General features: G+C 56.0%; 51 protein-coding genes, 1 rRNA gene and 1 riboswitch (2 of these 53 running past the window's edge). Of the genes, 24 read left to right on the top strand and 28 right to left on the bottom strand.

What is annotated here, in order from left to right:
- From ACTJI7_RS15235 to btuB, 3 genes are all read right to left on the bottom strand, one after another.
- Positions 1-1,065: ribosomal RNA gene (locus tag ACTJI7_RS15235) — 16S ribosomal RNA — on the bottom strand; it reaches 475 nt to the left of the window's first position.
- A 384-nt stretch (positions 1,066-1,449) separates the two neighbouring features.
- The gene (gene murI / locus ACTJI7_RS15230; protein WP_440670933.1) at positions 1,450-2,301 is read right to left on the bottom strand and encodes a glutamate racemase; all 852 of its coding nucleotides are present in this window, start codon (positions 2,299-2,301) and stop codon (positions 1,450-1,452) included.
- Positions 2,246-4,093, bottom strand: coding sequence for a TonB-dependent vitamin B12 receptor BtuB (gene btuB, locus ACTJI7_RS15225; protein WP_440670935.1), 1,848 nt, complete (start codon positions 4,091-4,093; stop codon positions 2,246-2,248). The genes murI and btuB overlap by 56 nt, the downstream gene beginning before the upstream one ends.
- A 66-nt stretch (positions 4,094-4,159) precedes the next feature.
- A riboswitch (cobalamin riboswitch) is annotated at positions 4,160-4,335 on the bottom strand.
- A gap of 104 nt (positions 4,336-4,439) precedes the next feature.
- On the opposite strand from btuB, the gene trmA reads away from it, so the two are divergent.
- Positions 4,440-5,540 carry a tRNA (uridine(54)-C5)-methyltransferase TrmA gene (trmA, locus tag ACTJI7_RS15220; protein WP_440670937.1) on the top strand — a complete coding sequence of 367 codons (1,101 nt, stop codon included), beginning with the start codon at positions 4,440-4,442 and terminating at the stop codon, positions 5,538-5,540.
- A gap of 55 nt (positions 5,541-5,595) precedes the next feature.
- Here trmA and ACTJI7_RS15215 read toward each other — a convergent pair whose 3' ends face one another.
- Both ACTJI7_RS15215 and fabR read right to left on the bottom strand, forming a co-directional pair.
- Complete coding sequence (locus ACTJI7_RS15215; protein ID WP_008501783.1) at positions 5,596-5,955, bottom strand: YijD family membrane protein; 360 nt, start codon at positions 5,953-5,955, stop codon at positions 5,596-5,598.
- 9 nt (positions 5,956-5,964) lie between these two features.
- Complete coding sequence (fabR, locus tag ACTJI7_RS15210; protein ID WP_008501784.1) at positions 5,965-6,603, bottom strand: HTH-type transcriptional repressor FabR; 639 nt, start codon at positions 6,601-6,603, stop codon at positions 5,965-5,967.
- Positions 6,604-6,799: 196 nt separating this feature from the next.
- On the opposite strand from fabR, the gene sthA reads away from it, so the two are divergent.
- Positions 6,800-8,200, top strand: coding sequence for a Si-specific NAD(P)(+) transhydrogenase (gene sthA / locus ACTJI7_RS15205; protein ID WP_227442922.1), 1,401 nt, complete (start codon positions 6,800-6,802; stop codon positions 8,198-8,200).
- Here sthA and oxyR read toward each other — a convergent pair.
- The 4 genes from oxyR to argC all read right to left on the bottom strand — a co-directional run bounded on the left by oxyR (position 8,183) and on the right by argC (position 12,633).
- Positions 8,183-9,100, bottom strand: coding sequence for a DNA-binding transcriptional regulator OxyR (gene oxyR / locus ACTJI7_RS15200; protein ID WP_025758848.1), 918 nt, complete (start codon positions 9,098-9,100; stop codon positions 8,183-8,185). The genes sthA and oxyR overlap by 18 nt on opposite strands.
- A gap of 295 nt (positions 9,101-9,395) precedes the next feature.
- On the bottom strand, positions 9,396-10,769 hold the full coding sequence (gene argH, locus ACTJI7_RS15195; RefSeq protein WP_045260261.1) for an argininosuccinate lyase: 1,374 nt from the start codon (positions 10,767-10,769) through the stop codon (positions 9,396-9,398).
- A gap of 76 nt (positions 10,770-10,845) precedes the next feature.
- On the bottom strand, positions 10,846-11,622 hold the full coding sequence (argB, locus tag ACTJI7_RS15190; RefSeq protein WP_098946274.1) for an acetylglutamate kinase: 777 nt from the start codon (positions 11,620-11,622) through the stop codon (positions 10,846-10,848).
- Positions 11,623-11,628: 6 nt separating this feature from the next.
- Entirely contained in the window at positions 11,629-12,633 is a 1,005-nt protein-coding gene (argC, locus tag ACTJI7_RS15185; RefSeq protein ID WP_048998224.1) for an N-acetyl-gamma-glutamyl-phosphate reductase, read from the bottom strand.
- An 88-nt stretch (positions 12,634-12,721) separates the two neighbouring features.
- Between argC and argE the strand changes: the two genes are divergently transcribed.
- From argE to gldA, 5 genes are all read left to right on the top strand, one after another.
- Entirely contained in the window at positions 12,722-13,873 is a 1,152-nt protein-coding gene (gene argE, locus ACTJI7_RS15180; RefSeq protein ID WP_328730270.1) for an acetylornithine deacetylase, read from the top strand.
- 271 nt (positions 13,874-14,144) lie between these two features.
- Positions 14,145-16,796 carry a phosphoenolpyruvate carboxylase gene (gene ppc / locus ACTJI7_RS15175; protein ID WP_041911805.1) on the top strand — a complete coding sequence of 884 codons (2,652 nt, stop codon included), beginning with the start codon at positions 14,145-14,147 and terminating at the stop codon, positions 16,794-16,796.
- A 57-nt stretch (positions 16,797-16,853) separates the two neighbouring features.
- Complete coding sequence (locus ACTJI7_RS15170; protein ID WP_049138078.1) at positions 16,854-17,618, top strand: helix-turn-helix domain-containing protein; 765 nt, start codon at positions 16,854-16,856, stop codon at positions 17,616-17,618.
- Positions 17,619-17,746: 128 nt separating this feature from the next.
- Positions 17,747-18,409 carry a fructose-6-phosphate aldolase gene (gene fsa / locus ACTJI7_RS15165; protein WP_063155507.1) on the top strand — a complete coding sequence of 221 codons (663 nt, stop codon included), beginning with the start codon at positions 17,747-17,749 and terminating at the stop codon, positions 18,407-18,409.
- 12 nt (positions 18,410-18,421) lie between these two features.
- Positions 18,422-19,525: a bifunctional L-1,2-propanediol dehydrogenase/glycerol dehydrogenase gene (gene gldA, locus ACTJI7_RS15160; RefSeq protein WP_063155508.1), complete on the top strand. Its 1,104-nt coding sequence runs from the start codon at positions 18,422-18,424 to the stop codon at positions 19,523-19,525.
- Positions 19,526-19,616: 91 nt separating this feature from the next.
- On the opposite strand, the gene katG is transcribed toward gldA, so the two are convergent.
- The 4 genes from katG to metB form a co-directional block, all read right to left on the bottom strand.
- Positions 19,617-21,797, bottom strand: coding sequence for a catalase/peroxidase HPI (gene katG, locus ACTJI7_RS15155; RefSeq protein ID WP_041911802.1), 2,181 nt, complete (start codon positions 21,795-21,797; stop codon positions 19,617-19,619).
- 146 nt (positions 21,798-21,943) lie between these two features.
- The gene (gene metF, locus ACTJI7_RS15150; protein WP_028014835.1) at positions 21,944-22,831 is read right to left on the bottom strand and encodes a methylenetetrahydrofolate reductase; all 888 of its coding nucleotides are present in this window, start codon (positions 22,829-22,831) and stop codon (positions 21,944-21,946) included.
- 225 nt (positions 22,832-23,056) lie between these two features.
- Complete coding sequence (locus ACTJI7_RS15145) at positions 23,057-25,489, bottom strand: bifunctional aspartate kinase/homoserine dehydrogenase II (RefSeq protein WP_232949066.1); 2,433 nt, start codon at positions 25,487-25,489, stop codon at positions 23,057-23,059.
- A gap of 2 nt (positions 25,490-25,491) precedes the next feature.
- Positions 25,492-26,652, bottom strand: a complete 1,161-nt coding sequence (gene metB, locus ACTJI7_RS15140; protein WP_021242813.1) for a cystathionine gamma-synthase — start codon at positions 26,650-26,652, stop codon at positions 25,492-25,494.
- Between the two features lie 275 nt (positions 26,653-26,927).
- Here metB and metJ point away from each other — a divergent pair, with 275 nt between their 5' ends.
- Positions 26,928-27,245, top strand: a complete 318-nt coding sequence (gene metJ, locus ACTJI7_RS15135; protein WP_003862042.1) for a met regulon transcriptional regulator MetJ — start codon at positions 26,928-26,930, stop codon at positions 27,243-27,245.
- 48 nt (positions 27,246-27,293) lie between these two features.
- On the opposite strand, the gene rpmE is transcribed toward metJ, so the two are convergent.
- The gene (rpmE, locus tag ACTJI7_RS15130; protein WP_003862040.1) at positions 27,294-27,506 is read right to left on the bottom strand and encodes a 50S ribosomal protein L31; all 213 of its coding nucleotides are present in this window, start codon (positions 27,504-27,506) and stop codon (positions 27,294-27,296) included.
- 200 nt (positions 27,507-27,706) lie between these two features.
- Here rpmE and priA point away from each other — a divergent pair, with 200 nt between their 5' ends.
- The 7 genes from priA to rraA all read left to right on the top strand — a co-directional run bounded on the left by priA (position 27,707) and on the right by rraA (position 35,666).
- Positions 27,707-29,902 (top strand): primosomal protein N', encoded by a 2,196-nt coding sequence (priA, locus tag ACTJI7_RS15125; RefSeq protein WP_047362498.1) that lies wholly within the window; start codon positions 27,707-27,709, stop codon positions 29,900-29,902.
- Positions 29,903-30,021: 119 nt separating this feature from the next.
- On the top strand, positions 30,022-31,047 hold the full coding sequence (cytR, locus tag ACTJI7_RS15120) for a DNA-binding transcriptional regulator CytR (protein ID WP_041911797.1): 1,026 nt from the start codon (positions 30,022-30,024) through the stop codon (positions 31,045-31,047).
- Between the two features lie 93 nt (positions 31,048-31,140).
- A complete protein-coding gene (gene ftsN / locus ACTJI7_RS15115; protein WP_048959190.1) occupies positions 31,141-32,130 on the top strand; it encodes a cell division protein FtsN in 990 nt (329 codons plus the stop codon).
- Between the two features lie 94 nt (positions 32,131-32,224).
- Positions 32,225-32,755, top strand: a complete 531-nt coding sequence (gene hslV, locus ACTJI7_RS15110) for an ATP-dependent protease subunit HslV (protein WP_008501802.1) — start codon at positions 32,225-32,227, stop codon at positions 32,753-32,755.
- Positions 32,756-32,764: 9 nt separating this feature from the next.
- Positions 32,765-34,099: an HslU--HslV peptidase ATPase subunit gene (gene hslU / locus ACTJI7_RS15105; RefSeq protein ID WP_028014840.1), complete on the top strand. Its 1,335-nt coding sequence runs from the start codon at positions 32,765-32,767 to the stop codon at positions 34,097-34,099.
- Between the two features lie 62 nt (positions 34,100-34,161).
- Positions 34,162-35,088, top strand: a complete 927-nt coding sequence (menA, locus tag ACTJI7_RS15100; RefSeq protein ID WP_100171285.1) for a 1,4-dihydroxy-2-naphthoate polyprenyltransferase — start codon at positions 34,162-34,164, stop codon at positions 35,086-35,088.
- 92 nt (positions 35,089-35,180) lie between these two features.
- Complete coding sequence (gene rraA, locus ACTJI7_RS15095) at positions 35,181-35,666, top strand: ribonuclease E activity regulator RraA (protein WP_014885702.1); 486 nt, start codon at positions 35,181-35,183, stop codon at positions 35,664-35,666.
- A 584-nt stretch (positions 35,667-36,250) separates the two neighbouring features.
- Here rraA and zapB read toward each other — a convergent pair.
- Complete coding sequence (gene zapB / locus ACTJI7_RS15090; protein ID WP_028014842.1) at positions 36,251-36,490, bottom strand: septal ring assembly protein ZapB; 240 nt, start codon at positions 36,488-36,490, stop codon at positions 36,251-36,253.
- 398 nt (positions 36,491-36,888) lie between these two features.
- Here zapB and ACTJI7_RS15085 point away from each other — a divergent pair, with 398 nt between their 5' ends.
- Entirely contained in the window at positions 36,889-37,734 is an 846-nt protein-coding gene (locus tag ACTJI7_RS15085; protein ID WP_028014843.1) for an MIP/aquaporin family protein, read from the top strand.
- 21 nt (positions 37,735-37,755) lie between these two features.
- Positions 37,756-39,264: a glycerol kinase GlpK gene (gene glpK / locus ACTJI7_RS15080; RefSeq protein WP_028014844.1), complete on the top strand. Its 1,509-nt coding sequence runs from the start codon at positions 37,756-37,758 to the stop codon at positions 39,262-39,264.
- A gap of 41 nt (positions 39,265-39,305) precedes the next feature.
- Here glpK and ACTJI7_RS15075 read toward each other — a convergent pair whose 3' ends face one another.
- Together ACTJI7_RS15075 and ACTJI7_RS15070 are read right to left on the bottom strand one after the other, a co-directional pair.
- Positions 39,306-40,904, bottom strand: a complete 1,599-nt coding sequence (locus tag ACTJI7_RS15075; RefSeq protein ID WP_440670943.1) for an anti-phage dCTP deaminase — start codon at positions 40,902-40,904, stop codon at positions 39,306-39,308.
- 53 nt (positions 40,905-40,957) lie between these two features.
- A complete protein-coding gene (locus ACTJI7_RS15070; protein WP_440670945.1) occupies positions 40,958-41,143 on the bottom strand; it encodes a hypothetical protein in 186 nt (61 codons plus the stop codon).
- Positions 41,144-41,350: 207 nt separating this feature from the next.
- Here ACTJI7_RS15070 and glpX point away from each other — a divergent pair, with 207 nt between their 5' ends.
- Both glpX and fpr read left to right on the top strand, forming a co-directional pair.
- Positions 41,351-42,361: a class II fructose-bisphosphatase gene (gene glpX, locus ACTJI7_RS15065; protein WP_028014845.1), complete on the top strand. Its 1,011-nt coding sequence runs from the start codon at positions 41,351-41,353 to the stop codon at positions 42,359-42,361.
- Positions 42,362-42,457: 96 nt separating this feature from the next.
- Positions 42,458-43,204 carry a ferredoxin--NADP(+) reductase gene (gene fpr, locus ACTJI7_RS15060; RefSeq protein ID WP_440670948.1) on the top strand — a complete coding sequence of 249 codons (747 nt, stop codon included), beginning with the start codon at positions 42,458-42,460 and terminating at the stop codon, positions 43,202-43,204.
- Here the strand turns inward: fpr and ACTJI7_RS15055 are convergent, their stop codons facing one another.
- A complete protein-coding gene (locus ACTJI7_RS15055; protein WP_028014847.1) occupies positions 43,205-43,624 on the bottom strand; it encodes a DUF805 domain-containing protein in 420 nt (139 codons plus the stop codon).
- Between the two features lie 112 nt (positions 43,625-43,736).
- Between ACTJI7_RS15055 and ACTJI7_RS15050 the strand changes: the two genes are divergently transcribed.
- Positions 43,737-44,333: a DUF1454 family protein gene (locus ACTJI7_RS15050; protein ID WP_041911791.1), complete on the top strand. Its 597-nt coding sequence runs from the start codon at positions 43,737-43,739 to the stop codon at positions 44,331-44,333.
- A 111-nt stretch (positions 44,334-44,444) separates the two neighbouring features.
- Entirely contained in the window at positions 44,445-45,212 is a 768-nt protein-coding gene (gene tpiA / locus ACTJI7_RS15045; protein ID WP_006808674.1) for a triose-phosphate isomerase, read from the top strand.
- 38 nt (positions 45,213-45,250) lie between these two features.
- On the opposite strand, the gene ACTJI7_RS15040 is transcribed toward tpiA, so the two are convergent.
- The 6 genes from ACTJI7_RS15040 to cpxP all read right to left on the bottom strand — a co-directional run bounded on the left by ACTJI7_RS15040 (position 45,251) and on the right by cpxP (position 51,294).
- Positions 45,251-46,555 carry an SLC13 family permease gene (locus ACTJI7_RS15040; RefSeq protein WP_028014849.1) on the bottom strand — a complete coding sequence of 435 codons (1,305 nt, stop codon included), beginning with the start codon at positions 46,553-46,555 and terminating at the stop codon, positions 45,251-45,253.
- A 73-nt stretch (positions 46,556-46,628) separates the two neighbouring features.
- Positions 46,629-47,372: a CDP-diacylglycerol diphosphatase gene (locus ACTJI7_RS15035; RefSeq protein ID WP_045630631.1), complete on the bottom strand. Its 744-nt coding sequence runs from the start codon at positions 47,370-47,372 to the stop codon at positions 46,629-46,631.
- Between the two features lie 107 nt (positions 47,373-47,479).
- Complete coding sequence (locus ACTJI7_RS15030) at positions 47,480-48,469, bottom strand: sulfate ABC transporter substrate-binding protein (protein WP_028014851.1); 990 nt, start codon at positions 48,467-48,469, stop codon at positions 47,480-47,482.
- A gap of 134 nt (positions 48,470-48,603) precedes the next feature.
- Positions 48,604-49,566, bottom strand: coding sequence for a 6-phosphofructokinase (pfkA, locus tag ACTJI7_RS15025; RefSeq protein ID WP_028014852.1), 963 nt, complete (start codon positions 49,564-49,566; stop codon positions 48,604-48,606).
- A gap of 174 nt (positions 49,567-49,740) precedes the next feature.
- The gene (gene fieF / locus ACTJI7_RS15020; protein ID WP_028014853.1) at positions 49,741-50,634 is read right to left on the bottom strand and encodes a CDF family cation-efflux transporter FieF; all 894 of its coding nucleotides are present in this window, start codon (positions 50,632-50,634) and stop codon (positions 49,741-49,743) included.
- Positions 50,635-50,787: 153 nt separating this feature from the next.
- Complete coding sequence (gene cpxP / locus ACTJI7_RS15015) at positions 50,788-51,294, bottom strand: cell-envelope stress modulator CpxP (protein ID WP_028014854.1); 507 nt, start codon at positions 51,292-51,294, stop codon at positions 50,788-50,790.
- A gap of 150 nt (positions 51,295-51,444) precedes the next feature.
- On the opposite strand from cpxP, the gene cpxR reads away from it, so the two are divergent.
- On the top strand, positions 51,445-52,143 hold the full coding sequence (gene cpxR / locus ACTJI7_RS15010; protein WP_006179159.1) for an envelope stress response regulator transcription factor CpxR: 699 nt from the start codon (positions 51,445-51,447) through the stop codon (positions 52,141-52,143).
- Positions 52,140-53,513 (top strand): envelope stress sensor histidine kinase CpxA, encoded by a 1,374-nt coding sequence (gene cpxA, locus ACTJI7_RS15005; protein WP_003862003.1) that lies wholly within the window; start codon positions 52,140-52,142, stop codon positions 53,511-53,513. The genes cpxR and cpxA overlap by 4 nt, the downstream gene beginning before the upstream one ends.
- 52 nt (positions 53,514-53,565) lie before the next feature.
- Here the strand turns inward: cpxA and yiiM are convergent, their stop codons facing one another.
- Together yiiM and sodA are read right to left on the bottom strand one after the other, a co-directional pair.
- Positions 53,566-54,240 carry a 6-hydroxyaminopurine reductase gene (gene yiiM, locus ACTJI7_RS15000; protein WP_049000058.1) on the bottom strand — a complete coding sequence of 225 codons (675 nt, stop codon included), beginning with the start codon at positions 54,238-54,240 and terminating at the stop codon, positions 53,566-53,568.
- Between the two features lie 71 nt (positions 54,241-54,311).
- On the bottom strand, positions 54,312-54,932 hold the full coding sequence (gene sodA, locus ACTJI7_RS14995) for a superoxide dismutase [Mn] (RefSeq protein WP_003861999.1): 621 nt from the start codon (positions 54,930-54,932) through the stop codon (positions 54,312-54,314).
- Between the two features lie 288 nt (positions 54,933-55,220).
- Here sodA and rhaT point away from each other — a divergent pair, with 288 nt between their 5' ends.
- Positions 55,221-56,255, top strand: a complete 1,035-nt coding sequence (gene rhaT / locus ACTJI7_RS14990; protein ID WP_045630604.1) for an L-rhamnose/proton symporter RhaT — start codon at positions 55,221-55,223, stop codon at positions 56,253-56,255.
- On the opposite strand, the gene rhaR is transcribed toward rhaT, so the two are convergent.
- Together rhaR and rhaS are read right to left on the bottom strand one after the other, a co-directional pair.
- A complete protein-coding gene (gene rhaR / locus ACTJI7_RS14985) occupies positions 56,256-57,104 on the bottom strand; it encodes an HTH-type transcriptional activator RhaR (protein ID WP_028014857.1) in 849 nt (282 codons plus the stop codon). It lies immediately after the preceding gene.
- 73 nt (positions 57,105-57,177) lie between these two features.
- Positions 57,178-57,523 carry the 3' portion of an HTH-type transcriptional activator RhaS gene (gene rhaS / locus ACTJI7_RS14980; RefSeq protein ID WP_192979113.1) on the bottom strand. Its footprint extends 491 nt past the window's final position, so 346 of the gene's 837 nt are visible here — the last part of the coding sequence; the start codon falls outside the window, past its right edge; it ends in the stop codon at positions 57,178-57,180.

Genomic DNA, 57,523 nt, shown 5'->3' with positions numbered 1-57,523 from the left:
TGACGACAGCCATGCAGCACCTGTCTCAGAGTTCCCGAAGGCACCAAAGCATCTCTGCTAAGTTCTCTGGATGTCAAGAGTAGGTAAGGTTCTTCGCGTTGCATCGAATTAAACCACATGCTCCACCGCTTGTGCGGGCCCCCGTCAATTCATTTGAGTTTTAACCTTGCGGCCGTACTCCCCAGGCGGTCGACTTAACGCGTTAGCTCCGGAAGCCACGCCTCAAGGGCACAACCTCCAAGTCGACATCGTTTACGGCGTGGACTACCAGGGTATCTAATCCTGTTTGCTCCCCACGCTTTCGCACCTGAGCGTCAGTCTTTGTCCAGGGGGCCGCCTTCGCCACCGGTATTCCTCCAGATCTCTACGCATTTCACCGCTACACCTGGAATTCTACCCCCCTCTACAAGACTCTAGCCTGCCAGTTTCGAATGCAGTTCCCAGGTTGAGCCCGGGGATTTCACATCCGACTTGACAGACCGCCTGCGTGCGCTTTACGCCCAGTAATTCCGATTAACGCTTGCACCCTCCGTATTACCGCGGCTGCTGGCACGGAGTTAGCCGGTGCTTCTTCTGCGGGTAACGTCAATTGCTGAGGTTATTAACCTCAACACCTTCCTCCCCGCTGAAAGTACTTTACAACCCGAAGGCCTTCTTCATACACGCGGCATGGCTGCATCAGGCTTGCGCCCATTGTGCAATATTCCCCACTGCTGCCTCCCGTAGGAGTCTGGACCGTGTCTCAGTTCCAGTGTGGCTGGTCATCCTCTCAGACCAGCTAGGGATCGTCGCCTAGGTGAGCCGTTACCCCACCTACTAGCTAATCCCATCTGGGCACATCTGATGGCAAGAGGCCCGAAGGTCCCCCTCTTTGGTCTTGCGACGTTATGCGGTATTAGCTACCGTTTCCAGTAGTTATCCCCCTCCATCAGGCAGTTTCCCAGACATTACTCACCCGTCCGCCACTCGTCACCCGAGAGCAAGCTCTCTGTGCTACCGTTCGACTTGCATGTGTTAGGCCTGCCGCCAGCGTTCAATCTGAGCCATGATCAAACTCTTCAATTTAAGTTTGATGCTCGTGAATTAAACTTCGTAATGAATTACGTATGTTCACTCAGAGACTTGGTATTCATTTTTCGTCCGAGGACGTTAAGAATCCATGTCACTTTGAGTGCCCACACAGATTGTCTGATAAATTGTTAAAGAGCAGTTGCAACGCGGCTTTCAGCTCACCGTTGCGAGGTCCCGTATATTACGTTTTCCTCATTCAGAGTCAAGCGATTATTTTCACTTTTCTCTGTTGGCGTTCATCTCTGAACCCCGCTAACCCGGCGGCCTGTAAGCCGTTGTTCCGTGTCAGTGGAGGCGCATTATAGGGAGTTCTCAGACGTTGACAACCCCTCTTTTAAAAAAAAACTTTCAACCGTCTCTTTTTTGCTCAAAACCGTGCTACAGCGCCAGTTTTTCGAGCGTTTCAAAGCCATAACGGCGTAAAACGGGTAAAAGTTGCTCAGTCTCTTTCGTGATAGCCATGCAAAATGCGATATTTGCATCGGTAGATTTCGCATTCGGCGCTTCATGCTCCAGCAGCCAGGCCGTACGACGGGCGATCGCCGCACCAGAATCCACCAGCCGCGTCCCCTCCGGAAGCACTTCTAATAGCTCTTCCTGCAAGAGAGGGAAGTGGGTGCAGCCCAGCACAACCGTATCCGGTGGTTCGGGCATCCGCAGCCACGGACGAAGAATACGACGCAGCTCTTCGAGCGATACCGTCTCGCCGTGCAGTTTCGCTTCCGCCATCTCCACCAGCTCTGCGGAGCCAAGCATTGCAATCTGGCATTCGTTAGCAAAACGGTCGATCAGCTCGCGGGTATAAGGACGCTTCACCGTGCCACGCGTGGCCAGCAAGCCCACGATACCGTTCGCCGTCAGGCGCGCGGCAGGCTTTATGGCAGGAACAACGCCCACAACCGGGAACTGGAATTTCTCACGCAGGGCGGGAAGAGAAACGGTGCTCGCCGTATTACAGGCAATGACCGCCAGCGCAAGGGGATAGCGCTTTTGTACCGCGGTGACGATTTCAACCACGCGCTCAACGATAAAGTCCTCACTCTTCTCCCCATACGGAAAAGCGACGTTATCGAAGGCGTAGATGTAATGGAGATCCGGCAGGAGATGCCGAATCTCATCGTAGACCGAAAGCCCACCGACGCCGGAATCAAACACCAGCACGGTAGGGCGCGGATTAGAAGGTGTAGCTGCCAGACAAGGTGTATTCCCGTCCTGCAGTTTGGTAGCCATAAACTGTCTCGTAATCTTTATCGAACAGGTTGGCTATTTTACCACGAACTGTGAGGTGTGAGGTGACCGGATATGAAACTGCGACATCCCACAGGCTCACACCGCCCATTTTCACTTTTTCTGACGGATAAGAACCAAAATCAGTGTCGTAACGCGTGCCGAGATAGTGATACGTCAGGCTCCAGTCGAAATCATAGATCTGCGTATCGAGCTGATATTTCACCTGCTGCTTAGCACGACGGTCCAGAAGTTCGTTGGTCGCCGCATTGCGGGCATCCACATAGTCGTAGCCAACGGTATGCGTCAACGGACCTGTATCAAACGACGCCGTCGCTTCCACACCCTTAATGCGTGCTTTGCCGACGTTGTAATATTCCTGAAGGTTATTATTGAAGTCGATGAGATTATCAACGTCATTACGATAGCCAGACACGCGCCAGCTCACGCCTGCCGTCAGGCCTTCAAACGCCCCTTCCCATTGCTTGCTCTCTTCTGGATCAAGATGGTCATTGCCATAGAAGCCATAGAGTTGACCCAGATTCGGGGCCTTATAGGCCGTACCATAAGAAGCAATGAAGCGGTAACCGTCCACGAACTCCCACGCTACACTGCTTTGCCAGGTGCCATGGCGACCAAACTGAGAGTTGTCATCGCTGCGAACCGCCCCTTCCAGAGTGAAATCGCCCAGCTGCTGCAGCCCGGTCAGGTAGACGCCGGTGTTACGCAGGTCGTAGCCGTTGGTCACGTAGTTTGTACCCGGCTCGGTGCTCTGCTTCTGCCAGTCAACGCCCGCACCAATGTTCCCGTGCCCCACATCAACGGAGTTGAGCCACTGAACGTTGTACTGTTTGATTTCATCCAGCGTGGCCGTCGAATCGTAACGGCCCAAATTAGGGTCGTAGTTATAGTCTTTGCTGTGGCTATAGCTGGTGAGCAGCTGTGAATGGAATATATCCTCGTTGAAGCGTAGTCCTGCGTCCCAGGTTTGGCTATAGAGCTGGCGGGTATCGACCAGAACGTCAGGGGTAAATGAGCTGTAGTAACCGTCATAGGCCGTACGGTTGCTGTAGCCAAAGCCGCGAACAAATCCGCTCCACTGGTCTGAGAATGCGTGCTCCAGTGCGCCGTAGAGTGTTTTATTCATAAAGCCGTCGCGATCGGTCTGGGCAAGGCCACCATTGTTGCCGTCCGCAACCACATCGAAACCTTTGGTATAGGTGTAATCCCCCGCCAGCGTGACGCGCGTGCTGTCGCCCAGCGTTTGCTGGGTACTGCCGCCATAATTCTGGTAACCGTGCGACCCTACGCCGGCATTCAGCGTCGTACCGTCCTTCGCGCGAGTGGTAATAATGTTGACTACACCGCCAATCGCATCCGAGCCGTATACCGCCGAACGCGGTCCACGCACATATTCGATACGCTGCACCAGGGAGATCGGGAACTGGCTGAGATCGGACGACCCCGTGACGCCCGCCTGGTTAAGGCGGATGCCGTCAACGAGAATCAGGACGTGGCTGGAGTTGGTGCCACGGATAAAGAGAGAAGAGAGTTGCCCCATCCCGCCACTTTGCGCCGTGTCCACGCCGGGCAGGCGACGCATAACGTCCAGCACCGAGGTTGACTGCCAGCGGTCAATATCGGCACGCGTAACCACCGACGTTGCTGCCAGAATAGTTTTTTCAGGTTGTTCAAAACGATTTGCCGTCACCACCAACGAGTCAGCGCTATCCTGCGCCCAGCCCGAAAATGCCGTGACGGACAGCGCCGTCAACAGCGATACTTTTTTAATCATTGTTAAAGCATCCACAATATAAGAAGGATGCCGCAGGCCTCATCTATAGCACGCGATGATGAAACCAAATGCGACGTGATCCCGGCAGGTCTTCGGGCTAGGTGGCGTTATACGGATGAAGACTTCCCATTTTCACAGTGTCTACAGCTCTCATCCCGCCAGTCTTTACCGCTGCGCGTCAGCTCCAGATTTTCACTGGATTCCCTTTTCACTCTCAGGAGACCGGAAACAGAATGCTACAATTAGACACGTATAGATGTCCAGACAGCTATTGGCCATTAAATCTGGACATCCCCTGAACAATCCCTACAATCCCCGCGTAATTCTTTATCACTCAGGACGCATCATGACCCCAGAACACCTCCCGACAGAACAGTACGACGCGCAGCTGGCCGAGAAAGTTGTCCGCCTGCAAAGTATGATGACGCCTTTCAACGCGCCCGTTCCCGAGGTGTTCCGCTCCCCTGTCAGCCACTACCGCATGCGCGCCGAGTTCCGCATCTGGCATGACGGCGACGACCTGTACCACATCATTTTCGATCAGCAGACCAAATCACGCATTCGCGTGGACAGCTTCCCGGCAGCGAGCGAGCTTATCAACCAGCTGATGACGCTGATCATTGAAGGCGTGCGCAACAATCCGGTGCTGCGCCACAAGCTGTTCCAGATTGACTATCTGACCACGCAAAGCAATCAGGCGATTGTCTCTCTGCTGTACCACAAAGCGCTGACCGACGAATGGCGCGAGCAGGCCGAAGCCCTGCGCAATGCGCTGCGTGCGCAGAACATCAACGTGCACCTGATTGGCCGCGCGACCAAAACCAAAATCATGCTGGATCAGGATTACGTCGACGAGCGTCTGCCGGTGGCAGGTAAAGAGATGGTTTACCGTCAGGTGGAAAACAGCTTCACCCAGCCGAATGCCGCGATGAACGTGCAGATGCTGGAGTGGGCGCTGAAGGCGACGGAAGGGTCTAAGGGCGATCTGCTTGAGCTGTACTGCGGTAACGGCAACTTCTCGCTGGCGCTGGCGCGTAACTTCGAACGCGTGCTGGCAACGGAAATCGCCAAGCCGTCGGTAGCGGCCGCGCAGTACAACATCGCCGCTAACCATATCGATAACGTGCAGATCATTCGCATGGCGGCAGAAGAGTTCACCCAGGCCATGAACGGTGTACGCCAGTTTAACCGCCTGGAAGGGATCGATTTGAAGAGCTATCAGTGTGAGACGATTTTTGTCGACCCGCCGCGCAGCGGCCTGGACAGCGAAACCGAAAAGATGGTGCAGGCGTACCCGCGTATTTTGTACATCTCCTGTAACCCGGAGACGCTGTGCAAGAATCTGGAAACATTAAGCCAGACGCACAAGGTTGAACGTCTGGCGCTGTTCGATCAGTTCCCGTATACGCACCATATGGAGTGCGGTGTACTGCTCACGGCGAAGTAACTAGCCGGCGTTTTTGGCAGGTGGCGCTTCGCTTACCTGCCCTACTCAGACCTCATTACTCTGGCAGTTGGCTCTTGCGGCTACGCATGCGCGAGCCAATCCAGAACACCAGCGCCACGGACAGTACCGCAGGGAAGAAGTTAGAGCCGATATCCGGATACTCCGCGCGCACCACGGTGCTATACAGCAATACGCCCAGAATAAAACAGGCAGCGGCCAGCCCCGGTAACCCAACCGGCATCGTACGGTTCAGGTAACGCTGATGCAGGCAGTAGACCGTCAGCACCAGCGCAATAAGCGGGAAAATCGAAAATGGCACGATGGAGCTAAAAATAGCGGCGAACGTACCATTAATGGATAAGCCAGCGATCAATGCCAGCAACAGCGTCCCTTTATCCTGACCTGACTGTTTCATTACTCACCTTCACTCTTCGGTTTGATGTGCCAGTTTCTCTTGTTCACGGCGATACCAGTAGTACGCGCCTTTGGAGATCATCCTGAGCTGCAATACCAGTCGCTCTTCAAGCTGCTTGCGTTGTTCAATGCTGACGTCCAGCGCTTCGGCACCCGCGCTGAACACAATCGTCACCATCGCCTCGGCCTGTGCTTCAGTAAAGGCACGCGGCATATGGTTTTCGAGTTCAAGATAGTCGGCAAGTTCCGCGATGAAGTGCTGAATTTCCCGCGCGACGGCGGCACGAAACGCTGCCGATGTGCCCGAACGCTCGCGCAAAAGCAGACGAAACGCGTTGGGGTTATTGCCGATAAATTCCATAAACGTCGACACGGAGGTGCGGATCACGCTGCCGCCTTTGGCGATACGCTGACGCGCCTGGCGCATCAGCTGGCGCAGCATCAAACCGCTCTCGTCGACCATGGTCAGGCCCAGTTCATCCACATCACGGAAGTGACGATAGAAGGACGTTGGCGCAATCCCGGCCTCGCGTGCGACTTCGCGCAGGCTCAAACTGGCAAAACTCCGCTCAGCACTCAGTTGACTGAATGCGGCTTCCACCAGCGAACGCCGGGTTTTCTCTTTTTGTTGTGCTCTTACGCCCATCACGATAGTTGAATCCTTCCAAAGGCCTGATGGCACTATACCAGAGAATAAAATTAATCTGTTTGCTCAGCTTTGTGAATGATTGTTTACGTGCGGTTTGTGCTCCACTGCCGGAAAAAAGCACAACGATAATTGGGTTACCCTGGCAATGATGTTATGATTCTGTTGCTTTTATGTATAAGAACAGGTAAGCCTTGCCATGCCACATTCCTACGATTACGACGCAATAGTTATTGGTTCCGGCCCCGGCGGCGAAGGTGCTGCTATGGGTCTGGTGAAACAGGGAGCCAGAGTAGCGGTCATCGAGCGCTACCATAATGTCGGCGGCGGTTGCACCCACTGGGGCACCATCCCATCGAAAGCCCTCCGCCACGCCGTTAGCCGCATTATCGAATTTAACCAGAACCCTCTTTACAGCGACCACTCCCGACTTCTTCGTTCCTCCTTTGCCGACATCCTGAATCACGCGGATACCGTCATTAACCAGCAGACGCGCATGCGTCAGGGCTTTTATGAGCGTAACCATTGTGAAATCCTGCAGGGCAACGCGCATTTTGTGGATGAACACACCCTGGCACTCGAATGCCACGACGGTTCGATTGAGACGATCACCGCTGAAAAATTTGTGATTGCCTGCGGTTCACGCCCTTACCATCCGGCCGACGTCGACTTCTCACACCCGCGCGTCTACGACAGCGACTCCATTCTGAGCCTGCATCATGAACCCCGCCACGTCATTATCTATGGCGCAGGGGTCATCGGCTGCGAATACGCGTCGATCTTCCGCGGAATGGATGTCAAAGTTGACCTGATTAACACCCGCGATCGCCTGCTGGCGTTCCTCGATCAGGAAATGTCAGACTCCCTCTCCTACCACTTCTGGAACAGCGGCGTGGTGATTCGTCACAACGAAGAATACGAGAAAATAGAAGGCTGCGATGACGGTGTGATCATGCACCTGAAGTCCGGTAAGAAGCTGAAAGCCGACTGCCTGCTGTACGCCAACGGCCGTACCGGCAATACCGATTCACTGCGGCTGAAAAATATTGGGCTTGAAACAGACAGCCGCGGTCAGCTGAAGGTCAACAGCATGTATCAGACCGCGCTGCCGCACGTATACGCGGTGGGCGACGTAATTGGCTATCCGAGCCTGGCCTCCGCCGCTTACGATCAGGGCCGCATTGCCGCTCAGGCGCTGGTGAAGGGTGAAGCGACGGCGCATCTGATCGAAGATATTCCGACGGGGATCTACACCATTCCGGAAATCAGTTCTGTCGGGAAAACCGAACAGCAGCTGACGTCAATGAAGGTGCCTTACGAGGTAGGTCGTGCCCAGTTTAAACATCTGGCGCGGGCGCAGATCGTGGGGATGAGCGTAGGTACGCTGAAAATTCTGTTCCATCGCGAGACGAAAGAGATCCTCGGGATTCACTGCTTTGGTGAACGCGCGGCGGAAATCATTCATATCGGCCAGGCAATCATGGAGCAGAAAGGCGGTGGTAACACCATTGAGTACTTCGTTAACACCACCTTTAACTACCCGACCATGGCAGAAGCCTATCGGGTAGCCGCGCTGAACGGCTTAAACCGCCTGTTTTAACGCGCTGTCGAAATGGCCATCCATCGCACCGCGGATGGCCTCTGCCAGCTGCTCATAGCGGCTGCGCAGCGGTGACCCCGGACGATAAACCAGACCAATGGTGCGACGCGGCTCCGGCTTAATGCACGGCAGGTACACCACGCCATCACGCTTACGCTCGCGTGGCACGGCCAGCGCAGGCAGCAACGTAATACCGCTTCCCGCCGCCACCATATTACGCAGCGTTTCCAGACTGGTTGCGCGGAAGTGGGTATCTTCGTCAGCGCCCGCTTCGAAGCAGAAGCCCATCGCCTGATCGCGCAGGCAGTGACCGTCTTCCAGCATCAGCAGCTTTTCCCCGGCCAGATCGGCCATCGGCACGCGATCGCGGTTCGCCCACGGGTGATCTTCATAGATCGCCAGCATCATCGGCTCATCGAACAGCGGTACTTCAATAAACGCTTCGCTCTCTTTTACCAGCGCCAGAATGGCGCAGTCGAGCTTGCCGCTGTCCAGCTGCGCCAGCAGCTGATGGGTTTGCGCTTCGTGCAGGTACATTTCGAGTTTCGGGAACGTCTGGTGCAGCATCGGAATGATGTGCGGTAACAGGTACGGGCCAACGGTTGGGATCAGGCCAATATGCAGCGGGCCGGACATGGCCTCTCCCTGCTGGCTTGCCATTTCCTTGAGCACTTTGACCTCGCGCAGCACGGTGCGCGCCTGATCCACCAGCAGAAGACCGGCCTGGGTGAACAGCACCTTACGGCTGGTGCGCTCCAGCAGCATCACGCCCAGCTCGTCTTCCAGCTTGCGGATCTGCCCGCTCAGCGTGGGCTGGCTGACGTGGCAGGAATCTGCCGCGCGGCGAAAGTGACGATGCTCGGCTAACGCTACCAGGTATTCAAGATCACGAATATTCATTATTCATCCTCCGTCGCCACGATAGTTCATGGCGATAGATAGCATAGCAATGAACGATTATCCCTATCAAGCATTCTGTTGAATAATACGCCACATAGACGAGGCGGCACGTGTTTGACCCTTGACGTCCCCGCACCGTCAGCGAGTTTCTCTCAAAACTCGAACAACTAAAGCCAACGTGAACTTTTGCGGACCCCGTGGTCCGCTTTTTTTTTGCGTAAAAAAGCCCAACTCAGGGTTGGGCTGGGGTTTTGTAGGTCGGGTAAGGCGAAGCCGCCACCCGACGTTTCAGGTATCAAATCAGGCGGTTTTTCGCATCCGCAATCGCCTGCGCCACCTGCTTCGGCGACACGCCGCCTTTCGCCGCACGTTTATCCAGGCAGGACTGCAGCGCCAGAATCGGGTACACATCCTCCCCGATCGCCGCGCTGAATTTTTGCAGGTCGGCAAGCGCCAGATCTTCCAGCGGTTTACCCTGACGAATCGCTTCCACCACCGCTTCGCCCACAATATGGTGCGCCTCGCGGAACGGTACGCCCTTCGCGACAAGGTAGTCCGCCAGTTCAGTAGAGTTGGCATAGCCCTGCTGCGCCGCTTCCTGGCAGCGCGGACGTTTCACCTGAATGCCGTCCAGCACCAGCGCGCCCATGTGCAGGCAGTCAAGCCAGGTGTCGAGCGCGTCGAACAGCCCTTCCTTGTCTTCCTGCATATCTTTGTTATACGCCAGCGGCAGCCCTTTCAGGGTCATCATCATACCGGTCAGCGCGCCCTGCACGCGACCGCACTTGCCGCGGATCAGCTCCAGCGCGTCCGGGTTTTTCTTCTGCGGCATCAGGGATGAGCCTGAGGTCACGCGGTCGGACAGCTCAACGAAGCCCGCTTCGCCAGAGTTAAAGAAGATCAGGTCTTCGGCAAAGCGCGAAAGATGCACCATCCCGATAGAGGCATTGGAGAGCAGCTCCAGCACGTGGTCACGGTCAGATACGCTGTCCAGGCTGTTACGGGTGGCGGAGGCAAAGCCCAGCCATCCTGCCAGCTGCTCGCGGTCGATTTCATACGCCGTACCGGCCAGCGCACCGCTGCCCAGCGGGCTGACGTCCAGACGCTTCAGGGTATCCTGCAGACGGCTTTCGTCACGCGCCAGCATCTCAACGTAGGCCAGACACCAGTGCGCAAAGGTCACCGGCTGCGCGCGCTGCAGGTGGGTATAACCCGGCATCACCGCGTCCTGATTGTTCTGCGCGGTCTCTACCAGCGCACTTTGAAGCTGACGGTTGGCTGCCAGCAGTTCGCCAACGGTCTCTTTACACCACAGCTTCAGGTCGGTGGCGACCTGGTCGTTACGGCTACGGCCGGTGTGCAGCTTTTTACCCAGCTGGCCGACTTTGTCGATCAGCTTGCCTTCCACCCAGCTGTGAATATCTTCGGCATCGCTCTGCAGGATTTGCTGCGGATCCAGACGCACCTCTTCCAGCAGGTTATTCAGCGCCTCTTCCAGCTGCTGCTGTTCGTCTGCGGTCAGTACGCCAACGGTCACCAGCGCTTTGGACCAGGCCACAGAGCCGACAATATCCTGTTCGGCCAGGCGGTAGTCGAAGCGCAAAGAGTCGTTGAACTGTTTGAACCGCTGATCCGCTGCCTGTGTAAAACGCCCACCCCAAAGTGCCATAACATCGTTCCTTTATTCGTTAGTTCCGCCGGGTGGCGCTTCGCTTACCCCGACCTACGGTCATTCAATAAAAAACTTACGCTAAAATACGCGTGCCAATCGGCGTGCCGTTAAACAGCGCCGGGAGCTGCTCCGCGTGACGCCAGGAGGCGATATCCACCGGGCGGCCCAGCGTGCGCGCCGCATCCAGCGCAGCGTTCACTTTGACGATCATGCCGTCGGTAATAATGCCCTGAGCGATCAGCTGCTCGGCTTTGGCGGCGGTCATTTCCGCTATGCGCTGGCCTTTACCGTCAAGAATGCCGCTCACGTCGGAGAGCAGGATCAGGTCCGCGCCCAGCGTGGCCGCCAGCGCGGTTGCCGCCTGGTCCGCGTTAACGTTCATCAGCTCGCCCTCTTCGGTCACGCCGATAGAGCTCACCACCGGCAGGAAACCGCCTTCCAGCAGGGTGTTAATCAGCTTAGGCGAACCTGGCTGCGCCAGTCCAACATGGCCGAGCTCTTCGTCGAGCTGGGTCACTTTTACGCTGTCACCGTCGCCCAGGTAGAGGCCAACGGACGCAATATGGTGTTTCTTCGCCCATGCCAGCAGCGTTTTGTTCGCCGTGCCCGCCAGCGCGCCGGTAATGATGTCAATCTGGTCAGCAGGCGTGACGCGCAGGCCATTTTTCTTTTTCACCGGCAGATTCAGCCCTTTCATCAGCTCATCCACCACGCAGCCGCCACCGTGCACAATCACCAGCGGACGCTGGTGCGATTCGCGATAATTCACCAGCGCGGTAAACAGGCGCTCCAGCGCTTCTTCGCTGTCCAGCAGTACACCACCGAGTTTGATAATTAATGGGTTCATCATCACACCTTAAATAAGAGCCTGCGTTTCAGGGAAGCCGAAACGAATATTTGCACACTGCATTGCCTGTGCGGCAGCGCCTTTGAGTAAGTTATCTTCTGCGGCGACCACAATCAGATGCTCGCCCTGTACGGCAAAGCCGATATCGCAGAACGGCAGGCCAACCACGTTTTTAAGCGCCGGCACGCCTTTGTCGTACAGACGCACCAACGGCTTATCCGCATACGCCTGCGTGAAGGCCTCGCTCACCTGCTCTTTGGTCACGCCCGACTTCAGGCGGCAGGTGATGGTTTCGAGGATCCCACGCGGGAAGCTGCCCAGGTGCGGGGTAAAAATCACCTCCGCGCCCAGATGGGTGGTGATTTCAGGATGATGGCGGTGATTAAACACGCCATACGGCTGAAGGCTCACTTCGCAGAAGCTGTTGGAGATAGCGGCCTTGCGCCCCGCACCGCTCACGCCGCTGGTGGCGTTGATCACCGGCCACTGGCTCAGATCCAGCAGACCGGCGTCGATCAGCGGCTTCAGGGAGAGCTGCGCCGCCGTCGGGTAGCAGCCCGGAACGGCAATCAGGTCCGCTTCTTTCAGTTTATCCGCACTCCACTCCGCCAGGCCGTACACCGCTTTTTCAAGCAGATCCGGATGCTGATGAGTGAAGCCGTAATATTTTTCGTAGAACGCGCCGTCGTTAACGCGGAACGCGCCGGAGAGGTCAAACACCACGCAGCCGGCCGCCAGGAACTGCGGCGCAAGGTCGTGGCTGACCTCGTGCGCGGTGGCTAAAAACACCACGTCGACGCCGTCGGTAAACTCGCTGATGTCAGACATCGGCTGCAGCGGCAGATCGACAATGCCCTTAAGCTGCGGATGCAAATCGGAAATTAACTTTCCTGCATCATTGCTTTGCGCTGACACGGTCAAAGCGGTTATGGTCATATGAGGGTGGCGATTTACGTAGCTTACAAGCTCTGCGCCCGCATAACCGCTAGCGCCTACAATCAGCGTATTCAACATCGGGTTCCTTTATGCTCAACGTTAATGTATTTTTATTCACATTTATTGCATGAATATTGATACTATCACGACCTAAGGTGTGTCAACAATGAAAATGAACTTACCGCCATTTATCGAGATCTACCGCGCCCTGATTGCCACACCGTCCATCAGTGCGACCGAAGAAGCGCTGGATCAGAGCAATGAGTCTTTAATCAATCTGCTGGCGGGTTGGTTTAGCGATCTTGGGTTTAACGTTGAGGTTCAACCCGTCCCCGGTACTCGCCACAAATTTAACCTGCTCGCCAGCACCGGAACCGGCGCGGGCGGCCTGCTGCTGGCCGGCCATACCGACACCGTACCGTTTGACGATGGCCGCTGGACGCGCGATCCGTTCACCCTGACCGAGCATGACAACAAGCTCTACGGTCTGGGCACCGCCGACATGAAAGGCTTCTTCGCCTTTATCCTCGACGCGCTGCGTGACGTGGACGTGACGAAGCTGAAAAAACCGCTCTACATTCTGGCAACCGCCGATGAAGAGACCAGCATGGCGGGCGCACGTTATTTCTCTGAAAACACGTCGATTCGTCCGGACTGCGCGATCATCGGTGAACCGACCTCTCTGCAGCCGATTCGTGCGCACAAAGGCCATATTTCTACCGCGGTGCGCGTGCTGGGCCAGTCCGGTCACTCCAGCGATCCGGCGCGCGGCGTGAACGCCATTGAGCTGATGCACGACGCCATTGGCCGCATTATGACCCTGCGCGACGATTTGAAAGAGCGGTATCACTACGAGGCATTCACCGTGCCGTATCCGACGCTGAACCTCGGTAGCCTGCACGGCGGCGATGCGTCCAACCGCATCTGCGCCTGCTGCGAACTGCATATGGATATCCGTCCGCTGCCGGGCATGACGCTGAGCGATCTGGATGGCCTGCTGAACGAAGCGCTGGCCCCGGTGAGCGAGCGCTGGCCGGGACGCCTGACGGTCTCCGAACTGCATCCGCCAATCCCGGGCTACGAATGCCCGCCAGACCATCAGCTGGTTCAGGTGGTGGAAAAACTGCTCGGCGAGAGAACCGACGTGGTGAACTACTGCACCGAAGCGCCTTTTATTCAAACGCTTTGCCCGACGCTGGTCCTCGGCCCTGGCTCCATTAATCAGGCCCACCAGCCGGATGAATATCTTGAAACCCGCTTCATCAAGCCCACCCGCGAGCTGATTACCCAGGTTGTGCATCACTTCTGCTGGCATTAAAACCGCACCGAAAAGTCCCCTCTCCCTGTGGGAGAGGGTTAGGGTGAGGGCAACAAATCGCATGATCACCGTCACATTTCCATAAGCATCTCTTATCTGACGCAATGCGAATTAAATTTCGTAAATTGCCCGCATTTATTCGTTTGCTGAACCGTTTTCGCAGCAATTGACGACGGGGGTTTTACGTGGCTTTATAAAGGGAGATGACAAAATAATGTCCAGAAGATTTTCGCCTGGGCATAAACAAAAATGATGGGGTGACTGGGTTTTTATGAACGAACAATATTCCGCGTTGCGTAGTAATGTCAGCATGCTCGGCAAAGTGCTTGGAGATACCATCAAAGACGCATTAGGGGAGAACATCCTCGACCGCGTTGAAACCATCCGCAAGCTGTCCAAATCTTCCCGTGCCGGTAACGAGGCCAGTCGTCAGGAGCTGCTCACCACCTTGCAGAACCTCTCTAACGATGAGCTGCTGCCCGTTGCCCGCGCCTTCAGCCAGTTCCTGAACCTGGCAAACACCGCTGAGCAATACCACAGCATTTCGCCAAACGGCGAAGCGGCCAGCAACCCGGAAGTCATTGCCCGCACCCTTCGTAAACTGAAAGACCAGCCAGACCTCAACGAAGCCACCATCAAAAAAGCGGTGGAGTCCCTTTCGCTGGAGCTGGTGCTGACCGCACACCCAACCGAAATCACCCGTCGTACGCTGATCCACAAGATGGTGGAAGTAAACAGCTGCCTGAAGCAGCTGGATAACAAAGACATTGCCGACTACGAGCGCAACCAGCTGATGCGCCGTCTGCGCCAGCTGATTGCCCAGTCCTGGCATACCGATGAAATTCGTAAGCATCGCCCAAGCCCGGTCGACGAAGCCAAATGGGGCTTTGCGGTGGTGGAAAACAGCCTGTGGGAAGGGGTACCAAACTACCTGCGCGAGCTGAACGAACAGCTGGAAGAAAACCTGGGCTATCGTCTGCCGGTAGACTTTGTGCCGGTGCGCTTCACCTCCTGGATGGGCGGTGACCGCGACGGCAACCCGAACGTGACCGCGGAAATCACCCGTCACGTCCTGCTGCTGAGCCGCTGGAAAGCGACCGACCTGTTCCTGAAGGATATTCAGGTGCTGATCTCCGAGCTGTCGATGGTTGAAGCGACGCCGGAACTGCGCGCGCTGGCCGGTGAAGAAGGTGCCAGCGAGCCGTACCGTTTCCTGATGAAAAAGCTGCGCGGTCAGCTGATGGCCACCCAGGCGTGGCTGGAAGCGCGCCTTAAAGGCCAGCGCCTGCCGAAGCCGGAAGGTCTGCTGAGCCAGAACGAACAGCTCTGGGAGCCGCTGTACGCCTGCTATAAATCACTCCAGGCCTGTGGCATGGGCATCATCGCCAACGGCGAACTGCTTGATACCCTGCGCCGTGTGAAGTGTTTCGGCGTACCGCTGGTGCGTATCGACGTGCGTCAGGAAAGTACCCGCCATACTGAAGCCCTGGGCGAGCTGACCCGCTATCTCGGCATCGGCGACTATGAAAGCTGGTCAGAAGCCGACAAGCAGGCGTTCCTGATCCGCGAATTGAACTCCAAGCGCCCTCTGCTGCCGCGCAACTGGGAGCCAAGCAACGACACCCGCGAGGTGCTCAACACCTGTAAAGCGATCGTCGATGCGCCGAAAGGATCGGTGGCCGCCTACGTGATCTCTATGGCGAAAACCCCGTCCGACGTGCTGGGCGTTCATCTTCTGCTGAAAGAAGCGGGCATCGACTACGCCCTGCCAGTCGCCCCGCTGTTTGAGACCCTCGACGACCTGAACAACGCCAACGACGTCATGACCCAGCTGCTTAACATCGACTGGTATCGCGGCTTTATTCAGGGCAAACAGATGGTAATGATTGGCTATTCCGACTCCGCGAAAGATGCGGGCGTGATGGCGGCGTCCTGGGCGCAGTATCAGGCTCAGGATGCGCTGATCAAAACCTGCGAGAAAGCCGGTATTGAGCTGACCCTGTTCCACGGTCGCGGAGGCTCCATTGGCCGCGGTGGCGCACCTGCTCACGCAGCACTGCTGTCACAGCCGCCGGGAAGCCTGAAAGGCGGCCTGCGCGTGACCGAGCAGGGCGAGATGATCCGCTTCAAGTACGGCCTGCCGGAAGTGACCATCAGCAGCCTGTCGCTCTATACCAGCGCGATCCTGGAAGCGAACCTGCTGCCACCGCCGGAGCCAAAAGAATCCTGGTGCCGCATCATGGACGAGCTGTCAGACATCTCCTGCGATCTGTACCGCGGCTACGTGCGTGAAAACAAAGACTTCGTGCCTTACTTCCGTTCAGCCACGCCTGAGCAGGAGCTGGGTAAACTGCCGCTGGGCTCGCGTCCTGCAAAGCGTCGCCCGACCGGTGGCGTTGAATCCTTGCGCGCCATTCCATGGATCTTCGCCTGGACGCAGAATCGCCTGATGCTGCCCGCCTGGCTGGGTGCCGGTGCCGCGCTGCAAAAAGTGGTGGAAGACGGCAAACAGAACGAACTGGAAACCATGTGCCGCGACTGGCCCTTCTTCTCTACCCGTCTGGGCATGCTGGAGATGGTCTTCTCGAAGGCCGACCTGTGGCTGGCGGAATACTACGACCAGCGGCTGGTGAAACCAGAGCTGTGGGCGTTGGGTAAAGAACTGCGCGAACTGCTGGAAGGCGACATCAAAGTGGTGCTGGACATCGCCAACGACTCGCACCTGATGGCGGACCTGCCGTGGATCGCCGAGTCAATCCAGCTGCGTAACATCTACACCGACCCGCTGAACGTTTTACAGGCTGAACTGCTGCACCGTTCCCGCCTGGCGGAAGAGGAAGGTAAAGAGCCGGATCCTCGCGTTGAACAGGCGCTGATGGTGACGATTGCGGGCGTTGCGGCGGGTATGCGTAACACTGGGTAATGCTTTATGCCGGGCAGGCGTTTTTAGCGCCGCCCGGCACGTTTCGGTAGTCTTCTCATGTATTCCGATATCACCCGAATTTTGGCTGACCTGGTGAACCGTACGTTACCGCTGGGCCAGATTCATTTCTCGGCGCTGGCTGAACAGCATCCCCGAACATCTCCCTGCCTCGTCATTACCCTTGCTCCCCCCTGTGAGGCGATATTTTCATCCTTTGGACACATCACGCTTCCACCGCCTAACGCCCTGAGCATACATTTCGGTAAGCAGCAGCTGACTCTCGATTTACAGCGTGACAACGCGCTTTTGCAGCAGCTGCAGGTTCCCCGGCGTGGCCCGCGAACGGGTGCTTTTCTTCTGCAAGCGCTCACCGAATTACAGATGCAGCCAGACGAGCAAGACACAGCCATGCTGGTGGTATTAAGCTTGCTCAGCCACTGCGGGGATCTGCTTGGCAGTGACATCCACACCGCTAACCGCAGCCGGGCGCTATTCGAAGCCGTTCGTAGCTATATCGAAGAAAATTACGCCTCTTCGTTAACGCGCGAATCCGTGGCACAGGCGTTCTACATCTCGCCGAATTACCTTTCCCATCTCTTTCAGAAGATCGGCCACGTGGGGTTCAACGAGTATCTGACGCAAACGCGGCTGGAACATGCACGCCAGCTGCTGAAAGGCTACGATCTCAAAATTAAAGATATTGCCGCACGCTGCGGATTTCCTGACAGCAACTACTTTTGTCGCCTCTTTCGCAAGCACACCGAGCGTTCCCCTTCCGAATATCGTCGCCAGTATCACAGCCAGCTTATCGCCAAAAAATAGCATTGTGATCGCTATCGCACTTCGCTAAGGACATTACATTTGTCCAGTATTTGGCAAAATTGACCTGTATCCGCCGCACTCAGCCGGGCCTTATCCTTTATTCAACCTTTCTGACTTAAGGAAAAATAATGGAACTGTACCTGGATACCGCCAACGTGGCGGAAGTTGAGCGCCTGGCGCGCATTTTTCCCATAGCGGGCGTCACCACAAATCCAAGCATCATTGCCGCCAGCCGTGAATCCATCTGGGACGTGCTGCCGCGGCTGCAAAAAGCCGTCGGGCCGAACGGTACGCTGTTTGCTCAAACCATGAGCCGCGACGCCGAAGGCATGGTGGCGGAGGCCAAACGCCTGAGTAACGCCATCCCGGGTATTGTGGTGAAAATTCCGGTCACCGCGCAGGGGCTTATCGCCATTAAAGGGCTGAAAAGAGAGGGTATTACCACGTTGGGCACCGCCGTTTACAGCGCCGCTCAGGGTTTACTGGCCGCGCTGGCAGGCGCGAAATACGTTGCGCCGTACGTCAACCGCGTCGACGCACAGGGCGGCGACGGTATTGACATGGTACAGGAGCTGCAGTCCCTGCTGGAATTGCATGCGCCGGAAAGCATGATGCTGGCTGCCAGCTTTAAAACACCGCGTCAGGCGCTGGACTGCCTGCTGGCCGGATGCGAGGCAATCACGCTCCCCTTAGACGTAGCGCAACAAATGCTCGGTACCCCAGCGGTAGAGTCGGCCATAGAAAAGTTCGAGCAGGACTGGAAAAACGCGTTTGGTAACCTCAATCTCTAAGGGAGAACTGTTATGGACCGTATCATTCAATCGCCGGGGAAATATATCCAGGGCGCGGATGTGCTGACCCGTCTCGGCGACTATCTGAAACCCCTGGCAAACCGCTGGCTGATCGTCGGCGATAAGTTTGTGCTGGGTTTTGCCGAAGACACCCTGCGCCAGAGTTTTAAAAAAGCCGAACTGCATGCCGAAATCGCGCCGTTTGGCGGCGAATGTTCGCAAAATGAAATCGATCGCCTGAAAAAGTTGGCCGACAGCGCCGACTGCCTGGCAGTACTGGGGATTGGTGGCGGTAAAACGCTTGATACCGCGAAAGCGCTGGCTCACTTTATGGACGTGCCGGTCGCCATTGCGCCGACTATCGCTTCCACCGACGCGCCGTGCAGCGCCCTTTCCGTTATTTACACCGACAGCGGCGAGTTCGATCGCTACCTGATGCTGCCGCACAACCCGAACATGGTCATTGTGGATACGAAAGTGGTAGCAGGTGCGCCTGCACGTCTGCTGGCCGCCGGGATTGGCGACGCGCTGGCGACCTGGTTTGAAGCACGCGCCTGCTCGCGCAGCGGCGCGACCACCATGGCCGGGGGTAAATGCACACAGGCGGCATTAGCGCTCGCCGAGCTGTGCTACAACACGCTGGTTGAAGAGGGTGAAAAAGCGATGCTGGCGGCGGAACAGCATGTGGTAACGCCTGCGCTGGAACGCATTATCGAAGCCAACACCTATCTCAGCGGCGTCGGCTTTGAAAGTGGCGGGCTGGCGGCTGCACACGCTATTCATAACGGCATGACGGCGGTGCCGGACGCGCATCACTTCTATCATGGGGAAAAAGTGGCGTTTAGTACGCTGACGCAGCTGGTGCTGGAAAACGCGCCGGTAGAAGAAATTGAGACCGTCGCGGCGCTTTGCCACAGCGTAGGGCTGCCGATCACCCTGGCACAGCTGAACATCAAAGAGGATATTCCGGCCAAAATGCGTCTGATTGCCGAAGCCTCTTGTGCGGAAGGAGAAACGATCCACAACATGCCGGGGGGCGTCACGCCGGATCAGGTGTATGCGGCGCTGCTGGTGGCAGACCAGTATGGGCAGCGATTCCTGCAGGAGTGGGAGTAATAAAAAAGCCGGGTGGCGCTGCGCTTACCCGGCCTACATGGCACTTTAATTTGTAGGCCGGGTAAGGCGTAGCCGCCACCCGGCACAATGGCTACTTCACGTCAAACCGATCCAAATCCATCACCTTCGCCCATGCGGCAACGAAGTCACGGACAAACTTCTCGTGTGCGTCGCTGCTGGCATAAACTTCGGCCAGCGCACGCAGGACGGCGTTCGAACCGAAGACCAGGTCGGCGCGGGTCGCGGTGTATTTCACTTCACCGCTGGCGCGATCGCTACCGGCAAACAGCTCGTTTGAATCGTCGGTCGCTTTCCACTGGGTATTCATATCCAGCAGGTTCACGAAGAAGTCGTTGCTCAGCACGCCCTCGCGGCTGGTGAATACGCCATTCTTGCTGCCATCAAAGTTCGTGCCCAGCACGCGCAGGCCGCCGATCAGCACCGTCAGCTCAGGTGCGGTCAGGGTCAGCTGCTGGGCCTTATCAATCAGCAATGATTCCGTCGTGGACACATCCACCTGCGCACGGTAATTGCGGAAGCCATCGGCAATCGGTTCGAGCAGGTTAAACATCTCGATATCCGTCTGATCCTGACGAGCATCCACACGGCCCGGCGTGAACGGCACGTTGACGTAAACGCCCGCGGCTTTCGCCGCCTGCTCAACGCCCACAACGCCCGCCAGCACGATGATATCCGCCAGTGAGGCTTTATTGGTGGTGCGCTGAATAGCTTCCAGAGCCGGTAACGCACGTACCGCCGCGGCGTTTACATCCCAGTCGCGCTGAGGCGCCAGCGCCAGACGCGCGCCGTTGGCGCCGCCGCGCTTGTCGCCGCCGCGGAAGGTCGATGCAGACGCCCAAGCCACGGAAACCAGCTCGCTCACGGAGAGGCCAGAGGCCGCGATTTCCGCTTTCAGGCTTTCAATGTCTTCCTGCGTCGGATGGAACACCGGCTGAGGCAGCGGATCCTGCCAAATCAGATCTTCTTTCGGCACTTCCGGGCCGATGTACCGCGCTTTTGGCCCCATATCACGGTGGGTCAGTTTGAACCACGCGCGCGCGAAGGCTTCGTTAAAGGCCTGCGGATCGTTCAGGAAGCGACGGGAAATTTTCTCGAATTCCGGGTCGAAACGCAGCGTCAGGTCGGTGACCAGCATGGTTGGCTTACGTTTTTTCGACGGGTCAAACGGGTCTGGCATGATTTCCGGCGCATCCACGGCTTCAAACTGAATCGCGCCTGCCGGGCTGCGGGTCTGCACCCATTCGTATTTGAACAGGTTCTCGAAGAAGTAGTTGCTCCACTGGGTCGGAGTTTGCGACCAGATGACTTCCAGCCCGGAGGTGATGGCGTCAGCGCCAATACCGGTGCCGTGCGTGCTGGCCCAGCCTAAGCCCTGCGCTTCAATCGGCGAGGCTTCCGGATCGGTACCTACGTGCGTGGCTTCACCCGCGCCGTGGGTTTTACCGAGCGTATGACCGCCGGCAATCAGCGCGACGGTCTCTTCGTCGTTCATACCCATGTTGCCAAAGGTGGCGCGGATCGCCGCCGCAGCAGACAGCGGTTCACCGCTGGCGTTTGGCCCTTCCGGGTTCACGTAAATCAGCCCCATTTCGGTGGCCGCCAGCGGGCGCTTCGCCAGTGCTTCCGGGTCACGGTGGGTCAGCCAGGCTTTTTCATCACCCCAGTTCACGTCCAGATCCGGTTCCCAGACGTCTTCACGACCGGCGCCAAAACCAAAGGTGCGGAAGCCGGAGTTCTCCAGCGCCACGTTACCCGCGAGGATAAACAGGTCGGCCCAGGAGATTTTTTGTCCGTATTTTTGCTTGATTGGCCACAGCAGGCGGCGCGCTTTATCCAGGCTGACGTTATCAGGCCAGGAGTTCAGCGGCGCAAAGCGCTGTTGGCCGCGTCCGGCACCGCCGCGTCCGTCAACGGAGCGGTAAGTACCTGCCCCGTGCCAGGCCATGCGAATAAACAGACCCGCGTAGCTGCCCCAGTCGGCAGGCCACCAGGGTTGAGAATCGGTTAACAGGGCTTTGAGATCGCCCTTGAGGGCGGAATAGTCGAGCTTGCTGAATTCTTTGCGGTAGTCGAAGTCTTCACCCAGAGGGTTCGAACGATTGGAATGTTGGTTTAGAAGATCGATGCGGAGTTGTTTAGGCCACCACTCTTTGCTTCCGGTACCTGCGCCCGCGCTGTGATCGACGCCGCCCTGATGGAACGGACATTTGCCGGCGGATGCCGCGTTATTGGTCTCGTCTGACGTGCTCATCGCTATGCTCCCTTTACAGTGATACCGTTACGATATACACCACTAGCAATAAGATATAGTTGAATTAATCCACAGATTCGATAGTTAATACCTTTTAACTTTTTATCTGATTAAAAAGCCCTCGCTTTATGAGGGCTTTTTGCTGATTACGCCGGACGAACGCCCAGCGTATGACAAATGGCGTAGCTCATCTCCGCGCGGTTAAGCGTGTAGAAGTGGAAGTCTTTCACCCCTTCGCGGCTTAAGATCTTCACCATGTCCATCGCGATATTGGCCCCCACCAGCTTGCGGGTTTCCGCGTCATCGTCCAGCCCTTCGTACATTTTGGACATCCACAGCGGAATGCGAACGTTGGTCATATCGGCGAATTTCTTCGCCTGTTTGAAGTTAGAGACTGGCAGAATGCCCGGGATAATTTCGACGTCGATACCTGCCGAGACGCAGCGGTCACGGAAGCGCAGATAGCTTTCCACGTCAAAGAAGAACTGGGTGATGGCGCGGTTGGCACCGGCCTCCACCTTACGCTTCAGGTTAAGCAAATCCGCCTGGGCGCTTTTCGCTTCCGGGTGGACTTCAGGGTAGGCGGCCACGGAGATATCAAAATCAGCAACGTTTTTCAGCAGCGCGACCAGATCGGTAGCGTACATGTCCGGCTTGCCGCTTCCCGGCGGCAGATCGCCACGCAGGGCAACGATATGGCGAATCCCGTTGTTCCAGTAGTCCTGGGCAATGGCGCGCAGCTCATCGCGGGTGGCGTCAATACAGGTCAGATGCGGCGCTGCTTCCAGACCGGTACGATCTTTGATGCCTTTAATAATGCTGTGCGTACGGTCGCGCTCGCCGGAGTTAGCGCCGTAGGTCACGGAGACAAACTTCGGCTTAAGGCTGCTCAGGCGATCGATAGAGCTCCACAGGGTTTGCTCCATTTCACTGGTGCGCGGCGGGAAAAATTCAAAAGAGACGTTAATCTGGCCATTTACTTCGGCCAGGCTCTGATTCAGTGCTTCCCGCTGGTTGGCGTGAAAAAAGCTCATACCTTACCTCTATCTTTCGCGTGTCATTGTCTGTTGTGTTGTGAACTTCTATACGTTTAGACGTCCAGATGTAAAAATGACGGAAAAGCGGCGTGACGTCAACAGAAATAATCACAATAACGGTGAGGTTTGCTCAGGGAAGATGAAGGGAGTTCATGATGAGGGTGAGCGCGGTCTGATGCCCTCACCCTAACCCTCTCCCACAGGGAGAGGGAAATTCACTTTTTACAGCAGCTTAGCCAGACGGTTAATATCGGACTGGATAGCCCCAGCGGTGACATCGCGCCCCGCGCCCGGGCCGCGGATCACCAGCGGGTTATCGCGGTACCAGCGGCTTTCAATGGCGAAGACGTTATCGCACGGCAGCAGGGCCGCCAGCGGATGGTCAGGACGCACCGCCTCGACACCCACACGCGCCTTACCGTTCGCCTCGAAACGTGCCACGTAGCGCAGCACCAGCCCCATCTCGTTTGCCGCTTCCAGACGCTGCACCATCTGGTCATTCAGCTCGTCGCCGTTTTCGAAGAAGTGGTCAACAGAACCTTCTTCGCAGCCCGCAGGCACCAGCGATTCGACGCGGACGGAATCCGGTTCGATGTCATAACCGGCTTCACGCGCCAGGATCACCAGCTTGCGCATCACGTCTTTACCGGAGAGGTCAACGCGCGGATCGGGCTCGGTTAAGCCCTGCTGCCACGCCTGATCCACCAGGTCGGTGAACGGTACGGTGCCGTCAAACTGCAGGAACAGCCAGGAGAGCGTGCCGGAGAAGATCCCGCTCAGCGCCAGAATGCTGTCGCCGCTTTCAATCAGGTCACGCACGGTATGGTTAACCGGCAGGCCCGCGCCAACGGTGGCATTATAGAGCCAGTGGCGGCCCGTTTTTTCAAACGCGTCGTGGATCTGACGATATTTATCGGTACTGCTCGCCCCCGCCAGCTTGTTGGCGCTGATGACGTGGAATCCGTGGCTGGCGAAATCCAGATACTGATCGGCAAGCTGTTCGCTGGCGGTGACGTCCAGCACCACCAGATCGTCATACGGGTGCGCGCGCATCCACAGGAACAGCGACTCTTCATCCTGCTCAACCGCTTCATCGTTAAAGAAGGCAAGCGCCCGGCTGGCGTCCAGCCCTTCGTAGTTCAGCAGGCTGCGGCGGCTATCCACCACGCCCGCAAGAATAAATTCAAACCCGGTACGCGCCGAAAGCGTGACCTGTTCGCGGGCGAACAGCTCCAGCCAGCGGGAACCGATGTTACCCTTGCCAAACAGCACCAGGCCGATGCGTTTTTCCGCGCGGAACAGCGAGGTGTGCAGACCCTGAATCAGGCTTTCGGTTGGGCCTTTACGCAGCACGGCGACCAGGCTGATGCCCTCTTCCGACTGCCAGGTGAACTCTACCGGCTGGCCCTTCAGCTGCTGCCAGAAGCGGTGGCAGTGCAGCGGGTTACGGGTGACGCCCGCGCCGACCATCGCCACCAGCGCCAGCCCCTGACGCAGGCGAAGCTCGCCCGGCAGGCCCGCTTCGTCGAGAATTTTCAGCGCGCTGTCCGCCACTTCGGCGGTATAGCAGAACTGCAGCAGCTGACGATCGTTATGCACGCCAACGGCCAGCGGACGCACCTGCGCACGTTTCAGGATTGTGTCGATATCTTTATGCGCCAGCCTGAAGTCCTGGCCCGCAGGCACCTGGAACTCAATCAGGCAGATGTCGTCGTGGCTGGTGACAATGCGCGCGCCCGTGCCGGACGCCAGCACGCGCTCAATGCGGGTAGACCCCTGATCCGGCGTATAGCTACAGCGCAGCTGCAGGTCAATATCGCTGCCGGAAACCGGCTGCAGCGTGCGTGCGTGCAGAACCGGTGCCGCCAGACGCGCCAGCTCGCTCGCTTCGTCGAGACGCAGCAGCGGAAGCAGACAGGCATCTTTCACTTTACGCGGGTCCGCGCTGTAGACACCGGCCACGTCGCTCCAGATGGTAACGCGGGACACGCCCGCCAGGGCACCGATCTGCGTTGCCGAGTAGTCCGAGCCGTTACGGCCCAGCAGCACGGTTTCACCGGCGTTGCTGCGGCTGATAAAGCCGGTGACGACAATACGTTTGCCCGGATGCTGCACCAGCAGCTGTTGCAGCAGCGGATAGGACAACCCTTCGTCCACCTGCGGCTGCGCGGCGCGTTCCGCACGCAGGAAATCACGCGCGTCGAGCCAGGCCGCGTCTACGCCCTGGTGTTGCAGTACGGCGGCCATCAGGCGCGCGGACCACACTTCACCGTGGCCCACCACTTCGGCATACACCGCGTCGGTAATCCCGCTGTCCAGCAGGGCAGCCAGACGCTCAAGGTCATGCGTGAAGGCGCTGATCAGCCCGTCCGCCACGTCCGCAGGCAGCAGGCCGGCAATCAGCTCGCTCTGGTAACGACGTAAGGACTGTTGCACCTGATGCGCAGAAAGGCGATCGGTCTGGCTCAGTTTCAGCCAGCTAATCAACTGGTTGGTGGTGCTGCCCGCCGCCGAGACAACCATCATGTCACCCGGCTGTGAATATTCGGTCATGATCCCTGCGACGCGCAGATAACATTTCACATCAGCAAGACTACTACCACCAAACTTGTGCAGCTGACGACCCTTCGCCCCTGCCTGCGCTATCACACTCATGATTACCCCTTGGCTGCGACCCGGAAGCCATTTTCCAGATCGGCAATTAAATCTTCAGAATCTTCAATACCGGTCGAGATACGCAGCAGCGTCTCAGAAATCCCGGCGGCGGCACGTGCTTCCGGTGCCATACCTGCGTGTGTCATGGTCGCGGCGTGGGAGATCAAGCTTTCAACCCCACCTAAGGATTCCGCCAGCGTAAACAATGACAGCCCGCTCAGGAAGCGACGCAGCGTTTGCTCGTCACCGTCCAGTTCAAAACTTAACATCGCGCCAAATCCCTTCTGCTGGCGCGCGGCAATCTCATGCCCCTGGTTTTCCGGCAGCGACGGGTGATAAAGCTTCTTCACCAGCGGCTGGGTTTTCAGGAAATCGACAATCGCCTGGGCATTACGCTGCGCCACGTCCATGCGCGGCGACAGCGTGCGGATGCCGCGCAACAGCAGGTAGCTGTCGAACGCGCCCGCGGTGACGCCGATATTATTAGCCCACCATGCCAGTTCCGTGACAACGTCGGGATCTTTTGCAATCACCACGCCCGCCACCACGTCAGAATGGCCGTTCAGATATTTAGTGCATGAATGCAATACCAGATCCGCACCCAGTGCTAACGGGTTCTGAAGGGCCGGACTGAGGAAGGTATTATCCACTACACTTATCGCTCCCGCATCCCTTGCGAGCTGACAAATTTTCGCAATGTCGACAACGCGCAACAATGGGTTGCTTGGACTTTCCACCAGAACCAGCTTCGGCTTCTCTGCCAGCGCCTGTTTCAGCGCCTGTTCGTCGTTTTGATCGACAAACAGAACGCGGTAGCAGCCGCGCTTTGCCAGGCTGTCAAACAGACGATAGCTGCCGCCGTAACAGTCGTGCGGCGCAACCAGCAGATCGCCAGGCTTCAGGAACACCGTGGTCACCAGGTGAATGGCAGACATACCGGTATTGGTTAATACCGCACCCGCGCCGCCTTCCAGTTCCGCCAGCGCGCGCTGGGTTACATCACGCGTAGGGTTGCCGCGACGCGAGTAGTCATGCGCGCGCGGTTCATTAAATCCGGTGAAATTGTAGGTGCTGGAAAGATGAATGGGCGGGACAACGCAGCCGTACTGCTCGTCATCATTTAATCCGCTACGCACTGCGATCGTGGCCTGTTTACGCGTCATGGTGAGGGCTTCCTGGCGAATGAGGTGAAAAGTCAGCCACCAGAGTAAACATTGAAAGTATGGACGTCAATACATCTGGACATCTAAACTTCTTTGCGTATAGATTGAGCAATGCGCAAATAGCCGTTAAAATTATATGCTTTAGTGCACGCTGCAGCGGCAATATCCGTGCCACGGTATCGTCTCTACGGTAAACTACGCAAGATTACGGTTCAAAACGGGCAGTGACCGGTTTGCACCTTTAGATTAATGACTGAGAGGATTAAAGGTATCTCATGGCTGAATGGAGCGGCGAATATATCAGCCCATACGCTGAGCACGGTAAGAAGAGTGAGCAAGTAAAGAAAATTACGGTTTCCATTCCTCTGAAGGTGTTGAAGATCCTCACCGATGAACGTACGCGTCGTCAGGTGAACAACCTGCGTCACGCGACCAACAGCGAACTGCTGTGCGAAGCGTTCCTGCATGCGTTTACCGGCCAACCGTTGCCGAACGATGACGATCTGCGCAAAGAGCGCAGCGACGAAATCCCGGAAGAGGCGAAGGTGATCATGCGTGAACTGGGTATTGACCCGGAGACGTGGGAATACTGAGAAGCGGATACAAAAAAGGCACCTTGCGGTGCCTTTTTTTCGGGAAACTTATTTAGCGCCCGGGATGCTGAAACGCTTGTTGAAGCGGTCAACACGGCCACCGGTTGCAACATCACGCTGCTTACCAGTGTAGAACGGGTGGCATTTGCCGCACACGTCCAGGTTCAGATCGTGACCCACGGTAGAGCGGATCTGGATAGAGTTACCGCAAGAGCAGTTTGCAGTAATCATTTCGTATTTCGGGTGAATATCTTTTTTCATGGGAGAACCTCAGTTAAGGCCGCGTCGCTCTTCCAGCCCTAACGCCAGACACCACGCGATGTTGAATGTAAGTTCTTTGGCGTAAAGTACACCAAAGGCGGCGAATCATACAGAATTTAACCAACGTATGCAAACTGATCCGCACGCCGCTTTTACTAATGTGTATACTAACGCGCCACTTTTCAAGTCAGGAAGATTCGATGCCCGTCGCTCACGTTGCCCTGCCCGTTCCGCTTCCCCGCACCTTTGACTACCTGCTGCCCGACAGCATGAGCGCCAAAGCGGGCTGTCGCGTGACCGTGCCGTTTGGCAAACAGCAGCGCGTGGGGATCGTCGTCTCCGTCAGCGATACAAGCGAATTGCCCCTCAATGAACTGAAATCGGTGGTTGAGGTGCTGGACAGCGAGCCTGTTTACTCCACCAGCACCTGGCGACTGCTGCTGTGGGCGGCAGATTATTATCATCACCCGATTGGCGACGTCCTGTTCCACGCCCTGCCGATCCTGCTGCGCCAGGGCAAGAGCGCCAGCCACGCCCCGATGTGGTACTGGTTTGCCACCGAACAGGGGCAGGCCGTGGACATCAACAGCCTGAAGCGTTCGCAGAAACAGCAGCAGGCGCTGGCGGCGCTGCGTCAGGGAAAAATCTGGCGGCACCAGGTCGACGAGCTTGAGGTCAGCGAAACGGCGCTACAGGCATTAAGAAAGAAAGGGTTGAGCGAGCTGGCCAGCGAAGCGCCCGCCCTTCACGACTGGCGCGACGGCTTCTCCGTCTCGGGCGATCGCCTGCGTCTGAATACCGAGCAGGCTACCGCGGTAGGCGCCATTCATAGCGCCTCGGACCACTTTTCCGCCTGGCTGCTGGCGGGCGTGACGGGCTCCGGCAAGACCGAAGTCTATCTGAGCGTGCTGGAAAACGTGCTCGCGCAGGGCAAACAGGCGCTGGTGATGGTGCCGGAAATCGGCCTGACGCCGCAAACCATCGCCCGCTTCCGCGAGCGCTTTAACGCGCCCGTTGAGGTGCTGCACTCCGGGCTGAACGACAGCGAGCGCCTCAGCGCCTGGCTGAAAGCGAAAAACGGCGAAGCGGCGATTGTGATCGGCACCCGCTCGTCGCTGTTTACGCCGTTTAAAAACCTCGGCGTTATCGTCATCGACGAAGAGCACGACAGCTCCTATAAACAGCAGGAAGGCTGGCGCTATCACGCCCGCGATCTGGCGGTCTACCGTGCGCACAGCGAGCAAATCCCTATTATTCTCGGATCCGCCACGCCTGCGCTCGAAACGCTGCACAACGTGCGCCAGCGTAAATATCACATGCTGCGCCTGACGCGCCGCGCGGGGAATGCCCGCCCGGCCATTCAGCACGTGCTGGATCTCAAAGGCCAGCAGGTGCAGGCCGGCTTAGCGCCCGCCTTGATTTCCCGCATGCGCCAGCATTTGCAGGCGGGGAACCAGGTCATTCTGTTCCTCAACCGTCGCGGATTTGCCCCCGCCCTGCTGTGCCACGACTGCGGCTGGATTGCCGAGTGCCCGCGCTGCGACCACTACTACACCTTCCATCAGGCCCAGCGACACTTGCGCTGCCACCACTGCGACAGCCAGCGTCCCGTGCCTCGCCAGTGCCCGTCATGTGGTTCCACGCATATCGTGCCGGTGGGGCTGGGAACGGAACAGCTGGAACAGGCGCTTGGCCCTTTCTTCCCGGACGTGCCTATTTCCCGAATCGACCGGGACACCACCAGCCGCAAGGGGGCGCTGGAGCAGCAGCTGGCGGAAGTGCATCGCGGCGGCGCGCGCATCCTGATTGGCACCCAGATGCTGGCCAAAGGGCACCACTTCCCGGACGTGACGCTGGTCGCCCTGCTCGACGTCGACGGCGCGCTGTTCTCGGCAGATTTCCGCTCCGCCGAGCGCTTCGCCCAGCTTTATACCCAGGTTGCCGGGCGTGCCGGACGCGCGGGTAAACAGGGCGAGGTAGTACTGCAAACGCATCACCCTGAGCACCCGCTGCTACAGACTCTGCTGCACAAAGGTTATGACGCCTTTGCCGAGCAGGCGCTGGCCGAACGCCAGACCATGCAGTTGCCGCCGTGGACCAGCCACGTCATCATCCGCGCGGAGGATCATAACAACCAGCAGGCGCCGCTTTTCCTGCAACAGCTGAGGAATCTCCTGCAGGCCAGCCCGCTGGTGGATAACCAGCTGTGGATCCTGGGCCCGGTGCCGGCGCTGGCGCCAAAACGCGGTGGACGTTTCCGCTGGCAAATTTTGCTTCAGCACCCCTCGCGTATTCGCCTGCAGCACATCGTCAGCGGCACGCTGGCGCTCATCAATACCCTGCCGGAAGCGCGTAAAGTGAAGTGGGTACTGGACGTCGATCCCATCGAAGGCTGAAGACGGATCGAAAAATTTAACGCGCCTCACACTTTTTATGAAAATTCTGTAACCGATTCCATTAACTATCTGTAAAAATGGTGATGTCCGCAGTTCGGTGTTCAGGCGAGGAGAAGACGTTGAAGTCCAGGAAAGAGGTTGCCACGGCGACCATGAAAGACGTTGCCGAGAAAGCACAAGTCTCAACGGCAACCGTGTCCCGCGCATTAATGAACCCGGATAAAGTCTCCCAGGCGACCCGTAACAAGGTTGAACAGGCGGCGCTGGAAGTGGGGTATTTCCCGCAGGCGATGGGGCGGAACGTCAAGCGCAATGAATCGCGGACCATCCTGGTAATAGTGCCGGATATCTGCGATCCCTTCTTCAGCGAAATCATTCGCGGTATCGAAGTGACGGCGGCGGAGCAGGGCTATCTGGTGCTGATTGGCGACTGCGCTCACCAGAACCAGCAGGAAAAAACCTTTATCGACCTCATTATCACCAAGCAGATTGACGGCATGCTGCTGCTTGGCTCGCGCCTGCCGTTTGATGCCAGCATCGAAGAGCAGCGCAATTTACCGCCGATGGTAATGGCCAACGAATTTGCGCCTGAGCTTGAGCTGCCGACGGTCCACATTGATAACCTCACCGCCGCGTTCAACGCCGTAAACTATCTCCAGGAGTTGGGACATAAGCGGATTGGCTGCATTGCCGGGCCGGAAGAGATGCCGCTGTGCCACTACCGCCTGCAGGGCTATGTTCAGGCGCTGCGCCGTACCGGTGCGATTGTCGATCCGCACTATATTGCGCGCGGTGATTTTACCTTTGAAGCGGGCGGACAGGCGCTGGAGAAACTGCTGGCGCTGCCGGAACCGCCAACGGCGGTGTTCTGCCACAGCGACGTGATGGCGCTGGGTGCGCTTTCACACGCCAAGCGCCGTGGCTTACGCGTGCCGAAAGATTTGTCGATTATCGGATTCGATAACATTTCACTTTCAGAGTTTTGCGATCCACCGCTCTCCACCGTTTCACAACCGCGCTATCAGATTGGCCGCGAAGCGATGCTGCTTCTGCTGGATCAGCTGCAGGGTCAAACGGTTAGCAGCGGCTCGCGTTTGCTGGACTGCGAGCTGATTATTCGCGGCTCTACCCAGGCATTGACTTAAAGTAAACGCCTTTCGGACACCCTTATCTGGTCAAAGCCCCGCCGCTTAAGTAACATGGCGGGCTGACGAACGAATAAATACAGCGAAACGATAGTGGCACAACGAGATTATGTACGTCGCGGCCAGCCGGCACCTTCGCGACGCAAAAAGAGCAGTTCAAAAAGCAAGCAGCGTAATCTGCCTGCGGTCTCGCCAGCAATGGTCGCTATTGCTGCGGCCGTGCTGGTGGCCTTTATTGGCGGCCTGTACTTCATCACGCACCATAAAAAAGAAGAGTCCGAGGCCCTTCAGGGCAACAAAGTGGTGGGAAATGGTCTGCCGCCGAAACCTGAAGAGCGCTGGCGCTATATTAAAGAGCTGGAAAGTCGTCAGCCCGGCGTGCGTGCGCCTACTGAGCCCTCAGCCGGTGGCGAAGTGAAGAATGCCGATCAGCTGACGGACGAGCAGCGCCAGCTGCTGGCACAGATGCAGGCCGATATGCGCCAGCAGCCGACGCAGCTGAATGAAGTGCCGTGGAATGAACAAACGCCAGCACAGCGTCAGCAAACGTTGCAGCTGCAGCGTCAGCGCCAGGCACAAATTCAACAGCAGCAACAGCAGCAGTGGACGCAAACTCAGCCGGTGCAGCAGCAGCCGAAGGCCCAGCCATACCAGCAACCGCAGCAGCAGACGCGTACGGTGCAGTCGCAGCCTGTTCAACAGCCAAAAGCGCAGCCGCCAAAGCAAGCGGCGCAGCCGTATCAGGATCTGCTCCAGACGCCAGCGCATACCACCGCGCAGCAGCCGAAAACGCAGCAGGCCGCGCCGGTGACCAAAGAGACCGAAGCGCCGAAGCAGACGGCAGAGAAAAAAGACGAGCGCCGCTGGATGGTGCAGTGCGGTTCGTTTAAAGGTGCCGAGCAGGCGGAAACGGTGCGTGCACAGCTGGCGTTCGAAGGATTTGATTCACGCATTACCACCAATAACGGCTGGAACCGCGTGGTGATCGGCCCGGTTAAAGGCAAAGAAAACGCAGACGGCACCATTTCACGTTTGAAAGTGGCTGGCCACACAAACTGCATTCGACTCGCCTCCGGGGGTTGAAACCCCCAAAATCCCCCCCATCTATCATTTAATTCAGCCCTGAGCACAGGCTCAGGGCTTCTGTTTCCCGAATCTGTAACCAGGGGGTCTGCTCGTGACAACAATAGTAAGTGTACGCCGTAACGGCCATGTGGTAATCGCCGGTGATGGCCAGGCCACGCTGGGTAATACCGTCATGAAAGGCAACGTGAAGAAAGTCCGTCGTCTCTACAACGACAAAGTGATCGCCGGTTTTGCAGGCGGCACGGCGGATGCCTTCACGCTGTTTGAACTGTTTGAACGCAAGCTGGAAATGCACCAGGGTCATCTGGTGAAAGCTGCCGTTGAGCTGGCAAAGGACTGGCGTACCGACCGTATGCTGCGCAAGCTCGAAGCGCTGCTGGCGGTCGCGGATGAAACCGCTTCGCTTATCATCACCGGTAACGGTGACGTGATTCAGCCGGAAAACGACCTGATTGCCATCGGCTCTGGCGGCCCTTATGCCCAGGCTGCAGCCCGCGCACTGTTGGAAAATACCGACATGAACGCGCGTGATATCGCGGTGAAGGCGTTGGATATTGCAGGTGATATCTGCATCTATACCAACCACAACCACACCATCGAAGAATTGACCTCCAAAGCGTAAGGATCTCCCATGTCTGAAATGACCCCACGCGAAATTGTCAGCGAACTGAACAAACACATTATCGGCCAGGATAACGCCAAGCGCTCCGTGGCCATCGCGCTGCGTAACCGCTGGCGTCGTATGCAGCTTGACGAAGAGCTGCGTCACGAAGTCACCCCGAAAAACATTCTGATGATCGGCCCGACCGGCGTCGGTAAAACCGAAATCGCCCGTCGTCTGGCGAAGCTGGCGAACGCGCCGTTCATCAAAGTTGAAGCCACCAAGTTCACCGAAGTGGGCTATGTGGGTAAAGAAGTGGACTCTATCATCCGCGACCTGACCGATTCTGCGATTAAGATGGTGCGCGTCCAGGCGATTGAGAAAAACCGCTACCGCGCGGAAGAGATGGCCGAAGAGCGTATTCTCGACGTGCTGATCCCACCGGCGAAAAACAACTGGGGCCAGGCTGAACAGCAGGCTGAGCCTTCAGCCGCGCGTCAGGCATTCCGCAAAAAACTGCGTGAAGGCCAGCTGGACGACAAAGAGATTGAGATCGACCTCGCGGCCGCGCCGATGGGCGTGGAAATCATGGCGCCTCCGGGCATGGAAGAGATGACCAGCCAGCTGCAGTCCATGTTCCAGAACCTGGGCGGCCAAAAGCAGAAAGCGCGTAAGCTGAAAATCAAAGACGCGATGAAGCTGCTGATTGAAGAAGAAGCGGCGAAGCTGGTGAATCCGGAAGAGCTGAAGCAGGACGCTATCGACGCGGTTGAGCAGCACGGTATCGTGTTTATCGACGAAATCGACAAAATTTGTAAGCGCGGCGGCAACAGCTCCGGTCCGGACGTGTCCCGCGAAGGCGTACAGCGCGATCTGCTGCCGCTGGTTGAAGGCTGCACCGTCTCTACCAAGCACGGCATGGTGAAAACGGACCACATTCTGTTTATCGCTTCCGGTGCATTCCAGGTAGCCAGCCCGTCTGATCTGATCCCCGAACTGCAGGGTCGTCTGCCTATCCGCGTTGAGCTGCAGGCGCTGACCACCGAAGATTTCGAGCGCATCCTGACGGAGCCAAACGCCTCTGCTACCGTACAGTACAAGGCGCTGATGGCGACCGAAGGCGTGAACCTCGAGTTCACCGAAGACGGTATCAAGCGTATCGCCCAGGCCGCATGGCAGGTCAACGAAACCACCGAGAACATCGGTGCGCGTCGTCTGCACACCGTGCTGGAACGCCTGGTAGAAGACATCTCATATGACGCGAGCGACCTCAACGGTCAAACCATTACCATCGACGCAGACTATGTGAGCAAACATCTGGATGCGTTAGTGGCAGATGAAGATCTGAGCCGTTTTATCCTATAATCGCGGTTACTGCATTCTCATCACTGTTAATGGGGGCTAAGGCCCCCATTTTTATTGGCTAAATTACTATGACTGATATCAGCCGTACTCAGGCGTGGCTCGAAAGTCTGCGCCCTAAAACGCTTCCTCTGGCTTTTGCCGCCATTATTGTTGGCACCGCGCTTGCCTGGTGGCAAGGGCATTTCGATCCGCTGGTGGCAGGTCTGGCGCTCATTACCGCCGGGCTGCTGCAAATCCTCTCTAACCTCGCGAACGATTATGGCGATGCGGTAAAAGGCAGCGACAAGCCTGACCGTATCGGGCCGCTGCGCGGGATGCAAAAAGGGGTGATCACCCAGGCACAGATGAAGCGTGCGCTGATTATCACCGTGGTGCTGATTTGCTTATCTGGCCTGGCGCTGGTGACGGTCGCCTCGAAAACCACCAGCGACTTCATTGGCTTCCTGGTGCTGGGTCTGCTCGCCATTATCGCGGCCATCACCTACACCGTCGGCACGCGCCCTTACGGCTATATTGGCCTTGGGGATATCTCCGTGCTGGTGTTCTTCGGCTGGCTGAGCGTAATGGGGAGCTGGTACTTACAGGCGCATACGGTGATCCCTGCCCTGTTCCTCCCGGCGACCGCCTGCGGCCTGCTGGCGACGGCGGTACTCAATATCAATAATCTGCGCGATATCGACAGCGATCGTGAGAACGGCAAGAACACGCTGGCGGTGCGTCTGGGGCCGGTGAATGCGCGCCGCTATCATGCCTGCCTGCTTATTGGCGCGCTGGTTTGCCTGGCGCTGTTTAACCTGATTTCCCTGCACAGTTTGTGGGGCTGGCTGTTTGTGCTTGCCGCGCCGCTGCTGGTTAAGCAGGCCCGCTTTGTGATGCGTGAACTCAGCCCGGCAGCCATGCCGCCAATGCTGGAGCGAACGGTAAAAGGCGCGCTGCTGACTAACCTGTTGTTCGTCATTGGGATTGTGTTAAGCCAGACGCTCAGTTAGCTGACAAATATCAATTAACAATTGATGATTTTGCCAACAACGCATTTCGCACGATATACTGAACACATTCGCAGCAACTGAGCGTTAAACCTATGAAATACGATACCTCCGAGCTTTGTGACATCTACCAGGAAGATGTCAACGTCGTTGAACCGCTGTTCTCCAACTTTGGTGGGCGGTCATCGTTTGGCGGGCAAATCGTCACGGTGAAATGTTTCGAGGACAACGGGTTGCTGTACGATCTGCTCGAACAGAACGGCCGTGGCCGCGTACTGGTGGTCGACGGCGGCGGGTCCGTGCGTCGCGCACTGATTGATGCTGAACTGGCCGGCATTGCCGTCCAGAACGAGTGGGAAGGCATCGTGGTGTACGGTTCCGTGCGTCAGGTGGACGATCTCGAAGACCTGGATATTGGAATTCAGGCCATCGCGGCCATTCCGGTAGGCGCTGCGGGTGACGGCATCGGCGAAAGCGACGTGCGCGTTAACTTCGGCGGCGTGACCTTCTTCTCAGGCGATCATCTCTACGCCGATAATACCGGCATTATCCTTTCTGAAGATCCGCTGGATATCGAGTAATAAAACCATAAGCGTGAACCATAAAAAAACCGCCAACAGCAATGTGGCGGTTTTTTTGTCCCTCGGGATTCGCGGTCCGTTGGGAAGTTTTGCAACCTTTAACCAGGATTTTTATCTTACCCTGGTTCAAACCTCAGGTAACCCCATCGACCCTTTATAAATTCCTAATTATCTATGAAAACCTTAACTACGCTGCTATTGCTCATTATGATGCAGCGTCCCTTTCCGCCATTTCGCACATGGGCATCGGTCCAGGGAAAGGTGTAACCACAACCGTAAAGCAGCCTTTAACCAGGCTTGTGTCCACCGACTTATCACCGGTGGTGAACGGTGGAGCGGTTAGCCGCAGGGACCGCATAATGAAACGCTATTTATGTATCGCGTTCATTGTCGCCAGCGTACTCGTTGTAAAAAGTGATGAACCGATCGGGTTTGTTGCGTTTACCACGATAGCGCAGGATAAGTAGCGTTAAGGCCGCCTTGGGCGGCCTTTTTTATGGTTGGATGTCAGTCAGCGAGAACCATAAAAAAAGCCGGGTGGCGGCGTCGCCTTACCCGGCCTGTTCAGTTCATCCCAGTGGGAATCAGACTTCTTCCATACGTCCCAGCAGCGCCTGCAGGCGATCCTGCCAGCCGTTCTGCTGTTCACGCAGCTGGTTGTTTTCGCGCTCCAGTTCTTCGCGGCCGTGCTGAGCGTTCTGAACTTCCTGCGCCAGGCTGTTGTTCTTTTCTTTCAGCTCTTCAATCTCCATCTGCAGCAGCGTGATGGTGTCAATCGCCTGCTGTACTTTCGCTTCCAGTTTCTCAAACACTTCTAAAGACATGATCCTACCTCTCCTGAATTGCAAGGCGACGCTTTAACGTAAACGCGCACAACATATGTTCCGATTGTATGGAGCGCAGTCGCCCCTGTCCAGCGGCATGCCACGCAGATCGCGGTTTGCAACACTTTTCGGCCTCGTCCTGGTGCGTTCGCGGCATATACCTCTAAGTTGTTAACCCATTCGTTAAAAAAATGATTCAGCTCACCGTGCGCGACTGATGCAAAAACGCGCTTTATGGCGCGAAAACGCTCATTTTATTGACACAGACCACACATTTTAATTTCGATATTTCTCGTTTTTGCTCGTTAACGATAAATTAACACTATGTCTACAGGGCATCGTGGCTGTCACGGGCGGCCACGCTAACAATAAACATCAATTTCTTCAGGATTCCGATTATGAGTCAGACATCAACCTTAAAAGGCCAGTGCATTGCCGAGTTCCTTGGTACCGGGTTGTTGATATTCTTCGGAGTGGGCTGTGTCGCTGCACTGAAAGTGGCGGGTGCCAGTTTTGGTCAGTGGGAAATCAGTATCATCTGGGGTCTGGGCGTGGCGATGGCCATTTACCTAACTGCAGGGGTCTCTGGCGCACATCTTAACCCGGCGGTGACTATCGCACTGTGGCTGTTCGCGTGCTTCGACGGACGCAAAGTTGTTCCCTTCATTATTTCTCAATTTGCCGGCGCGTTTTGCGCAGCGGCGTTAGTTTACGGGCTTTATTACAATCTTTTCATCGACTTCGAACAGACGCATCATATGGTGCGCGGTAGCGTCGAAAGTCTGGATCTGGCAGGCATCTTCTCAACCTACCCTAACCCGCATATCAATTTTGTGCAGGCGTTCGCAGTTGAAATGGTGATTACCGCTATTCTGATGGGCGTCATTATGGCTTTGGGCGATGATGGTAACGGCATTCCACGTGGCCCGCTGGCGCCATTGCTGATTGGCCTGCTGATCGCCGTCATCGGTGCATCCATGGGGCCGTTAACAGGGTTTGCGATGAACCCGGCGCGTGACCTGGGTCCAAAAACCTTCGCCTTCTTTGCAGGATGGGGCGACGTGGCTTTCACCGGCGGCAAAGATATACCTTACTTCCTGGTACCGCTGTTTGGACCAGTCGTAGGGGCGGCACTGGGTGCATTTGGCTATCGCAAATTAATTGGTCGCCACTTACCGTGCGACACCTGTGTGGAAGAGGAGAAGGAAACGACTTCTACCGCACAACAAAAAGCTTCGCTGTAATCTGACTACGGGACACATACCATGACCGAAAAAAAATATATCGTTGCGCTCGACCAGGGCACTACCAGCTCCCGCGCTGTCGTAATGGATCATGACGCGAATATCGTCAGCGTGTCACAGCGCGAATTTGAGCAAATTTATCCTCGTCCAGGCTGGGTAGAACACGACCCGATGGAGATCTGGGCGTCACAAAGCTCCACGCTGGTAGAAGTGCTGGCGAAAGCCGACATCAGTTCCGACGAAATCGCCGCGATTGGTATCACCAACCAGCGTGAAACCACCGTGGTGTGGGAACGCGAAACCGGTAAGCCGATTTACAACGCCATCGTCTGGCAGTGCCGCCGTACGTCAGAGATCTGCGAACAGCTTAAGCGTGACGGGATGGAAGAGTACGTGCGTAGCGCCACCGGTCTGGTGGTTGACCCGTACTTCTCCGGCACCAAAGTGAAGTGGATCCTCGACCACGTGGAAGGTTCACGCGAGCGTGCAAAACGCGGCGAGCTGCTGTTCGGTACCGTCGATACCTGGCTTATCTGGAAGATGACTCAGGGACGTGTCCACGTTACTGACTACACTAACGCCTCGCGCACCATGCTGTTCAACATCAACACCCTGGAGTGGGATGACAAGATGCTGGACGCGCTGGATATTCCGCGCGCGATGCTGCCTGAAGTGCGTAAGTCGTCTGAAGTCTACGGCCAGACCAACATCGGCGGTAAAGGCGGCACCCGTATTCCTATCGCCGGTATCGCCGGTGACCAGCAGGCGGCGCTGTTCGGCCAGCTGTGCGTCAAGGAAGGGATGGCGAAGAACACCTACGGCACCGGCTGCTTTATGCTGATGAACACCGGCGAGAAAGCGGTGAAATCAGAAAACGGCCTGCTGACTACCATCGCCTGCGGCCCGCGCGGCGAGGTGAACTATGCCCTGGAAGGTGCGGTGTTTATGGCGGGCGCATCTATTCAGTGGCTGCGCGACGAGATGAAGCTGATCAGCGATGCGTTTGACTCCGAGTACTTCGCGACCAAAGTGAAAGACACCAACGGCGTGTACGTGGTGCCAGCGTTCACCGGTCTGGGCGCACCGTACTGGGACCCGTATGCCCGCGGCGCAATTTTCGGCCTGACGCGCGGTGTGAACTCAAACCACATCATTCGTGCGACCCTGGAATCCATCGCCTACCAGACGCGTGACGTGCTGGAAGCGATGCAGGCAGACTCCGGCATTCGTCTGCACGCCCTGCGCGTAGACGGCGGCGCGGTGGCCAACAACTTCCTGATGCAGTTCCAGTCCGACATTCTGGGCACCCGCGTTGAGCGCCCTGAAGTACGTGAAGTGACGGCTCTGGGCGCGGCGTATCTTGCGGGTCTCGCGGTAGGCTTCTGGCAGAACCTGGACGAGCTGCAGGAGAAAGCGGTCATCGAACGCGAATTCCGCCCTGGCATCGAAACCACCGAGCGCAACTACCGCTACAGCGGCTGGAAGAAAGCGGTGAAACGCGCCCTGGCGTGGGAAGAGCACGAAGAGTAACTATAAAAAGCGGCCTATATAATATATAGGCCGCTTTACTATTAGGAATCTTGTTGCATTACTTTTTCTAAAAATATCTGCGATACCTTATCCTCCATTTCCTGATATGAATCTAAAAACTGAATATCAACATGTTTTTTATATTTAGTTGAAAATTCGAAAGCTATACCTTTTCCGTTTTTTCGATCAGCAGTAGAAAAGAAAAATTTTGAATATCTTCTAGGTGAAACACCTTCAAACTGTATGAATATAACCTTGTTACTTTCCGAAGAATTACTATCACTGATAGCATCATCATGTAGATCTAATGCAAGACTTTTTTCATACGGCTCAATATAATAAACACGCCGAATGCCACATGCTACAATATGTCTTGCGCAGTTATGACATGGATATGTAGTTGTATACATATCTTTATTTTCTGTTGACGCATCACCAGTTCGAGCAAGAGTTGTTATCGCATCCATTTCAGCATGTATTGCCCTTGAGTACTCAGTCAATGACTTAATTGGTGAGTTTTCATAAATTTTATTAGTGAGCACCTCAACAAAAGTATCAGAAATTATCTTCTGTACAATTAAACTTTGACTCTCACCCAAAAAATCATTTCCAAGTAAGGACAATAGGTTTGATTTTATTTCAGAATAAATTCTTTCTTTAATTTTATTTTTATGTAAATCATTATAACATTTACCACCTTTATGAATGCACCTATAATCTTTTGTATCATCCTCAAAAGTATATAGCCCACCACCGAACTTGGGTACATCATTTCTACCCGTAGATAAAATGTTACCATGATTATCTACTATTGCAGCACCAACTTGACGTGATAAACAAGCAGACTGTAATGAAGCACTAAAAGCATTAAACATACCTTTTTCATGTAGAGTTGGAGTGAGTCCATTTTTTCCATGAATGAGACCTAAAAAACGTTTAACTTTTTCATTTAATTGAGTAACATGACTTTGATTATTTCTTATAAAAAAATCAGAATCTAAAATGGTTTTCTCTACTTGCTGCCCTGAGTTACCACCGCTTTTGCGATCTCTGTGTATAAGATCATCTATATGTTGAGGGATAATATCTTCATCTCTTAAATTACGCTTCCTTTCAGATTCGTTCCTTACTACTCCAATAAGATAAAAATTATGTTGATATACTAACCTCAGAAGTTCCACTTCAGCAGGATTTTTCAATTGGTCAATAAGATATGCATACTTTCCATTAAATTTTTGATTTTCTTCTTCGGATGATTTTGCTAATTGTTTTATCCTAGCCATTTCATATATTGCAGCTTCCGCTAAAACTTGAGAAGAGTATTTATGGCGTAATTCGTTACCCTGATCTTGCCTTTTTATATATCTTTCATACGAATTTTTATATTGGAGATTTTTTTTCTCAATTGAATCCATTAAAGAACTAATATGAATATGTTTGACATCATATCCCATGTCATTAAGATTTTTTTCAAATGCTAACCTTACAGATTTTATTCCTGCTCCGATAGGACCACAAAAAGCTATTACAAGTTCATTAGATTGTCTTTGAACTAATGTGTTGATTGTATCACTTGAAGAGGAATTTTCACTTGAAGCAATTGATGGAATATAGATTTTTTTTGCTGCGTTCGTAGCCATATAAATGCTCTCATAACCATGAAAGCATTTACTATAGAATAGTTAGAAAAGAATCACCACTTCAGGGATCTTGCTCTATTAAGAATTGCTGCGGTTGCTTGATCATTATCACGTTTGCGCGATTCATCTTTGGATGGAAAGCCTAATATAGTGGCTTCAGTATGCGAACGCGAATCTTCTCGCTGCTGTTTTTGTAACGAGCGTTCTTCTTTTTTCCAGTATCCAAGTTCAATGACCATCTTAATCCCTCCCTTAAAACCTGATGCATTCTACGCCAAAGAGTTATATCGTCAATACGGACACCAAATTCTTTCAAAGATAGCTCATAACCTTTTAATCTAGCAAGTGCACAACCAACCTATTGATATAATTGCTTTTATAAAGAAAACCATTTCAACACTCTGTGATAAACTTCGTGCAATTCCTTTTGATTGTACGAGTCCCTCATGAAACGTGAACTTGCTATCGAGTTTTCCCGCGTCACCGAAGCAGCCGCCCTTGCAGGCTATAAATGGCTGGGTCGTGGCGACAAAAATACCGCAGACGGCGCGGCCGTCCACGCCATGCGCATTGTGCTTAACCAGGTCAACATCGACGGCACTATCGTCATCGGTGAAGGCGAGATCGACGAAGCGCCGATGCTCTACATCGGTGAAAAGGTCGGGACCGGCAAAGGCGATGCGGTGGATATCGCGGTGGACCCGATCGAAGGCACGCGCATGACGGCGATGGGCCAGGCCAACGCCCTGGCGGTGCTGGCCGTGGGCGATAAAGGCTGCTTCCTCAACGCGCCAGACATGTACATGGAAAAGCTGATTGTCGGCCCTGGTGCGAAAGGCGCAATCGATCTCAGCCTGCCGCTGGACGCCAACCTGCGCAATATCGCGGCGGCGCTGGCTAAACCGCTCAACGAACTCACCGTGACCATTCTGGCCAAACCGCGCCACGACGCCACCATCTCTTATCTGCAGGCACTCGGCGTGCGCGTGTTTGCCATTCCGGATGGCGACGTTGCCGCGTCTATTCTGACCTGCATGCCGGACAGCGAAGTCGACGTGCTTTACGGCATCGGCGGCGCGCCGGAAGGCGTGGTCTCTGCGGCGGTGATCCGCGCGCTGGACGGCGATATGCAGGCGCGTCTTCTGCCGCGCCATGAGGTGAAAGGCGACAGCGACGAAAACCGTCGTATCGGTGAGGACGAGCTGGCGCGCTGCGCAGCGATGGGCATCGAAGCCAATAAAGTACTGGCGCTGAACGACATGGCGCGCAGCGATAACGTCGTCTTCTCTGCAACCGGCATCACCAAAGGCGATCTGCTGGACGGCATCACCCGCAAGGGCAACATGGCAACCACCGAAACGCTGCTGATCCGCGGTAAATCGCGCACCATCCGACGCATTCAGTCCATTCACTATCTCGACCGTAAAGACCCGGACGTGCAGACCCACATTCTGTAAAACCGTTTGATCGATAGAGCTTTCCGGCCCGAAGGGGCTGGAAATGTTTCCCACAAGTACGGAAGATAGAACAGAGAAACAGCACAGGAGAAGATCATGGCGGACTGGGTAACAGGTAAAGTCACAAAGATAGAATTCTGGACCGATGCGCTATTTAGTCTCACCCTGCATGCTCCCGTTCATCCGTTTAAGGCCGGGCAATTTGCCAAGCTGGGTCTGGATGTCGACGGCGAGCGCGTGCAGCGCGCCTACTCTTACGTTAACGCGCCGGATAACCCGGATCTCGAGTTCTATCTGGTCACCGTTCCTGACGGTAAGCTCAGCCCGCGCCTTGCCGCCCTTCAGCCCGGCGACGATGTGCAGATTGTGAGCGAAGCGGCAGGCTTCTTTGTGCTCGAAGAGATCCCTGACTGTGACACGCTCTGGATGCTGGCAACCGGCACGGCCATCGGTCCGTATCTCTCTATCTTGCAGTACGGTAAGGATCTGGAGCGCTTCAAAAACATCGTGCTGGTGCACGCCGCGCGCTATGCCGCAGATTTAAGCTATCTCCCGCAGATGCAGGCGCTGGAACAGCAGTACGGCGGAAAGTTAAAGATTCAGACGGTAGTCAGCCGCGAAACCGTAGCAGGAGCGCTTACCGGTCGCGTACCGGCGTTAATTGAGAGCGGCGCACTGGAAGACGCAGTGGGCTTACCGATGACGGCCGAAACCAGCCACGTCATGCTGTGCGGTAACCCGCAGATGGTCCGGGACACGCAGCAGATTCTGAAGGATACCCGGCAGATGACGAAACATCTTCGCCGCCGGCCGGGCCATATGACCGCCGAACACTACTGGTGATCAGCGGTATTTCACCTCGACGGTATCTTTACCGTATTTATTTTCGCTCTGGGTGCCGATAAACGCGCCCAGATCGACAATCATCATCACGAAGATGACCGACGGCAGCAGCCTGCCCACGACCCACGGCAGGATGGAAGGCAGCATCGCCCAGTTCCCTGCCACCAGCATCCACGCCAGTATGATCAAAAATGCCCACGCGCCGGAGCGGCCGCGATCGTGCAGGCGTTTCACCACGACGGCCGCCGTTGGCCATAGCAGGCAGACCAGTGCAAATGCCGCCGTTTGCGTGCTCAGCCAGGCGTTGTAGGCAACGAAAAAAAGAAGCAGCATGGCGACGACCCACGTCACCATCCAGACCCAGAAATCACGGCGTCCAATACGCCCTTTGAATGAAAACAGCCACTGCTGTATGGTCATGTAAGGTTCCTTATTATCGTTTAGCCCGCATTTTACCCTGGAGTTGTGACCTTTTGACAAGCCGACCAGATATCGTTTTAATCATGAGCACTTACGGCCAGGTGCAATGTTGATGAAAAATTCGGCACATTCTCTCTTCCTGTGTTTAGCGATGCTCGGCGCGGGTTTTCCGCTGCACGCCGCCAACACCGCGGCCCCCACCACTGCGCCGTATTTGCTGGCGGGCGCACCGTCTTTCGATCAGTCCATCAGCCAGTTTCGCGAAGCTTTCAATCAGGCCAACCCAGGGCTGCCGCTGGATGAGTTTCGCGCCATTGATAGCTCGCGCGATACCCCTACACTTACCCGTGCAGCGAGCAAGATTAACGAGAATTTGTATGCTTCCACGGCGCTGGAGCGCGGTACGTTAAAAATCAAAAGCATGCAAATCACCTGGCTGCCGATTCAGGGGCCAGAGCAGAAAGCGGCTAAATCGAAGGCGCTTGATTACATGAGCGCGGTGCTGCAGGCGTTTACGCCTGCGCTGACGAAAAAGCAGAGCCAGCAAAAGCTGCAAAAGCTGCTGGCCGCCGGTAAAAACAAGCGGTACTACGCCACAACCGAAGGCGCGATTCGCTATGTAGTGGCGGATAACGGCGAAAAAGGACTGACCTTCGCCGTTGAACCGATTAAGCTGGCGCTATCTGACACCCTTGGCGGGGCCAATTAATGACAAAAAGCAAAGCCTTTCGAGGGAAAATCTCTATACTGATTCACAGACCATGCTGCCCGACAGGGCGGCCATATTCCTTAATTCGCTTATTTAGCGTGGAGAATTGAAATGCGACATCCTTTAGTGATGGGTAACTGGAAACTGAACGGCAGCCGCCACATGGTAAACGAACTGGTTGCAAACCTGCGTAAAGAGCTGGCTGGCGTGACCGGCTGCGCGGTTGCTATCGCTCCGCCGGATATGTACCTGGATCTGGCTAAACGTGCCGCTGACGGCAGCCACATCGTGCTGGGCGCGCAGAACGTTGACGTTAACCTGTCTGGCGCGTTCACCGGTGAAACTTCCGCTGAAATGCTGAAAGATATCGGCGCGAAATACATCATCATCGGCCACTCCGAGCGTCGCACCTACCACAAAGAATCTGACGAGTTCATCGCGAAGAAATTTGCCGTGCTGAAAGAGCAGGGTCTGATCCCGGTTCTGTGCATCGGTGAAACCGAAGCGGAAAACGAAGCGGGCAAAACCGAAGAAGTGTGTGCACGTCAGATCGACGCCGTGCTGAAAACGCAGGGCGCGGCAGCGTTCGAAGGCGCGGTTATCGCTTACGAGCCAGTCTGGGCGATCGGTACCGGCAAATCTGCTACCCCTGCGCAGGCTCAGGCAGTTCACAAATTCATCCGTGACCACATTGCTAAAGCCGACGCGAAAGTGGCTGAGCAAGTGATCATCCAGTACGGCGGCTCCGTAAACGCCTCCAACGCTGCTGAGCTGTTCACCCAGCCAGATATCGATGGCGCGCTGGTTGGCGGTGCATCCCTGAAAGCGGACGCTTTCGCGGTGATCGTTAAAGCGGCAGAAGCGGCTAAACAGGCGTAATGGCCTTTGTGGCGGGGGGCGCTTGCGCTTACCCGCCGCTACAAACGCCCTAACACGCTAAACCACAGATAATCCAGCGGCAGCAGCACCAGATACGTCGCAATCGCCAGCGCCAGGCAGAGCACCATCCCCGCCCTTGCAGGCACCTTTCCTAGCCCCATCGCCACCACAATCGGCGACGCCTGATACGGCAAAAGAGGCGTGGAATAGCCCAGCACCTGAATCATGATCACCGACAGCAGCGGGAAACCGGTCGCGTCCGAGAAGCTCTGCGCCAGCGTGGTGTACAGCGCCGGAACGCCGTTGGCAGTCATAATGAAGTTGAGTGCCGTAGTAATTCCGGTCAGCGCCAGGAAGCTGGTGAATGGTTTGTCCGCATCCAGCGGCATTATGCGCAGCAGCGCCTCGCCTACGGCCGCTCCGATACCCGTTTGCGTCACGACGATCGCCAGCCCGAGAATACCCGCAACGTAAATGCAGGTGCGCATATTTACCCCCGCCGAGAACTCCTCGCCGGTGATAAAACCAATGCGCGGCAGCATAACGATAATCGAGGCCGCCAGCCCCGTCCACGCCGGCCCCACGCCGTGCCAGCTCTCCGTCACCCACATCATCAGCACCACCACCAGCAGCCAGGCGAGTCGTTTTTCGTCACGCCCCATCGGTTCAGACAGCGTGAAATCCTTCGCCGGTTTCGGGCTGCCGGGGAACAGCCAGCAGATGAGGCCAATCAGAATCAGGCCTTTGAGAATACCGAGCACCGGCGTGTGCAGCAGCAGATACGGGACATAGTTCAGGTGAATGCCGTACGAGCCTTCCGCCGCGCCGCTCATGACCAGGTTAGGCACGTTGGCGGGCAGAATGGTGGCCGAGAGCTGGAAGGTACCGAAGCCGACTGCCAGCGCAAGGCCGAACCAGGCGCGGGAGCCGTCGGCAATACCGGCGCGTTTCGCCATCGCCGCGACAATGGGCATCAGCAGCGCAATACGCCCCATGTTTGACGGCATTACAAACGCCAGCGCGTAGCTGAGCAATACCACGCTCGCCACCATCAGCATCCAGGAGTCAGTGAGCTTTGCCGACAGCGCCCGGGCGGCCCTGTCCGCCAGGCCGGTTTTACGGATCGCCACGCCGAGCACAAAGCCGCTGAAGACCAGCCAGAAAGCCGACGAGGCAAAACCGCCAAAAATCACCTCCGGCGGGGCGATTCTGGCGGTCATCGCCGCCGTGAAAAACAGCAGCGCGGTGATAAATTCCGGCAACAGCGACGTCGCCCACAGCACGATGGTGACGCCGACGATCAGCGAGGGCAGCAGCAGAGGATGCGTTAACCAGAGCGACATACCTGTCTCCTGTAGATTTTTTCAGCAAGTCTACGGTGACAGGCAGCCTGAGTAAACGCGATTTATGGTGGGGTTATTTCAGGATAGCGCATTGATGATCCTGCAATTCCTCTGCCGACGCGCGGTTAAGCGTGAGCAGGTTACGCTCGGTCGCCAGCAAAACAAACGAACCATCCGACTGCTGCGCCATCGCCAGCGCGAAGCGTCCCATATGGTCGCGCGCCTCCGGCAGCTCTTCCGCCAGCATCATAAACGGACTGCGCTGGACCAGTTCATTCTCCGTCACCCGGCGTGCGAGGTACTCATGCCCTTCCAGCCCACCCGGGAACGGTAGCCACTGGGTGCTGATATCTCCCTGCGCCGCGTTGAGCTTCTCGCGCACGTCCGGGCGCAGGCAGGAGATATGGATATGGAAATGGTTTTGCGTGCGTCCGGTCGGTGAGTTAATCGTCAGCGAAATAGCGCTGTCCGGCACTTCAGAGCCACGCTTCAGGGTCATAAAGCTGCGCGACTGCCACGCCAGCCAGAAGAAGTTTGGCGTATGAGGCTCGGTCAGGAGCGGGCTTTCGGTGCCGTTGATGCGGTACGTTGGCATCAGCAGATACTGCAGCGGCCCGTTGCGGTCCTTAAATACCACATAGCCCGCATCAGGCTTCACCTGCGCGCAGGGTGCCGGGTTACGGTGCTGCAGCTGATTAGGCAGACACTGGTCGAGGACGATATGGCGCAACGCATTCGGATTACCCGCTTTTATCCAGTACACGCCGCCTGCGGCAAGGGCGATGACAATCAGGATCAGTAAGATAATTTTTTTCACAACGCGTTCCCTGTTTTCAATAGAGGCAAAAGAGTAACGCAAAATGATGACCAAATAAAAAACCCGGTGGATTTCTCACACCGGGTCGCCGTGTCGTTTGCTAACCGTTAGCGCTGGCTAATCTGGTCGAAGGTGCCGCCATTAGAGAAGTGCTCTTTCTGCGCTTTCGTCCAGCCGCCGAACACATCATCAATGGTGAAGAGCTTCAGTTTCGGGAATTCGCTGTCGTATTTCTTCGCGACAGCCGCATCACGTGGACGATAGAAGTTCTTCGCCGCGATTTCCTGGCCTTCCGGCGAGTAGAGATACTTCAGGTAGGCTTCCGCCACCGCTTTGGTGCCTTTCTTATCAACGACCTTATCGACCACGGAAACGGTCGGCTCGGCGAGGATGGATTCGCTCGGAGTCACGATCTCAAACTTGTCTTTACCCAGTTCGTGGGTCGCCAGTAGAGCTTCGTTTTCCCAGGCAATAAGCACGTCGCCAATTCCGCGCTCGACGAAGGTGTTAGTGGCACCGCGCGCGCCGGAGTCCAGCACTTCAACGTTTTTGTACAGGGATTTGACGAACTCCTGTGCTTTAGCCTGGTCACCGTTATTGTGGTGCAGCGCGTAGCCCCAGGCCGCCAGGTAGTTCCAGCGTGCCCCGCCGGAGCTTTTCGGGTTCGGGGTAATCACAGAAACGCCCGGTTTGATCAGGTCGTTCCAGTCCTTAATCTGTTTCGGGTTGCCTTTACGCACCAGGAAGACGATGGTCGAGGTGTATGGCGCGGAGTTGTCCGGCAGGCGTTTGATCCAGTTTTTGTCGATACGGCCACGCTCGGCGATAGCGTCGACATCATAGGCCAGCGCCAGGGTAACCACGTCGGCTTCAATACCGTTAATCACAGATGTCGCCTGCTTACCAGAGCCACCATGCGACTGGCGAACCACCACGTTATCGCCGGTTTCCTGCTTCCAGTGCGCCGCGAAGGCTTTGTTGTATTGATCGTACAGCTCACGCGTCGGATCGTACGACACGTTGAGAAGTTGAATGTCCTTTGCCAGCACGCTGGTCGATGCCAGCAATAACGTTAACCCCACGCCCCATTTATTCATCGCCCAGCTCTCTTGTGTAGTGTTTTGATGAATGCAGCGTGCCAGAAAGCGAATCGATGATTAAAGAATAAAAAAAGATTGGCTATAACGTGGAGGAATAAAAGCCCTCTTCAGAAAGAAGAGGGCTCGAAGGATCAGTACAGTTTTTTCGCGCAGTCCAGCCAGTCACCTTTGAACGGACGCTTCATGTTTTCAATCGCGTCGATGATGTCATGGTGAACCAGCTGTTCGTTCTGAATACCGACGCAGCGGCCGCCGTGGCCCTGCAGCAGCAGCTCGATAGCGTACGCGCCCATGCGGGACGCCAGAATACGGTCGTACGGGCCAGGGGAACCACCGCGCTGGATGTGGCCCAGAACGGTCGCGCGGGTTTCGCGTTTGGTTTCGGTTTCGATGTACTTCGCCAGCTCGTCAACGTCACAGATGTGCTCGGTGATAGCCACAATCGCGTGTTTCTTACCTTTCGCGATACCGGCTTTGATTTCAGCAACCAGATCTTCGCGGCTGAATTCCACTTCCGGAACCACCACAAACTCACAACCACCGGCGATAGCCGCTGCCAGGGTCAGGTCACCGCAGTAACGGCCCATCACTTCAACGATAGAGATACGCTGGTGAGAAGAAGAGGTGTCACGCAGGCGGTCAATGGCTTCCACAACGGTGCCCAGCGCGGTGAAGTAACCGATGGTGTAGTCAGTGCCTTTGATGTCGTTGTCGATGGTGCCCGGCAGGCCGATGCACGGGAAGCCCATTTCGGTCAGACGTTTTGCACCCATGTACGAGCCGTCACCGCCGATAACGACCAGCGCGTCCAGACCACGCTTTTTCATGTTCTCGATAGCCACTTCACGGATGTGTTCGTCACGGAATTCCGGGAAGCGCGCAGACCCAAGGAAGGTACCGCCACGGTTGATCATGTCAGACACGCTGTAGCGGTCGAGCTGAACCATACGGTCTTCATACAGACCCAGGTAACCATCATAGATACCAAAAACTTCCAGACCTTCCGTCAGCGCTGCACGGACAACCCCACGAATTGCCGCGTTCATGCCCGGCGCATCACCGCCGCTTGTCAACACACCGATTTTCTTAATCATGACTACCTCTGAACTTAGGAATGCAAAATTGAAATCTGTTGCCGGAAGAAACTTATCGACCAACGAATACTGCAAATAGTATATCAATCCCTTCTGGCTGAATTGATTCAGGTCAGACCAAATGGCGGTAATTTATACACAAAATGCTGGCCTGGCTCACTTTTTTACAACGAATTACGAAAGCCCAACATGTCCGGGTACAACCGAGCAGGGATCCTGGTGAATGATGACGTCTGAACCAGGAAAACGCTGCAAAATCGCCTGCTCGACCTGCTCAGCAATAACGTGAGCCTGTACCAGTGGCAGGTTGTCTTCCATTTCAATATGAATCTGAATAAAGCGGGTCGGCCCTGACTGCCGCGTTCGAAGATCGTGTGCACCGCTGACGCCGGGCCAGGAGGTCACGATAGAAAAAATTTCGTTACGTTCTGAGTCCGGAAGAGCGCGATCGAGCAGTGATTGCACCGCGTCATACCCCATCCGCAGGGCGCTATATAAAATATAGATACCAATCCCTAACGCAAACAACGCATCGGCCCGATGCCAGCCATACCAGGCCAGACCGAGTGCAATAAGAATAGCCCCATTCATCATAACATCAGATTGATAATGAAGCATATCCGCCCGTACGGCCTGACTTTGCGTTTTGCGAACGACCCAGCGCTGGAACGTTACCAGAACAAGTGTGCTTATAAGTGCAATGACCGTGACGACCACGCCGACACCGGGATTGTTCATCGGTGAAGGTGAAACCAGATGCTGAATACCGGTCAAAAACAGGAACAGTGCAGAGCCAGAAATGAACATACTTTGCGCCAGCGCCGCGAGCGATTCCGCCTTGCCGTGCCCAAACGTGTGCTCTTCATCCGCCGGCTGCAGCGAGTAGCGCACCACCAGGAGGTTGGTCAGCGAGGCGGCGATATCGACCAGTGAATCCACCAGCGCCGCCAGAATACTGACCGAGCCGGTATACCACCAGGCAAAGATTTTGATCAGCAGCAGGCCAGAGGCCATGACGGTCGCCGCAATGGCGGCCCGGCTTACCAGCCTTCCATAGGATTGATTCATAAACGCTCCTGTCATGTCATGCCGCTAGTATAACGGAAGCATGGGGAGGCAAAGGATGAATAAACGGTTAACAAATCAGAATGCGGGGCAAAAAAAACCCCCACATCATGTGGGGGAAGACAGGGATGGTGTCTATGGCAAGGAAAACAGAGTTTACTGGTTACTACGGGTACTGCTATTGCTACTGAAAAACGTCGCTTCTGAGCTTCGCTGCATCCGTGCAACCTCACGCAGCTGGTCCATACGCTGCTGATGTTTGGCATTCAAAACCGCTTGCTGCTCGGGCGTTAGCAGGTGGAACATCTGGTTGCGGACCTTCGCCATTTCTACCTGGCGGGCAACCTGTTCCTGTGCCATTTTTTCGGCCTGAGCGCGAACAGCGCTTTCGTCAAAATTTTCTGCGGTGACAAGGCGATGCATTGTCTCCATTTCGCTAACATTAACAGGGGGCTGGTCGTGTCGTGCCCTCTGCATCAGATCTCGCATCTGTTGACGCTGATGTTCGGTTAAACTTATGCCGTCAAACATATGGCTTTGGCTGCTGTGCTGCGTTGCGCCCTCTTGCGAGGAACCGTTATCGCCGATGATAGCTACAGCAGCCTGGCTAAACGCACTGAACGCCAGCGTTGAGGCCATGACGGCAGCGGTAACTTTGCGCATCACTTGCTCCCAAAATCTTTCGTGTCGCGATTCAACGAGAGACAGTCTACGATTCAGGCTGCAAACATGCGTCAGGGGGTGTAAAACAACGTAAAGTCATGGATTAGATAGCCTTGATGTCGTAATTTCTGCCTCGGAGGTATTTAAACAATGAATAAAATCCTGTTAGTTGACGATGACCGAGAGCTCACATCCCTTTTAAAGGAGTTGCTCGACATGGAAGGTTTCAACGTCCTGGTTGCCCATGATGGCGAGCAGGCGCTGAGTCTCCTTGACGACAGCATCGATCTACTTTTGCTCGACGTAATGATGCCAAAGAAAAACGGTATTGATACGCTGAAAGAGCTTCGCCAGACACACCAGACCCCCGTTATCATGCTGACCGCCCGCGGCAGCGAGCTTGACCGCGTTCTCGGCCTTGAGCTGGGTGCGGATGACTATTTACCGAAGCCGTTCAACGACCGTGAACTGGTGGCCCGTATTCGCGCGATCCTGCGTCGTTCCCACTGGAGCGAGCAGCAGCAGAATACCGACAACAGCTCGCCAACGCTGGAAGTGGACTCCCTGAGCCTGAACCCGGGCCGTCAGGAAGCAAGCTTCGACGGCCAGACGCTCGAGCTTACCGGCACCGAGTTCACCCTGCTGTATCTACTGGCGCAACATCTTGGCCAGGTGGTATCGCGTGAACATTTAAGCCAAGAAGTGCTGGGCAAACGCCTCACGCCGTTTGACCGCGCCATCGACATGCACATCTCTAACCTGCGCCGCAAGCTGCCGGAGCGTAAAGACGGTCACCCATGGTTTAAAACCCTGCGTGGTCGCGGTTATCTGATGGTTTCTGCTTCATGATAGGCAGCTTAACCGCCCGCATCTTCGCCATCTTCTGGCTGACGCTGGCACTGGTTTTAATGCTCGTTTTGATGTTGCCAAAACTCGACTCACGCCAGATGACGGAGCTGCTCGACAGCGAGCAACGTCAGGGCGTGATGATCGAGCAGCACGTGGAAGCGGAGCTGGCAAACGATCCGCCGAACGATTTAATGTGGTGGCGCAGGCTGTTTCGCGCTATCGACAAGTGGGCGCCGCCAGGACAACGTCTTTTGCTGGTTACCAGCGAAGGCCGCGTGATTGGCGCCGATCGCAATGAAATGCAGATCATCCGCAACTTTATTGGCCAGGCGGATAACGCCGATCACCCACAGAAAAAGAAATATGGTCGGGTAGAGATGGTCGGCCCTTTCTCGGTACGGGATGGGGAAGATAACTACCAGCTCTACCTGATTCGCCCTGCGAGCAGTTCCCAGTCCGACTTCATCAACCTGCTGTTTGACCGTCCGCTTCTGCTGCTGATCGTCACGATGCTGGTCAGTTCCCCGCTGCTGTTATGGCTGGCGTGGAGCCTGGCGAAACCGGCGCGTAAGCTGAAAAACGCGGCGGACGAAGTGGCACAAGGCAATCTCAGACAGCATCCGGAGCTGGAATCCGGGCCGCAGGAGTTCCTGGCCGCCGGCACCAGTTTTAACCAGATGGTCAGCGCGCTTGATCGGATGATGACGGCCCAGCAACGCCTGCTGTCGGACATCTCGCACGAACTGCGCACCCCGCTCACGCGCTTACAGCTGGGCACCGCCCTGCTGCGTCGCCGCAGCGGGGAGAGCAAAGAGCTGGAGCGTATTGAAACGGAAGCGCACCGTCTGGACAGCATGATTAACGATCTGCTGGTGATGTCGCGCAACCAGCAGAAAAACGCGCTGGTGAGCGAAACGGTGAAAGCCAATCACCTGTGGCACGAGGTGCTGGACAACGCGGCGTTCGAAGCGGAGCAGATGGGTAAATCGTTCACCGTCAACTTCCCGCCGGGCCCGTGGCCGCTGTACGGTAACCCCAACGCGCTGGAAAGCGCGCTGGAGAATATCGTGCGTAACGCCCTGCGCTACTCGCACACGAAGATTGAAGTGGCGTTCTCGGTGGATAAAGACGGGATCACCGTCATTGTCGATGACGATGGTCCAGGCGTCAGCCCGGAAGATCGCGAGCAGATTTTCCGTCCGTTCTACCGCACCGACGAAGCGCGAGACCGTGAGTCCGGCGGCACGGGGCTGGGGCTGGCGATTGTAGAAACCGCCATGCAGCAGCACCGCGGCTGGGTGAAAGCCGACGACAGCCCGCTGGGCGGGCTGCGGTTAACGCTGTGGCTACCGCTGTATAAGCGTTCGTAACGGTATGTGCCGGGTGGCGGCTTCGCCTTACCCGGCCTACTTTCTACGGAACCTATTTCCCCCACAATCTCCGCGAACTACTCTCGATCTTCCCGCTTATACGCCGCTTTTGCATCGTTCTCGTCCAACTGGTAGACAACCCCGCCGCCGACAGCAGGCGATGATACTGTTCATCGTCAAACGGCATATGCCAGGCAATCGCGCAGGCGTCGTAAACGGACACGTCGCTCAAACGCGACGCGAGCTCAAGCGGCGCATCCGCAGATACTTGTCCTGCAAGCACCACGCGGTACAGCCAGCCGGTTTTACCCGCGTTTTGCAGCTGGGCCGACATATCCTGAATACCGAAATGGTAGTTGAGCTTAAAGCACGGCGAGCGCGGCTGGGTGATCTGAATCAGGGCATCGCCCCAGCGGTAAATATCGCCAATAAAGACGTTCTTTTCCGTCAGCCCTTCCGTTGAAAGATTTTCGCCAAACGCGGGCGCGACGAAGAGGTCCGCCTGCTCAGGAAATTCGGTTTTCCAGTGCTGATAGTGCTCGCGCGGATAGTGGCACAGCGCGCGATCGGGCCCGCCGTGGATTTTCTTTTCGGCCTGCTGGTCGCCCACAAGCCCGAGCTCGGTCAGCGACAGCTCACCGTCAACCTGCACTTTGGCGATGGCGCTCGGGCGGCTGCCGTCGTACTCCCTTACCTTGCCTGTAAACACGTTCACCGGGTAATGCATCGCTGCCTCCATTACGCAGATACAAAAAAAGCGAGTCATCAGACTCGCTTCTCACAGGCGTCAATGCAACCTTATTTTTTAGCGGCGAAACGCGCTGCTGCTTCGTCCCAGTTCACGACATCCCAGAACGCTTTGATGTAGTCAGGGCGACGGTTCTGGAACTTCAGGTAGTAAGCGTGTTCCCACACGTCCAGACCCAGGATTGGGAAACCGGATGCGCCAGAGATCGCTTCACCCATCAGCGGGGAGTCCTGGTTAGCAGTAGAAACCACTGCCAGCTTGTCGCCTTTCAGAACCAGCCACGCCCAGCCAGAGCCGAAGCGGGTTGCAGCGGCTTTTTCGAATTCCGCTTTGAAGTTGTCTACGGAACCGAAGTCGCGCTCGATAGCCGCTTTCAGGTCGCCCTGCAGGGTGGTGCCGGTTTTCAGGCCTTTCCAGAACAGGCTGTGGTTAGCGTGACCGCCCGCGTTGTTACGCAGTACGGTTTTCTTGTCTGCTGGCAGCTGGTCCAGCTTGGTGATCAGCTCTTCAACAGGCAGATTAGCGAACTCTGGCAGGCTTTCCAGCGCAGCATTCGCGTTGTTCACGTAGGTCTGGTGGTGTTTAGTGTGATGGATTTCCATCGTCTGCTTGTCGAAATGCGGTTCCAGTGCGTCGTAGGCATACGGCAGGGATGGCAGTGTATAACTCATAATCCTCTCCATTATTGTCGGGCGGCACAGCTGTTAATGCCGCGTAAGCAGTTGGTTCATTATAGTTAATTAAATGATATTGAAAATGATTATCAATGCCGTAGTTTTTATAAGGTTATTCGGTTTTTGAGAAATAAAAGAATTGTGAGTCTGCTCACGCGCTTAACGTGCTGATTGCCATTCAAAACAAAAGTGCGGCAACCTTCTGAAGGTTCCTGAACAGCCTAATTTTTACACTCATCAAGTCGGGGGGAAGCCTCCGGCTATAAAAACGATGAGGACGTAAAAATGAATCATGCGATTACGATGGGTATCTTCTGGCATTTAATAGGCGCAGCCAGTGCAGCCTGTTTCTATGCCCCATTCAAAAAGGTGAAAGGCTGGTCGTGGGAAACCATGTGGTCCGTTGGCGGTACCGTGTCCTGGCTGATTTTGCCGTGGACAATCAGCGCCATGCTGCTGCCCGATTTCTGGGGCTACTTCTCCTCCTTCAACGCCTCCACCCTGCTGCCGGTATTCCTGTTCGGCGCGATGTGGGGCATCGGCAACATCAACTACGGCCTGACCATGCGCTACCTCGGGATGTCGATGGGTATCGGCATCGCGATTGGCATTACGCTGATAGTGGGCACGCTGATGACGCCAATCCTTAACGGCCATTTCGACGTATTGATCAACACCCAGGGCGGGCGAATGACGCTGCTGGGCGTGCTGGTGGCGGTGATCGGCGTGGGGATCGTCACCCGCGCAGGCCAGCTAAAAGAACGCAAGATGGGCATCAGGGCCGAAGAGTTCAACCTGAAGAAAGGGCTGCTGCTGGCGGTGATGTGCGGCGTCTTCTCGGCGGGCATGTCGTTCGCCATGAACGCCGCCAAACCGATGCACGACGCCGCTGCGGCGCTGGGCGTTGACCCGCTGTATGTTGCCCTGCCAAGCTACGTGGTGATCATGGGCGGCGGCGCGCTGGTAAACCTCGGTTTCTGCTTCATTCGTCTGGCAAAAGTGAAGAACCTGTCGGTTAAAGCCGACTTCTCGCTGGCAAAACCGCTTATCCTCACCAACGTTCTGCTCTCCGCACTCGGCGGCCTGATGTGGTATCTGCAATTCTTCTTCTACGCCTGGGGCCACGCCAGCATTCCGCCGCAGTACGACTACATAAGCTGGATGCTGCACATGAGCTTCTATGTGCTGTGCGGCGGGCTGGTTGGGCTGGTGCTGAAGGAGTGGAACAACGCCGGACGTCGTCCGGTTGGCGTACTGAGCCTGGGCTGCGTGGTGATTATCATTGCGGCCAATATCGTCGGCCTCGGCATGGCGAACTGATTACGCTGCTTTTCGACTGCGATGACGCCACTGAACCGGCGTCATCCCCACCTCACGGTTAAACACCACCGAAAAGTAGTTACTGTCCTCAAAGCCGCAGCGCATCGCCACTTCACTGACCATCAGCTCCGTATGCTGTAACAGATACTGGGCGTGGCAGATGCGCAGCTGGCGCAGGTAATGGTTTATCGTCATCCCCGTCTGGGTGCGGAACTGCTGGCGCAGCGCGCGCTCGCTGCACTGCTCCTGCTCGCAGAATTTTTCCAGTACGAAACTCTTGTTCAGACTGCCCGCAAGCCGGGCGATCAGCTTATCCAGCAGCGCTTCCTGCGTGGTGGCGGAGGGATTATCCGTGGCGTAACGATGACGCTTCAGGGTCATCACCAACTGGGCGAAAAGCAGCTCCGACATCTGGTTTGCCACCGGGTCGCTCTTCTGGCTCTCCTGCTCCAGCTGGGAAATCGTCTGGCGCACCTGAGCCATGCCGCTGCTGCTTAAGCGCCAGTGCGGTTCGCCTCCGGCATTCAGAATGCCCGGAATGTTGCTCGCCCAGTCGACATTCAGTTTAAGCCTGTCAGGGCAGTAGATGACGTTCTGCAACACCAGATCGTTAACCGAGGCGTAGGCGTGTTTGTCTTCGGCGCGAATGTAAAACAGATCCCCGCGCGTGATGCGGTAGGGCCGGTCGTTGAGGACGTGAAGGCCGTTGCCGCGCCACACCAGCACTAGCTCGCAGAACTCATGGGTGTGCTCGGCAAAGACATTTTGCGGGTAACGGTCAGCCACCGCGACGGCCTGACTCGCGGAGGCAAAAAAATCATCTTTGCGAAGAATTAACTGAGCGGCCACACCACAACCTCTACGGCGAATAACCGGGCATTATTAGCTTTTTTGCGGCCTGAAAACGGTGACTGCCCTCGCGTTACTGAAGCAACGCGTCTTTCCCCTGACGAATATCGCGCGGCGACCAGCTAAATTCCCGGCGAAATAGCGTCGAAAAGTGATTACTGTCGCCGAAACCGCAGCGATAAGCAATTTCTGTAACGCTTTCGTCGGTATGCCGTAAAAGGTGACGCGCTTTGATCAGGCGCAGACGGTTAAGGTAACGCTGCGGCGTGAGCCCGGTATGCTGCTTGAGCTGACGATGCAGCGTGCGCAGCGAGAGCGAAAAGTCGTCCGCCAGCGTTTCCCAGCAGACATCTTCAGCGAAATGATCTTCCAGCCAGGCCATGAGCTGGTTCAGCCGTGCGTCATTATTTTCCATCCCT

The sequence above is a fragment of the Enterobacter sp. 22499 genome, assembly GCF_052044815.1.
GTDB classification, from domain to species: Bacteria; Pseudomonadota; Gammaproteobacteria; order Enterobacterales; family Enterobacteriaceae; genus Enterobacter; species Enterobacter bugandensis.
Note: the sequence above shows the minus strand (reverse complement) of the source record. Positions and strands in the feature narration are given on the sequence as shown.

What these genes read in the sequence shown, in the direction of transcription:
- murI (WP_440670933.1), bottom strand. Translation starts at nt 2,301, where the DNA reads ATGGCTACCAAACTGCAGGACGGGAATACACCTTGTCTGGCAGCTACA.
- btuB (WP_440670935.1), bottom strand. Translation starts at nt 4,093, where the DNA reads ATGATTAAAAAAGTATCGCTGTTGACGGCGCTGTCCGTCACGGCATTT.
- trmA (WP_440670937.1), top strand. Translation starts at nt 4,440, where the DNA reads ATGACCCCAGAACACCTCCCGACAGAACAGTACGACGCGCAGCTGGCC.
- ACTJI7_RS15215 (WP_008501783.1), bottom strand. Translation starts at nt 5,955, where the DNA reads ATGAAACAGTCAGGTCAGGATAAAGGGACGCTGTTGCTGGCATTGATC.
- sthA (WP_227442922.1), top strand. Translation starts at nt 6,800, where the DNA reads ATGCCACATTCCTACGATTACGACGCAATAGTTATTGGTTCCGGCCCC.
- oxyR (WP_025758848.1), bottom strand. Translation starts at nt 9,100, where the DNA reads ATGAATATTCGTGATCTTGAATACCTGGTAGCGTTAGCCGAGCATCGT.
- argH (WP_045260261.1), bottom strand. Translation starts at nt 10,769, where the DNA reads ATGGCACTTTGGGGTGGGCGTTTTACACAGGCAGCGGATCAGCGGTTC.
- argB (WP_098946274.1), bottom strand. Translation starts at nt 11,622, where the DNA reads ATGATGAACCCATTAATTATCAAACTCGGTGGTGTACTGCTGGACAGC.
- argC (WP_048998224.1), bottom strand. Translation starts at nt 12,633, where the DNA reads ATGTTGAATACGCTGATTGTAGGCGCTAGCGGTTATGCGGGCGCAGAG.
- argE (WP_328730270.1), top strand. Translation starts at nt 12,722, where the DNA reads ATGAAAATGAACTTACCGCCATTTATCGAGATCTACCGCGCCCTGATT.
- ppc (WP_041911805.1), top strand. Translation starts at nt 14,145, where the DNA reads ATGAACGAACAATATTCCGCGTTGCGTAGTAATGTCAGCATGCTCGGC.
- ACTJI7_RS15170 (WP_049138078.1), top strand. Translation starts at nt 16,854, where the DNA reads ATGTATTCCGATATCACCCGAATTTTGGCTGACCTGGTGAACCGTACG.
- fsa (WP_063155507.1), top strand. Translation starts at nt 17,747, where the DNA reads ATGGAACTGTACCTGGATACCGCCAACGTGGCGGAAGTTGAGCGCCTG.
- gldA (WP_063155508.1), top strand. Translation starts at nt 18,422, where the DNA reads ATGGACCGTATCATTCAATCGCCGGGGAAATATATCCAGGGCGCGGAT.
- katG (WP_041911802.1), bottom strand. Translation starts at nt 21,797, where the DNA reads ATGAGCACGTCAGACGAGACCAATAACGCGGCATCCGCCGGCAAATGT.
- metF (WP_028014835.1), bottom strand. Translation starts at nt 22,831, where the DNA reads ATGAGCTTTTTTCACGCCAACCAGCGGGAAGCACTGAATCAGAGCCTG.
- ACTJI7_RS15145 (WP_232949066.1), bottom strand. Translation starts at nt 25,489, where the DNA reads ATGAGTGTGATAGCGCAGGCAGGGGCGAAGGGTCGTCAGCTGCACAAG.
- metB (WP_021242813.1), bottom strand. Translation starts at nt 26,652, where the DNA reads ATGACGCGTAAACAGGCCACGATCGCAGTGCGTAGCGGATTAAATGAT.
- metJ (WP_003862042.1), top strand. Translation starts at nt 26,928, where the DNA reads ATGGCTGAATGGAGCGGCGAATATATCAGCCCATACGCTGAGCACGGT.
- rpmE (WP_003862040.1), bottom strand. Translation starts at nt 27,506, where the DNA reads ATGAAAAAAGATATTCACCCGAAATACGAAATGATTACTGCAAACTGC.
- priA (WP_047362498.1), top strand. Translation starts at nt 27,707, where the DNA reads ATGCCCGTCGCTCACGTTGCCCTGCCCGTTCCGCTTCCCCGCACCTTT.
- hslU (WP_028014840.1), top strand. Translation starts at nt 32,765, where the DNA reads ATGTCTGAAATGACCCCACGCGAAATTGTCAGCGAACTGAACAAACAC.
- rraA (WP_014885702.1), top strand. Translation starts at nt 35,181, where the DNA reads ATGAAATACGATACCTCCGAGCTTTGTGACATCTACCAGGAAGATGTC.
- zapB (WP_028014842.1), bottom strand. Translation starts at nt 36,490, where the DNA reads ATGTCTTTAGAAGTGTTTGAGAAACTGGAAGCGAAAGTACAGCAGGCG.
- ACTJI7_RS15085 (WP_028014843.1), top strand. Translation starts at nt 36,889, where the DNA reads ATGAGTCAGACATCAACCTTAAAAGGCCAGTGCATTGCCGAGTTCCTT.
- glpK (WP_028014844.1), top strand. Translation starts at nt 37,756, where the DNA reads ATGACCGAAAAAAAATATATCGTTGCGCTCGACCAGGGCACTACCAGC.
- ACTJI7_RS15075 (WP_440670943.1), bottom strand. Translation starts at nt 40,904, where the DNA reads ATGGCTACGAACGCAGCAAAAAAAATCTATATTCCATCAATTGCTTCA.
- ACTJI7_RS15070 (WP_440670945.1), bottom strand. Translation starts at nt 41,143, where the DNA reads ATGGTCATTGAACTTGGATACTGGAAAAAAGAAGAACGCTCGTTACAA.
- glpX (WP_028014845.1), top strand. Translation starts at nt 41,351, where the DNA reads ATGAAACGTGAACTTGCTATCGAGTTTTCCCGCGTCACCGAAGCAGCC.
- fpr (WP_440670948.1), top strand. Translation starts at nt 42,458, where the DNA reads ATGGCGGACTGGGTAACAGGTAAAGTCACAAAGATAGAATTCTGGACC.
- ACTJI7_RS15055 (WP_028014847.1), bottom strand. Translation starts at nt 43,624, where the DNA reads ATGACCATACAGCAGTGGCTGTTTTCATTCAAAGGGCGTATTGGACGC.
- ACTJI7_RS15050 (WP_041911791.1), top strand. Translation starts at nt 43,737, where the DNA reads ATGAAAAATTCGGCACATTCTCTCTTCCTGTGTTTAGCGATGCTCGGC.
- tpiA (WP_006808674.1), top strand. Translation starts at nt 44,445, where the DNA reads ATGCGACATCCTTTAGTGATGGGTAACTGGAAACTGAACGGCAGCCGC.
- ACTJI7_RS15040 (WP_028014849.1), bottom strand. Translation starts at nt 46,555, where the DNA reads ATGTCGCTCTGGTTAACGCATCCTCTGCTGCTGCCCTCGCTGATCGTC.
- ACTJI7_RS15030 (WP_028014851.1), bottom strand. Translation starts at nt 48,469, where the DNA reads ATGAATAAATGGGGCGTGGGGTTAACGTTATTGCTGGCATCGACCAGC.
- pfkA (WP_028014852.1), bottom strand. Translation starts at nt 49,566, where the DNA reads ATGATTAAGAAAATCGGTGTGTTGACAAGCGGCGGTGATGCGCCGGGC.
- fieF (WP_028014853.1), bottom strand. Translation starts at nt 50,634, where the DNA reads ATGAATCAATCCTATGGAAGGCTGGTAAGCCGGGCCGCCATTGCGGCG.
- cpxP (WP_028014854.1), bottom strand. Translation starts at nt 51,294, where the DNA reads ATGCGCAAAGTTACCGCTGCCGTCATGGCCTCAACGCTGGCGTTCAGT.
- cpxR (WP_006179159.1), top strand. Translation starts at nt 51,445, where the DNA reads ATGAATAAAATCCTGTTAGTTGACGATGACCGAGAGCTCACATCCCTT.
- cpxA (WP_003862003.1), top strand. Translation starts at nt 52,140, where the DNA reads ATGATAGGCAGCTTAACCGCCCGCATCTTCGCCATCTTCTGGCTGACG.
- yiiM (WP_049000058.1), bottom strand. Translation starts at nt 54,240, where the DNA reads ATGCATTACCCGGTGAACGTGTTTACAGGCAAGGTAAGGGAGTACGAC.
- sodA (WP_003861999.1), bottom strand. Translation starts at nt 54,932, where the DNA reads ATGAGTTATACACTGCCATCCCTGCCGTATGCCTACGACGCACTGGAA.
- rhaT (WP_045630604.1), top strand. Translation starts at nt 55,221, where the DNA reads ATGAATCATGCGATTACGATGGGTATCTTCTGGCATTTAATAGGCGCA.